Raw genomic sequence first — 55,960 nt, forward strand, 5'->3', positions numbered from 1 at the left:
GTGGCGAACTTCGCCGCGGCCTCCTTGTTCTTGGAGCCCGCCGACACGGAGACGGCCGAGCCGCCCCAGAAGCCGCTGAAGTTCTCGCCCGCGTTCCACTGCGGCAGCTGCGCGATCGCCCATTTGCCCTTGGACTTGGGCGCGTTGGTCGCCAGGGGACCGGGGGCCCAGATGGCCGACGGCCAGGTCAGGAGCTTGCCGTCGTTCAGGGCCTTGTTCCACTCGGGGGTGAAGTAGGGCATGTTGTCGATGACGCCCTCTTTGACCAGGCCGCCCCAGTAGTCGGCGAGCTTCTTGCTGGGCTCGTCGTTGATGGCGACCTTCCACGCCTCGCCGCTGATCGACCACCACTGCCCGCCCGCCTGCTGGGCCAGGCCCGCGAAGGAGCCCGGGTCCTTGCTGGAGAACGTGCCGAGGTACACCTTCGGGTCCTTCGCGTGCACGGTCCTGGCCGCGTCGGCGTACTCCTGCCAGGTCTTCGGTACGGCTATGCCGTACTTCTTGAACAGGTCTTCGCGGTAGTAGAGCAGCATCGGGCCGCTGTCCTGCGGGATGCCGTAGACCGCGTCGGTGCCGAGCGTGACCAGCCCCCAGATGCCCTCGCTGAACTGCGCCTTCACCGGATCCGCCGCCGTCTTGATGTCCGCCACCGCCTCGGCCGCCACGAACGACGGCAGCGCCTGGTACTCCGCCTGGACGAGATCCGGCGGGTTCCCGGCCTTGGCGGCGGTGAGGAACTTGGTGGCCGAGTCGTCCCCGCCCGCCTGGGTGCTGGAGGTGACCTGGATGTCGGGATGCGCAGTGTTCCAGACCGCGACGACCTTGTCCATGCCGGGCACCCAGTTCCAGTAGGTCAGGGCGACCTTCTGCGTGGTGGAGCTCGACGGGGCGGCACTCTGCTGAGCGCCACCGCTGGAGCAGCCGGCCACGAGGGTGACGGCCGCGGCGACAGCGGCAAGCCTGTTCATGTGCATGGGTACCTCGACCTGGGGGAGTCAGCGTCCTGGAGGGTCTGTGAACGTTCACAGCGTGTGTCCGGCCATCTGCGCTGTCAACCCCTCGTTACGGTGTCGTTAAACGGCCCAAAAGGTGTGTGCACGTTCACAGTGCTTCAGCGGTGGACCGTGAGATGCTGAACGCGTGAAAAGGCCGACCATCCATGACGTGGCCGCGGCGGCCGGGATCTCACGCGGCACCGTCTCGCGGGTCCTGAACGGCGACCGTTATGTGAGCCCAGCGGCCCGGATCGCCATCGAACGCGCCATCGCCGAGACCGGCTACGTCGTCAACCGCAACGCCCGCAACCTGGTCAGACAGCGCGCCGGATCGGTCGTCATGGTCCTGTCCGAACCCCCCTTCGAGGACCCCAACTACACCACCACCATCCGCACCGCGATCCGCCGCCTCGGCGAACGCGACCTGTCGCTGGTCATGATGATCGCCGGCGACGACAGGGAGCGCGAACAGGTCCTCCGCTACGTACGGGGCGGCCACGCCGACGGCGTCTTCCTCCTGTCCACCCACGCCGGCGACCCCCTGGTCGACACGCTCCACGGCGCCGGCATCCCGGTGGTCTCCTGCGGCGCCGTCATCGGCAGGGAGACGGTGATCCCGTACGCGGCCTGCGACGAACGGGGCGGCGCCCGCCAGATGGCCGAATACCTGGTCTCACGGGGCCGCAAGAAGATCGCGATGATCACCGGCCCGATGGACACGCCGGGCGGCATCCAGCGCCTCGAAGGCTTCGCCGACGTCCTCGGCCGCAAGGCATCCAAGAAGCTGATCGAACACGGCGACTGGACCCACGCCAGCGGCGAGACCGCCATGGCCCGCCTCCTGGAACGCGTACCAGACCTGGACGCGGTCTTTGCCGCCTCGGACGTGATGGCCTCGGGGGCCCTGCACACGCTGCGGGCGGCGGGCCGGCGCGTACCTGAGGACGTGGCGGTGGGCGGCTTCGACGACTCATCGGTGGCGATCTCCACCCATCCACCGCTGACCACGATCCGGCAACCGCTGAGGGACGTGGCTCAGGAGACGGTACGCCTACTGCTGGCCCTGATCGACGGCGCCGACCAGGTCGACTCGATAGCCCTCCCCACCAGCCTGATCGTCCGAGACTCAGCCTGAAGGCCCTCCGCTTCGCTCCGGACGTTCTTTCTCCCACCCCTTACCCGATTCGGTGGTTGGCCGTTTGATGCCCGCCCGCCCACAAAGGCCCTCCGCTTCGCTCCGGACGTCCTCCCAGGCGGGCTGACGCCCGCCCCCTGAAGGGCCTCGCTGCGCTCGGACTGCCTTTCCTAGCACGCTTCGCCGGGTCAGCTGGTTGGAGCGGGACAAGGTGGACGTCCACTTCAGGGCGTTCGGCATAATTGCTGCCACCGGCTGCCGTCAGTCATCGGACAGCAGGGTCCTTGCCCAGCTGGTTCGGGCGGTCGCTGCGCTCGTCGAGCTGTGCCGCAGGCACTCACACGCCCCGCGTGCCGAACTAGCGCCACTCGCTGAGTCGGATGACGTCCCGCAGAGTGGTGTAGTTTCTCGGCCGTTCGGCCCTGTTGGTGGAAGTGAAGGCCCCCGGTTGGAAGGTGCGTCCAACCGGGGGCGACCTCATCCGCGAACGCCAGGGACGGATGTCCGCAGATGAGGGGATGCCCTGGCTGGGAGATAGGGGGCAGTTCTCAACCAACCAAGGCGAGAGCTTGTTGCGGCCTTTGTTGCTACCGGATTCAACGACGAAGGCCGCCCCCGAGGCCCACTTCAAGAGACACTTGGCGGCCTGTCTCCTTTGCCGCTGCTCAGCGGTAGGGCCGGGGGAGCGTGATCAGCCGCGGCGATGGCACTCGGCTGGTCACGAGCATCAAGGTTGGCGCTCTAACTTGGCGTCCAGTTGTTCGAGATCGCCGGCAACAAGCGCTAGTCATCTGGGCTCCTGGTCGGGCAGAGAACGGGGGATCTCTAGGTCGCACCACACAACGCGGCGGCCGAGCGGAGTGACGTACGTGCCGCACCGCACGGAGAGCCTGCTTACGATGTCGAGGCCGCGGCCCGACTCGGCCTCGACATTCGGAGACTGGCCAGGGATGAATCGTGGCTCTGGCGCCGGGGCGCCGGGGTCAATCACCTCCAGACGGATGAAGCCGTTCCCGAAGCCCATCCGTAGTTTGAGCCAGTCGCGCCGCCGGCCTTGCGGCACGTGTACACAGGCGTTCGTCACCAGCTCGGAGACGACTTGGAGTGCGTCGTCCCGTACCGGGTCACTGGCGGCAAGCCATATCTTGATCGCTTGCCGCGCCTGCCAGGGCGTTTTGGCAGTTCGACGCAGCGTTATGAATCTCGATATGACGATGTCCTCTATCTGTGCTGGCACAGAATCACCGACCATTTCTGTGTCTGGTATGCGGCCCGCGTCGCAACTAAGTCAGAGTTGTCCTGTTATGAGAGACTGAACCGCCGTCGTTTGTTTCCCGAGGGGCATTTCCAAGAATGCTCCTGGCCAGCTATTTTTGAGATAGGGCGGCTGCGACACCTTTCAACAATTCTGTTGCGGCTGTTGTTGTTGCTGTCCACAACTCCTGTTGCTCCCCCGGACGGAGAGTCGAAATGTCGGCATGGTCAGACGAACCCCAAAACCTCCTGCCGGAGGCCATCTTTGGTCATGAGCTGCGCAGGCTGCGCCAGGCTCAGGGCTGGTCGCTAGAAGCGTTCGGCTCGCGGGTGAGGTATTCGGGGACGATGGTCGGCTACTACGAGCTTGCGAAACGTCCAGTGCCGGAGGAGTTCGTTACGCGCGTTGAGGAGGTTCTAGGGCTCAAAGGGGAGCTGGTCGACCTCTGGAAAAAGATCAACCCCAAGACCGCGCCGAAGTGGTTCAGGGAGTGGCCGAAGATCGAGGCGGCGGCCCGGACCATACGGAGCTGGGAACCGCTCATCGTGCCCGGTCTTCTGCAAACAGCTGACTATGCTCGTGCTGTTCTGCGGGGCAGGCCAGGAGCGACCGAAGAGGAGGTCGAGCAGGCGCTTGAGGCGCGGCTCCAGCGGCAAACCATCTTCGATCGGCCTACGTGTCCCATGTTCACCGGTGTCATGGATGAGGGCGTCTTGCATCGTCAGATCGGTGGACGCGAAGGCATGCGGCAACAGCTTGAGCGGCTACTGTCGCTTACGGACCATCCGAAGATCACCATTCAGATCGTCCCGCTTGAGACAGAACAGACCACGGGCCTACTCGGCGGCTTCGCCATCGCACAGCTACCCAACGCGCAAGACTGGGCTTACCTGGAGTCTCCGTCCAGCGGCCAAGTAACCGATCGCGTGGAAGAGGTGCAGGCTATTAGCCTGAGGTACGACATGATCCGTGCATGGGCACACCCCTTGCATGTCACCAAGAACGTGCTACGCGAGATGCTAGAGAGGTATGAGCATGAATGAGGAACTGTCCGACGAGCTGGCCGCCGCTGCATGGCGCAAGGCCAAGGCCTCGGGCTCGAACAACGGCAACTGTCTGGAGGTTGCCCCGTTGTCCGGCGGGCGTGTCGGCATCCGAGACACTGAGGCTCCCGACCAGACCCCGTACGTCGTTCGCGACTCAGTCTGGGCCGCCTTTATCGACGGTGCCAAAAAGGGTGAATTCGACTTCTAGCGTCACGCAAAGCCCCTGGTATTACTTCAGGGGCTTTGTTATGGCTATATTCCGGTTTGTCTTTTTTGTTGCGCCACAAACAATCGCCGAATCTGGCCTCCGGTGCAGTCGCGGCCTGGCAGCGAGGCGCATCACCCAGCTTGTCCGGACTATCAAGACTTGCCCGGCCTGTCACGGGGAGAACCGCTCCGGACGGAAGTCCGCGAGCATCTCATCTCTCTCCCCACTGACGATCTCCGAAGCAAGCAGCCGGCCGATGACCGGCCCGAGCGTGATGCCGCTGTGGGAAACGGCCTCGTAGTAGCCGGGCACAGACGGCACCGCGCCCACCGAAGGGAATCCGTCGGCTGGGATGGGCCGGTTGGATACCCGTGTCTGTACGACGCGGGAGTCGCCGAACTCGGGAACGACCTGCCGCGCCAATTCGTGGAGCAGCCGCGCGAGTTCCGCCGGATCCTCGACTGTGTCGATGAGTGCGTCGATCTCGCGGCTGTGGAGGACCACCGAAGCGTCTCCGTCAGGACGGATCTCGATGTGCGGCGCGTGCATGGCCCGGTGGACCGGGACCTGAGCACAGCCGATCCGGGTCACGACGCCGGGTTCCCGGCGCATCGGCACGTGCCGTGCGATGAGCCCGGCGACGTGCGAGGCGCTGGGGCCCGCCGCGTTCACGACGATGTCGACGTCGAGACGGCTCCCATCGGAGAGAGTAACTGTCCGGATGCTCCCGTCGGCACCGGTGCCGATGTCACTGACCGTGGTGCCGAACCGGTGCTCGGCGCCGGCCGCGACGGCCTGGCCGACCAGGCGCCCGACGAGATGACGTCCATGCACCCAGGCTTCGTCGGGGTAGAACACGACGGGAGCCTCGTCGGGCATCGTGAGGGCGGGTTCGAGGCGGCGGCGCACCTCGGCCCCCGTGCACACCTCGACCCGGTAGTCCCAGCCGGCCAGCAGCCCGACTGTTTCCAGGAGCTTCGCCTCCGCCGCGGGATCGTCTGTCCAGCGCAGGTGGCCACTGGGATACCACCATGAGTCCGGCCCGATGGTTCCGGCGAGCTCACGGTAGGCGGCCATGCCCGCGACGTTCAGGTCGAAGTAGGACCTGCGCGCGGTCTTGTTGCTGGCGTTGACCCACGAGAAGGACCAGTTGGTGACGCCTTCCCCCGGCTGGCCCGCGTCGATGAAGATCACCTTGGCGCCGTGCCGGGACAGGTTCCAGCCCACGCAGGCTCCGAGGATGCCCACTCCGATGACCGCAACACGTTCAGGCCGCTTCACGGATCCGATCCCCACGAACGCCCCTTTCCTAGATCACGGGCGAACTCTCATTTCTAGCACGCAAGCCCTATGAACGGGACTGGCAAAGGCTCCGAAATCGGGTATCGAAGCGGCGGGCACGGGGTTATACCTTTCAGGCGCCGGCGCCGCCATCCACCGGCACGATCGCGCCGGTCACCATCGATGCCCGGTCGCTGAGCAGCCACGCCGCCACCTCGGCGACTTCGTGGGGCTCGGCCATCCGTCCGAGCGGGACCGATGCCTTCACCTTCTCGACGATGCCGGGGGTCGCCGCCTCCCAATCGTCGATCATCTTCGTGGCGGTGCCGCCGGGGGTGATGCCGTTCACCCGGATGCCATCACGGCCCCAGCTCACCGCGGCGGTCTCGGTGATGCTGTTGAGCGCGCGCTTCATGGCGCCGTACGCGGGGAGTGCGGGGTTCGCGCGGCGGCTGCCGATGCTCGAGGTGTTGACGATCGCCCCGCCACCGTCGCGTCGCATGAGTGCGGCCTCAGCCGTCATGGCGGTCCAGTGCGCCCGGAAGTTCACCGCGAACTGCTGCTCTATGTCCTCATCGCTCGTGGTGTCGAGCGGACCAGGCCGCTGGATCACCGCGCCGTTGTTGAACGCGCCGTCGAGCCGTCCGTGCAGCTCCTCGACGCGGTCGACCGCCGCGCGGATGCTCGTACGGTCGGCGAGGTCCAGGGTGACGGCGTCGGCGACGCCGCCGTCGGCGCGGATCTCGGCGACGATTTGCCGCAGGGCGTCGGTGCCGCGGGCGGCGAGTACGACGGCGGCCCCCTCGGCGGCGAAGAGCCGGGCCGCGGCCGCCCCGATGCCGCGGCTGGCGCCGGTGATGAACACGACCTTGCCGGTGAGCAGGCCGATGGGTGCGATGTCAGTGGTGTTCGTCATGACGACAGTGTCAGGCCGGCGACCAGGCCGGATGCAGGCACAGACGGTACCAGGATCGATCGCCGCGCAGCGTGCACACTGGGGATATGGACAAACAGGAACTCGGGGCGTTCCTCCGGAGCCGTCGCGAGCGGCTCCGGCCGCAGGACATCGGACTGTCCTCGGGCCCGCGACGCCGGACACCGGGACTTCGCCGCGAGGAGGTCGCGGTCCTCGCGCACATCTCCACGGAGTACTACGTCCGGCTCGAGCAGGGCCGGGCGCCGCGACCGTCGGGCGAGGTCCTCGCCGGGATCGCGGACGCGCTGCGGCTCACGGACGCCGAGTCCGACCACCTCCACGTCCTCGCGGGAACCGCGCCGAGGCGTACCGGACTGCACCGGCGCGACGTACGCCCGAGCATCCTCGCGCTCCTCGAGCGGCTGCCGCAGACGGCCGCTTTCGTGATTTCGGCCACGTTCGAGGTGCTCGCGTGGAACGACCTCGCGGCCGCGCTCATGGAGGACTTCGCCGAGCTCGCCCCGCGGGACCGCAATCTCGCGCGCCGGGCATTCCTCGGCCCTACGCGCCCCGATGCGACGTTGTACGGAATCTCCGACGCCGTGGAGTTCCGGCACCAGGTCGTCATGGGGTTGCGATCCACCCTCGCCCGCTACCCGTCCGACCCCGCGGTGATCGAGCTCGTCGACGAGCTCCGCGATGCCAGCCCCGAGTTCGCCCGGCTCTGGGAGCGGCACGACGTGCAGGCCGCGCCAACGCTCATGAAGACGTTCCGGCACCCGGTCGTCGGGGAGATCGCCGTTGACTGCGACTCGCTCGCGCTCACGGAACGCGACCAGCACCTCGTGCTCTACAGCGCGCCCTCAGGATCCCCTGGCGTCGAAGCCCTGGCTCTGCTGAATGTCCTTGGCGCGGAGTACGTCAAGGCGAACAGGCCACGCTGACCTACTCCGGCCCCAGGCGGCGACCTGTCATCCCGTTACGGGCTCGTCGTCAGCGCCGGGCTCGTTTCGACGACGCCGTCGAGCACCTGATCGATGCGCCCCAGAAGATGAACGTGGTGATGCCCGCGTCCAGCGCCGCCGCGACGCACGCCGAGTGGCCCCCCGGTCGGTGGGCCGCTCGACCCCGCTCAGTCCCGCTCGTATTCGAGGGCGGGCTCGCGCTCGGCGGTGACCTGCAGCCGGACCACGCCGGGGCGTACCGACGCGACGTTGTAGACGATCCAGTTGGCGCCGACCTGGTCCGCCGCCAGCGGCTTGAGCTGGTACCCGCCGTCATCGACGGAGACAAGGCTGAACTCGGCGGTCAAGCCGCGCTTCCGCACTTCGGCCAGCACGTCATCGACGGTCTGGCCGCTCACCTTGGCCCCGGCCAGTTGTTCTCCGGTGCGAGTGGCCGACTGCCATTCGTTCGCATAGGACTCGCCTGGCTTGGCCGGCCGTCCCAAGTCGAAACGCATCACGTCGGAGGTGCCCTTGAGCGCCGCGGGAACGGTCACGACCATGAAGCAGTCGCTGTCGGCCAAATCGCAGCCTTCCGGTTCCCTGCGGACCCAGAAGGGCCCACCCCCTTGAATCCTCACGATCTTGCCCACCGAGGCCGGGGAGACCGGGATCACCTTGAGCTCGACGTTGAGGCCAAGCGCCCGGAACGCCTCCGAGAACTTCCGCTGATCCGCGTAGGGGTCCTTGATCCGGGCGACATAGGTGTCCGCCTCTTCCCGGATCTCCACCGCGGAGTTGGCGTAGGAGATCGCGGTACCGCCGCTGTATCCCAGCAGGCTCGGTCCGAGGACGGCGCCGAAGGCGAGGACGACGGAGGCGGCGAGTCCGAGCAGCGTGCGACGAGCCCGGTGCCGGGTGCGCAGGCGTCGCGGGGCCCTCGTCGTCGCCGGGTCCCGCTCCTGGGCGATGATGTCCGTGAACAATGCCTGTGCGCGGGTGCCGCTGGCACGTTCGCCCGCTTCGTCTGGCCCGATCCGGGCTAGCGGCTTCAGCAGCTCGTTGATCTCATCAATGCTCTTCAAAGCGGTCTCCCTGCCGGAATAGCGGCGCTGGCTGATGTGAATCGGACATCGGCTTCGTCGAGCGCGAGGGAAAAGCGTTTGCGGGCTCGGTACAGCCGGATGCGTACGGCGTTGCGGGAAAGCCCCAGCATCGTGGCGATCTCTTTGCGGTCCAGGCCCTCCCACGCGACCAGCGAGAGGAGCTCACGGTCGTCGTCGGAAAGCGTGCTGAACGCCTGGGCGATCGCGTTCAGCTCGACGTTGTGGTCAGCGGGATCGCCATAGAGATCGGCCATCTCCGTGTCGAGTTCCCGGTGGCGCGACTGGTGCCGAAGCGCGCGGCGGCGATGGTCGGCCAGCACGTTGCGTGCTACTCCGTACACCCAGAGCCTCGCCTCCGCACCTGGAGGCAACTCGTCCATCTTGCGCCAGACGATGGTGAAGGTCTCGGCGACCACGTCCGCCGCGTCTTGCGGGGAATCGCAGCGGCGTCCGGCGTAGGCGATGACCTGGTCATAGGTCGCCCTATACACGGCTTCGAACCTGTCGGTGTCATCTGGCACGGGCGGGTCCCATCGTGACGTCCTTCACTCGATACGGGATGCGAACACCCTCTTCATTGGTGGATGCGGCCGTGCCATTTCGCCGCAAAACCAAAAATCTCGAGCGTCGTCGACCCTGTTGACTTTGTCGCAAGCTATGACGCAACATGTTGATACAAACCTTGCGACAAAGGAGACGGTATGGCGAACAGTTCCATGCCGGGCGCCGGCCCGCGGCCGGCGGAGGTCCGACTCACGGAGACCTGGCTGCGGCAGCACGGCCTCGGCGACGGCCCACCGACACCGTTGCTGACCACGCGACTGGCGGTACGGCGGCGGGCGCGGCTAATGGGCAGTGTCCTGCTGGCCGCGCTGTATATCGCGGCCGCGCTGGCACAGGCCACTGACCTGATGGCCACTGCCGCATCCGGCGGACTTTGGCCGGCGCGGCCGACGCTGGTGCTGGCCCTGAGCGTGTTGATCATCGGGCTGGTGCTGGCCCGGATGCTGCTTGACGCCTGGGTACGGCGTGTCGACCGGCAGGCCGGGGCGGCACTGGCGCGGCGAGTGGCCCATCCGGTGCAGCTCGGCTGGCGGACCCTCCTTGGAAGGAGGTACGCCGTGCTGGTGGCCGGCATCTTCGCCGGTGCGTTCGCGCTGGGGGTGAGCGCACTGGCCGTCGATGAGGGCAGAGTGCGGTACATGGCTGTCGTGCTGCTGATCGCCGTGGCCGGGGCCGGCCTCGGCTTGGCCCTGCAGCTGCGCGAGGTGCTGGCCCGGCCGGTCGTGGCCGAGGACGAGGTGTCGCTGACGGCCGACGTCATCATGCGCATCGAGGACGCGCGCGATAGCAACGCGCCGAGCGTGCTGTTGGGGTTGCCGGTGGTGTTGCTGTCCGGGTCCGCGCCCGGCTGGTGGACCGCCGCCTCACTAGGCTTCATGGTGCTGGGTCTCGCCGCCATCATCGCCGCCCATGCCAGGACGCCGTCGTGCGCGGACACAGCGCGGCACGTGGTCGGCGTCGAATGATCGTCATCGACGCGGGCTCGCCGGTGCCGCCGTTCGAGCAGCTGCGGGCCCAGCTCGCCCGGCAGATCCACGACCGTACGCTGGCCGTGGGCTCCCGGCTGCCGACCATCCGCCGGCTCGCGGCCGACCTCGGCCTGGCCGTCAACACGGTCGGCCGGGCCTACCGGGAGCTTGAGGAGGCCGGGCTGATCGAGACCCGGGGGCGGGCCGGGTCGTTCGTGTCCGCGGCGGGGGAGGAGGCCCGCGAACGAGCCCGCCAGGCCGCCGCCGACTACGCGGCCGTCGTGGCGAGCGTCGGCATCGACGAGACCGAGGCGCTCTGCATCGTCGAGGCGGCCCTGAGATCCGGCGACGCAGCCGCTTCCGCCTCATTCTGACTCGGCGCTCGGGCCTGTGCGGCCCGAGCGCCGAGCGCTTGGGCTTGTGAGGCCATGGTCCGCCCTGGGATCAGTCGCAGACCTGAGTGCTGACGGGCTTGGTGGCGGTCGCGGCCTCGCGGGCGTCGGCGGCGACTTCGCTGGCGGTCAGTACGTAACCGATGTCCTCCTGGCTGGTGACGGCGGCGAAGGCCACGCCCAGCACCCGCCCGTCGGTGGCCAGCAGGGGACCGCCCGAGTCGCCGTGCTCGACCTTGCCCCGAATGAGGTACACCTCCCGCGTCACCTCGGGCCCTCGGTAAATGTCGGGGATGGAGGCGCTCTGCCGCGCCGCGACCCGGGCCGGCTGCGGAGTGAACCCGCGGCCCTGGGGGTAGCCCGCGATGATGGCGTCCTCGCCCTTGTCCGCCTCGCCGTCGAAGGTCAGGTGCGGCAGTCCGAGGCCCGGTACGTGCAGGACCGCCACGTCCCGTCGCGGGTCGTACAGAACCACCACCGCTGGGTGAGGGCGCTGCTCGTGATCGATGATCTGCAACTCCGCGTCCACCCCCGCGACCACGTGCGCGTTGGTCATGATGTGATCGGGCGCGTACACGAATCCTGAGCCGGTGATGCGCTTGCGGCACGAGCTCGCCGTCCCCTGCACCTGCACGATCCCGGCCCGCGACTGCTGTAACGCGGGGCTCTTCAGCACTGCCGCGCTCGGCGGTGGAACGTCGATGAGCGGCTGGCCGGCGATCACGTCCAGCACCGGCGGGAAGCCGGACCGGTCGATGAACTGCTTGAACGGTTTCTGCCAGTCGCGCGCCGCGTCCGGGACCGCCTGATCGACCGTGGCCAAGAGCAGTGAGCCACGAATCTGTTCCACGACCGGCACCAGCGAGGTGGATACCAGCAGGCTTCCGACCAGCCAGGCGATGACCAGCACCGAAAAGGCGGCGACCAGCATTCCGCCCACCGCGTCCAGCCTCCGGGCAGGTTCGTCCCGCAGATGGGAACGCAATACCGCCCCCACGGTAGATGTGATGAACTGACCGATCATCGCGGCCAGAAGCACGATTACGAGGGCCAGTAATAACTGCGGGACGTCTCCGTCCACAACCGCGCCCGCGATGGGCGGCGCGAGATTAATCCCGAACACACATCCGCCGATGAAACCGATGAAGCCGGCCGCCCCGACGACGAACCCTTGGCGATATCCGGAGAAGCCGAAGGCGATCACCAGAGCGACCAACACGATGTCGAGCAGATCACCGTTCACTAGGCAAAGGTAAACCCGATCTTTGCCTCTGCGCTCGAGCAGAGGGCCGATTGGCGTTGAACGTGGCCATTGACCCCACTGGCGGAGCCGAGGCCATTACCTCTTCGGGCGGAAGTAGTGCCCGACCATGTAGGCGGTGACCTGGCCGCCGATCTTCGCGCCCTGCACGTCGGCCGTGCGGGTGTGGATACCGCCCCAGACGCGGGCGTTGACGACCTCGGCGATCGCCTGGGAAAAGCCGCGGAAGTACCTGGTGGTACCCGAGGCGGCGCTGTACCCGCTGAAGGAGATGTCGTCCCGGCCGAAGAAGTACGCCAACGCCGACATGCTCGCCGCGGTGAAACAGGCATGTCCCGATGTGAAGTCGGGGTGCGGCGGCGTAACGAGCAACGGTGTCCAGTTGGGGTCGGCCGCCGTTGCCGGGTTGCCGTCGGTGTCGGCCAGCTGGATCGCGGTGATCGGCCGCCAGAAGCTCCATGCCGCCTTCTCGTTGAAGCAGGCGGTCGTGGCATCGGCTTCGGCCAGATCGACCATCGCGAACATCCGCGCAGTCTGAAGCGTGGTCAGTCCCTGTGTCGTCGCGAGCTGGCGTTTGATCTCCCATTCGACGAGATGTCGATCATGCCACCAGATCGCGGCTTGCGTCTGGTCGGCCGTCCTGACGGTGCTGGTCGCCGAGCCGATCGTCTTGACCTCGTTGAAGTCCCGGGCGTACTGGCGGCTGGTGAGCGATGGCGGGCCGGACGTGCGGAACATGGACGCGCGGGGGATGAGGAACGGTTTGAGGTCACCCACCCATGCCCCGTCGGAGGCGAAAGCGGGAGGCGTCGGCCGCCACTGGCCGGGTTGGGTGCCGACGGTCCAGGTCTGGCTGCCGAACGCGCCATCGTTGCGCCGCGCGGCGATCATCGCAGCGGCCGCCTGCTCGCCCACCGTGATCCCGCGCCGCTTCGCGGCACTGTCGGGGATCGCGGCCAGCGACTCGTCGTACTGCGTCTCCAACCTCGCCTGCTGAGCCGGGAACAGCGCGTTCAGCACGCGGAAGGCCGCGGTCGCGACGGCCGCGTCCGTCGACTCGGTCCCCTTGGCGGCCGGTGCGATCAGGTACGGCTGATAGGGAGTGCCGGCTATCGCGTTCACCGCGTCGTAAACGGCTCCGTGCACCATCGCGAAGCTGCGTGCCTGGACTTGCGGCTGCTGCGCGGCGATATCCCAGATGGCTGTCTGAGCGTTGCCGTCCCAGACAATGATGGCATTGGCGGTTGCGGGTGAATCCGAGGCGTACGCGAATGACGGGACCGGCGAACCGGAAATGATGACTCCGGCGACGACCGGCCAAACGGCCATGCGCCGCAGGATGGCGACCCAGCCCGCATTGCGTGATCTAAGCACTGAAGCAAAGTACTATGCCGGCCTCGGCCGTTACAGCGGCTGAACGGGCGAAAAGCTGATAATGGCGTAGCCGGAAATACGAAGCAGAAAGTGTCCGTTTCAACGATCCGCGCTTTCTGGAATGCCTCCTCGTCTCACAAACTCTTCGCCGGCCGACCGGCCCGCCCGCCCGCCTGGGGTATCGGCGGGCCGGCCGGCGAAGCTCCTCACGATCGCCGGTGTCGCGGGCCATCGTGAGGCCCGGTCACGCGACCAGGCGCAGCCAGGCAGCCGCGAGTGCGGCGTGACCGGCCGGTGTCGGGTGCGCGCCGTCCGCGGCCCAGTACTCCGGTCCGGTCGTCGCGGCGAGCTCGGCGAACATGCCGTCGGCGGCGAGCAGGTGCGCGCCGTACTTGCGGGCGAGTTCGCGGACGACCTGGTTCTTCGGGTCCAGGTCGGCCCGCCACTCCTTCCGCTCCTTCTTGCCGATGTGCACGTCGCCGACCTCGACAAGGCCGCTGATCGGCAGGAGGGACGTCTCGATGAGGATCAGCTCGACGCCGGCCTCGGCGAGGGGCGCGAGCAGGCGGTCGTAGCCTGCCGCGTACTCCTCCGTGGAGATCACGTAGCCGTCCGGGTCGTACGTGTGCCAGGCCACGTCGTTGCCGCCGACGAGGATCGACACCACGTCCGGGCGCGCGTCGAGCACGTCCGCCTGCCAGCGGGCTTCGAGGTCCATCACCTTGTTGCCGGCGATCGCGGAGTTCAGCCAGGTCACGGGCCGGTCCGGGTGCCGCAGTCCCCACTCGCCCGCGACGCGCAGGGGGTAGCCGAAGCCGAGGCCGTCCTCGCTCTCCAGTCGTTGGCAGTCGGTGACCGAATCGCCGGTGAACATTACGGTGCTTCCGGGTCGGAGGGTGATCGTCATGTGTGTTCCTGAGTCTCGGTTGAGGAGAGGAAATTTCATTTCGGGGGAGTGCGGCGTTAAATCGCCGGGCTACCGAACCAATGGCCGGCGGCCCGCTCGAACGCGTCACGATCAGGGGCGCGATCACCGGCCCAGGCGACTATGCCGTCGGGCCGGACAAGCAGGGCCCCGAATCCGAGGTCGTTTCTCGCCGGACCGGCTACATACCGCATCCGGCTTTCCCAGCCCCTCGCTGAATCGTGCAGGCGCCGGTCGGTGCTGAAATCGAGCGCGACGCCTCGTCCGTCCCGCATCAGTTCGCCGAGGCGAGTGCCGTCCTCAAGACGAAGATCCGGGGCATTGCGGCCGACCAGCGACTGCTGCTCGCTGCCGAGGTCGTAACGGAGCGACGATCCCGATGTCTTCTCGAATACGTACGTCGTTCCGTCACGGGTCCCGAGCAGGTCGCGGACCACTCCTTGGATCGCCTGGGCATGCGGGTCCGGCCGCATGACCGCCGCCTGGGCGCGCGTCCAATCGAGCACCCAGGCGCCGATCGGATGGCGCTCGCGGGTGTAGGTGTCGAGCAGCCCGTCCGGCGCGTACCCCTGCACGGTCGCCGCGAGCTTCCAGCCCAGGTTCGAGGCGTCGCCGAGGCCGAGGTTGAGTCCCTGCGCCCCAAGGGGAGAGTGGATGTGAGCGGCGTCGCCCGCGAGCAGGACGCGTCCCTGCCGGTAGGTCGTCGTCTGCATCGCCCGATCGGTGAAGCTTGAAGCGAGATGGACGTCGCTCAGCGTCACGTCGGTGCCGGACACCCGGCGCAGAACCGCCTGGAGATGGTCGCGAGTCGGCGGCCGCGAGCGATCGAACGTGCCGCCGTCGAAGTCCAGCATGCCGATGTACCCTTCCGCGGGTGTCCGGAGGTACATGCCGGTCGGCGTCAGGTTGAATCCGGGGCGCAGCTTCTCGGGATCGGCGATGGTGGCGAGCACGACATAGCCGGTGAACTGCGGCTCGGTGCCGACGAAGTCGAAGCCCGCGAGCCCGCGCACCGCGCTGCGTCCGCCGTCGCAGCCGACGAGCCAGCGCGCCGCGTACTCGTGCTCGCCGGCTCGTGCGACCACGCTCTCATCGGTCCGCGCGATGGCTGAGACCGTGACGCCGCGCCTTACCTCCACGCCGAGCTTGGCCGCCCACTCGGACAGCACCGCGTCGACCGCTTCGAGGTTCGTCATCACGCCGTCCATCGCCGGGCTGGGCAGCCGGAACGGCAGGGCGGCGACGTCGACCTTGGCCGGATCGAGCATCATGCCGGCGAAGTGGCCCACGCCACGAGGGGGTGACGGCTCGTCCGTGTCGGGGTTCCCGCCGGAAGGGACGCCTGAGGCCGTCAGCAGCGCGTGCAGCATCCCCCGGCGATAGAACGCCTCCACCGACGCGGCGGACAGGCCCCGCATTCCGAGCGGGTCCGCCTTCCACGGGGAGCCGGGCTCCGGCTCCCGCTCAAGCACCAGGACAGAGCAGCCCGCGAGACCAAGCTCGCAGGCAAGGAACAGACCAACCGGGCCGGCGCCCACGATCACTACATCGTGCACGGAAGCCCCCTTTCCGCAACTTATTGGAACGCTATTCCAGAGCGTTTTGCGCAGTCCTTCCGCGCGCCCCCGACGTTCTCCGAGGCATACGAAGACTGACGCGGGCCGCTCACACGGGGCACACACGGCCCTCACATGAGGACAAATCCTGATTTGGACACTCGTCGGCACGCGCGCGAAGATTCGGAAGATGGACGGGGATGCGAGGCTTCGCGTCACGCTGCTCGGCGCCTTTCAGGTGTCTCGCGGTGACGCCGCCCTGCCCGTTCCCGGCGCGCGGTCGCAGGGCCTGGTCGTACGGCTGGCGCTGGCCGGCGGGCGCGTGGTCGAGCAGGGCGTCCTGATCGACGCGATCTGGGCCGATGACCCTCCGGCCGACCCCGCCCATGCCTTGCAGGCCCTCGTCTCGCGGCTGCGCCGGTCTATCGGCTCGGCCGGCGACGTCGCGCAGGCCGCGGGCGGCTACCGGCTGAACGTGGACGCGGCCGAGGTGGACGCGCTGCGCTTCGAGCGGCTCGCCGCCGCCGGTCGTGACCGCCTGCGCGCCGACGACCCCCATGCCGCGGCGGCCGTGCTCGGCGAGGCCGTGGCGCTGTGGGGCGACCGTCCCGGAACCGAGCCCACGGTCGTCGCCGCGGTCGCGCCCACCGTCGCGACCTGGCTGGCGCACGCCTCGATCGAGGCCGTCGCCGACCTCGCCGACGCCGAGCTGTCCCTGGGCCGTGCCGACGCGGCCGCCGCCCGCCTGACCGCCCTGCTCGCCGAGCACCCCGTCCACGAACGGGCGGCCGCGCTGCTCATGGACGCGCTCGCCGCCCAGGGCCGCCAGGCCGACGCTCTGGCCCTGTACGAGCGGGTCCGCGAAGCCCTGGCCGACGCCCTCGGCACCGACCCGGGCACCGCCCTGCACGAACGCCACCTGCGCCTGCTGCGCGCCGAGCGGCCCGCCCCGGCCGCCGACACCGCGCCGACCGGGCCGAGTAACCTGCCCGCGCCGCCGACCGGGCCGAGCAACCTGCCCGCGCCGCTGACCAGCTTCATCGGGCGCGACGACGACCTCGCCCGGATCGACACGCTGCTCGCCACCGGGCGCCTGGTCACCGTGCTCGGTCCCGGTGGCGCCGGCAAGACGCGCCTCGCCGTCGAGGCCGCCCGCCGCCACCGCCTCGACTACCGCGACGGCGCCTGGCTGATCGACCTCGCCTCGGTCACCGAGCCGGCCAAAGTCGGCGCGGCCGTGCTCGCCGGGATCGGGCTGCGCGGCGGCGCGCTGTTCGAGGCCCGGACGCGGGTCGAGGGCGACGAGCTGGACGTGCTCGCCGACCGGCTCGGCGGCCGGGAGATCCTGTTGCTGATCGACAACTGCGAGCACCTTGTCGACGCCGTGGCCCACCTGGTCGCGGCGCTGCTGTCCCGCTGCCCTGAGCTGCGCGTACTCGCCACCAGCCGCGAACCTCTCGCGGTCGACGGCGAGGCGCTGGTGCCGCTCGGCCCGCTCGCGCTGCCCGGCCCGGACGACGGCGTCGAGCAGGCCCGGCGGGCGGCGTCGGTACGCCTGTTCACCGAGCGGGCGGCGGCCGTACGCCCGGGCTTCGACGTGGACGACACGACGCTGCCCGAGGTCCGGCGGGTGGTCCGCGGCCTGGACGGGATGCCGCTGGCGCTGGAGCTGGCCGCCGCCCGGCTGCGGACGCTGTCGTTGCCCGAGCTGGCCGACGGGCTGTCCGACCGGTTCCGGCTGCTCACCACCGGCAGCCGTACCGCGCTGCCCCGGCACCGCACGCTGCGCGCGGTCATCGCCTGGAGCTGGCAACTGCTGAGCGAGCACGAGCGTACGGTCGCCGAACGCGTCTCGATCCTGCCCGGCGGCGTCACGCCGGCCTCGGCCACCGCGCTCTGCGCCGGCACCGCGGTGCCGGCCGCCGAGATCCCCGAGCTGCTCGCCGGCCTGGTCGACCGGTCACTGTTGCAGCTCGCGCCCGACCCGGGCCGCTACCGCATGCTGGAGACGCTGCGCGAGTACGGCACCGACCGCCTGGCCGAGACGGGCGACCTCGGCACCGTCCGCGACCTGGCCGCCGGCCACTTCGCCGAGCTGATGGCCCGGTACGACCCGCGGCTGCGCGGGCCCGGCCAGCTGACGGCCATCCGGGTCATCAGCGCCGAGTACGACAACGCGCTGGCCGCCCTGCGCCGACGGTGCGACACCGGCGACGCCACCGCCGCGGTCGCTCTCGCCCTGAACCTGACCTGGTACTGGCAGATGTTCGGCCGGCACCCCGACGCGACCTACTGGCTGGGCGAGGCGCTGGCCGTGCCCGGCGGCGGCGAGCCGACGCCCGGCCGCGACTGCGCCCACGCGATCCACCTGATCAACCGGGCCGACACCCGGCCGGGGCTGACCGCCGAGGAGGTCGCGGACGACCAGGCGCGGCTGCGCGAGCTGGCCGACCGGCTGCTCGCGTACCCGGAACTGCCGGGCCCGTGCGGCGCGCTCACCGCGCTCACACTCGCGTTCCTCCAGGAGGAGGAGACCGTGTACGCGAAGATCGCGCGCCTGGCCGACGGCGACGACGTGTGGCTGTCGGGGCTGGCCCGCATGTTCCGCGCCCAGTTCGCCGAGAACGCGGGCGAGTTCGACACCATGCGCGCCGACGTGGAGGCGGCCCTGGCCTGCTTCCGGCAGGCCGGCGACCGCTGGGGCCAGGCCACCGTGCTGCCGATGCGCGCCCAGCAGCGGCAGTACGACGACGACCTCGACGGCGCGCTGGCCGACCTGCGCGAGGCGCAGTCGCTGGCCGGCGAGTTCGGCTCGCTCAGCCTCAGCGACGAGGTGTTTCTCCATCTGCGCTGGATCGACCTGCACCTGCGGCGCGGCGACACCGACTCGACGATCGCGATGGTCGGCTCGGCCCGGGAGCTGGCGCTGCGCGCGGCCTCGCCGGAGCTGTCGGCCCTGGTCGACGCGTGGGAGGCCGCCTTCCGGGTGCGGCGCGGCGACCTGGACCGGGCGCGGGACCTGCTCGACGACGCCGAACGAGCTCTGCTCGGTGACACCACGTTCCCCGGTGACCACGCGCGGGCGCTGGCCGGCAGCGTACGGGCCGCGCTCTGCCTGGAGCTGGGCGACCTGGCCGGCGCGGAGAAGATGCTGGCGAAGGCGTACGCGGCGGCGCTGGACGCCCGGGACCTGCCGATCCTGTCACTGGGGGCGGTGAACGCGGCCGCGCTCGCCCAGGCGCGCGGGCGGCATCACGAGTCGGCCGTCCTGCTCGGCGTCGCCTCCCGGCTGCGCGGCACGCACGACCGCACCGACCAGCAGGTCCGCGAGCTCACCCGCCGAGGGCGGGCCGCGCTGGGCGAGGAGGCCTTCGCCACGGCGTACGGGAAGGGCTGGGAGCTGGACGGGAAGACAGCCGTGACCGAGGTCGACCCGGCCCGGCTGCGCCGGGAACTCGGGACGGCTGCCCCAGATCCCGAGTGATCAGTCAGTTACTGGATGGGCACCGCGGTGCCGGAGACCGTGACGCGAGAGTCGCCGGGAATGGTGCTACAGGTCAGGAGGCTGGGCCGCCCCATGTCGACGCCCTGGTGAATGGTGAGAACGGTGCCGTCTTCGAGGCGTCCCAGCGTACGCAGATAGCCGGTGAAGGCGGCGGCCGCGGCGCCGGTGGCGGGGTCCTCGACGACGCCGCCGGGTGGGAACGGGTCGCGGGCGTGGTAGACGGTGGGGGATTCGGGCCAGAAGAGGTGGACGGTGGTCCAACCCAAGTCAGCCATGATCTTGCCCAAGGCCTCGAAGTCGTAGTCGAGATCGGCCAGGCGGCTCCGGCTGGCCGCGGCCAGGACGAGATGGTCGTTGCCGGCGTTGGCGACGTGGGCCGGGTAGGCGGGGTCCAGGTCGTCGGCCGACCAGCCCAGTGCGGCGAGCACGGGCCGTACCTCCTCTTCGGAGGCTTGGCGGGTGGAGGTCGGCGGACTGGTCAGAGTGGCGGTGATCTCACCGGTCGGATCCGCGGCGATGTCCACCGGGACCGGGCCCGCCTGGGTGGTGAGGTTCACGGTTCCGGGGCCGATCCGCTCGCCGAGCGCGACCGAGGCGGCGATCGTCGCGTGGCCGCAGAAGGCGACCTCGGCCAGAGGGCTGAAGTACTGGATCCGGTACTGGCGCTCGCCCGTGGGGTGCAGGAAGGCGGTCTCGGAGTAGCCGAGTTCGGCGGCGATGGCGAGCATCTCCGCGTCTGACAACTCCCGGGCATCCAAGACCACTCCGGCGGGGTTGCCGCCGGTGGGAGTGGTGGTGAAAGCGGTATATCTGAGTACTTCGCTCATGTGGTCATCATGGCGCTTGGGTGGTTGCTCCGCACCTGGTGTGGCTTTGGCGTCTTCTTCCTCCACCTGCACATAACCCGCGGAATGCACGGCCACGCCCAAGACCGTGGCACTCAGGATCGCGATCCCGGCGATCGTCATGATGTGCCAGAAACCGGCGACCACCCCGACGTACCCGAGCCCGAGCGCGGCCTGCTGCGCCACCAGCACGAAAACGGAGCTTGTCGAGCGCCGACGATAGGTCTCATGCCGGTTCAACACGATAAGAGCGGACAAGAGGGGGATGGCCAAGGAGAAAGCGACCACACAGATCTGGGCGGACAGATCGAGGGCAGCGCCTCCGGGGGTCAGGAACGGCTGCACCAAGACCACTCCGATGGCGATCAAGCCGCCGTACATCAGGTTGTTCTGCCGGAGGGTCTGCTCCTGCTGGGCTGCCGCCCGTTTCCGCCACCATTCTCCTTGCGCGGCGGCTTGCCGCCGCCACCATGCTTCGTCCTGGATGTTCTCGTCCATGGCGACCATTGTCCAGACAGCGCGAGCCTGCCTCCACCGGCGTTCGCCGTCCGGCAGGCGAGCTGGGCGGGATCGGCTGTGTCGACCCCGCCCGCCCTGCTCACCAGTTGGTACTGGTGAGGCTCACCTCCTCGGGGGCACGGCCGGGGGTGCCGGTGCAGACGTGGTTCTTCTCGGTTCCCATGTGGTCCCGAAGTTTGGTCAGGCAGGTGCCGAGGGCCCGCTGACCGTAGTAATTGGGGTGAATTGATTCCTGACTCTGGCCCTGGGATTCCAGGACGACAAGGAAACGGGTCCATTCACTGATGTCGCCGGGCAGCGGGTTCTCAAGAGAGTTGGCGGCGGTGGCTTGCCGCGCACGGTTGGCGCAGACCTCGTGGCCGTCGAACAGGTTGCGCAGGTCGAGGAATTCCACGTTCTGGGTGCGGGCGACGTCCTTGAGCATGTCGGAGATCGCGGGAATGACGGTGTTACGGGCCCAGTCGGAGTCGTCGTTGAACATCGGGCAGCCGCCCACGTTGAAGCGCGAGTCGCTGAACTCGTGGTAGCGGTTCTGGTCGCCCAGCGGAACGGGAGACGGGTAGGACTGCAGGACGAGCCGGTAGGAGCCATCGGCGTAGTGGGCATCGGTCATGGCCCGCTTGATTTCCTGGACGGCCTGCTCGACCTTGGGCTTCGTCTTTGCCAGGCCTTCGCGGAAGACCGGCTCCTGGTCCACGTGGCAGTGCTCGATCCCATGCTGCTTCTGCCATCTCTTGACGCATTTCTCAAGGACGGAGGCGAAGCCGAGGTCGTTGCCGCCGATGGACAGGACCACCAACTCGACCTTGTACCGCTTGGCGGCCTGGCGGAGCTGGTCGGCCTGGGGAGGCTCGCCCTTGAAGGATTTTCCGCCCGCGTCGGCGCCGATCACGTTGACGGTTCTGGCGCCGGAGCAGGCGAGGTTGATCCGGCGCAGCACGTTGATGGCCGCGCTCTGGATCTCGGCCGAATCCGAGCGGTTGCAGCCGTTGTCGAAGGACTCACCGTAGACGCGCCGGCCGTCGTGACCGCACCGCAAACCGATCGAGGTGCAGTTGTAGGCGGCGCGGTCGGTCCCCCAGCGGTCACCCCGGTTGCTCGCCGGTACGGCATTGCCCTTCCAACGGCCGGCCTCGCCGGAGATGTAGCTGTCACCGAGGGAGACGATGGCGGTCCGGTCCACAGGTCTGTCGAGAACGGCCACACCGATCGGAAACCGGCCGACGTTGATGGTGGTGGCCTGCTCTTTGGTGGCGGTATTGATCACCGACACGGTGTCCGACCGGTTGTTGGTGACGAAGGCGCGCGTGCCCGCGGTGTTGATCGCCACACCACTCGGTGACTGACCCACCTGGATGGTGGTGGTCTCCTTGTTGGTGGCGGTGTCGATTACCGAAACGGTGCCCGAGAAGTGGTTGGCGACGTAGGCGAAGGTGCCCGCAGGGTCGATCGCCACCGCGATCGGATGGTCGCCGGCGCGGATGGTGTCAGTGACCTTGCTGGTGGTGGTGTCGATCACCGACACGAGATTGGGGTTGGCCGCCCCATAGTGCGTCACGTAGGCGCGGGTGCCGCCGGGCGTAACGGCCACGCTCTTGGGCCAGGGCTTGACGCCTATGGTGGTCACATTGCTGGTGGCGGTGTCGATGACCGACACGTTGCTCGACCCGTAGTTGGTGACGTAGAGGCGGGTGCCGGCCAGGTTGATCGCCACCTGGTTGGGAGCTCTGCCGACACCGACGGGTGTGACGGTCTTGTAGAACGTGTCGACCAGCGACACGTTGTCCGAACCGCTGTTGGCCACGTAGAGGAAGTCCTGAAGCGCTGGATCCGCGGACTTGGTCAGTTGTGGGTCGGCGGTCGCCGCCGCGGACTTGGTCAGTCGTGGGCCGGCGGTCGCCGGCGCGGATTCGGCCATGGGCACCGCCAACCCCGCTGCGACGACAACCCCTACCGCCAACACCCAGATCCGGGACGGCCGCACCGGCCGGTCTCGTCTGCCACCTGGTGCTCTGCGGCGATCCCCTGCCGCCTGTCTCGTCTGACGTCTCAGCATCGAACCCCCGTATTGCGTAATGAGGGTCCTGTTCTAGCCAGGACGGCATCTCGCTCAGTGGGGCGACGCACCTGGAAGAGGTTTCCTGGCTGATCATTGGCAGGTTGCATAGTGACGCCACGGCCGTCGCCGCCGCCGGTCACAGCGTCAGCGCGGCTCCGCGCCGTCGCCGCGTACGATCTTGTAGAGCCCGTACAGAGCCTCCAGACCGCCGAGGGCCATCAGAACCAGCCCGACCTTCGTCGGTGTGAACACGAAGATCTCAGTGTCGAGTCCGAACAACCACAGCGCCAGCCCTGCGGCGAAGACGGTCAGACCGGTGAGGAATGTCTTGCGGGCGGGGGCCATGCGTATCTCTTTCGATCATGAGGGACGCGGCGCCCCCGTTCTCCGGAAACGCTAATAAAGAGCCAGGTCGGAGGCTTCCTGCGCGCTGAGGAGATCGGACTACATCTTTCGGGTGACGCGGCCGTGGGCGCGCGCGTACACGCCTGAGATTTGCTTACGCGGCGAACCAATAGATTCCGGCGAGCAGCACCAGCGGCGCTGCCCGCCACACCACCGGAGCCCGGGGCGTGGCGACTACGACGGCAAGGGGATACGCGACGAACCCGCCCAGGAAGGGGAGCACTGAGAAGAAGATTCCCAAGAAGCCGTCCTTGTCGGTGCCCTGCGTCAAGTGCCATATCGCCCCGACGAACAACATGCCTATGACGGCGACAGGCCATGCTGGACGGATTTCGCAGAGATACAACGCCGGCCAGCAGAGACCGCCCGGTATTCCCACGAGCAGCGACATCATGGCCAGCTCTGTGAGAGGGAAGTAATCGGGAAGCACTATGAACATCAGAATGATCGCCACGATCGTCCCGCTGGCGGAAAACACGCCGACGACCGCCGCACGTCCCATCCGGCCAGGTAACAGTCGTCCGAAAGGTGGCGCGGGTATCTCTTCCGTGATCACTCGCACATGATGCCACGGAAGGAAGTTCAGTCCGGCTCACACCATGGCCAGATAAGCGGCGAGCTTCTTCCGGCGACGAAGTCGAGATCCCCGAGCGGTGGCGAAGACGGAGGCACTCCTTGCCTCTGGCCGGTCTGCGCTGGCATCATGCCGCACATGATCGAGAGAATCGAGTCCTTCGTCCGCCGGTGAGCGTGATGACCGAGCCTGGACCGCTCGGACCAGAGATCAGCCTGTTCGACTACGCGCTGAGCCTGCACCAGCGAGATCCGAACTCTCCTCTACCGCGTGACGGCGAGCCGTACCCCGATGAGGAGCAATACCGCCGACGATCCCGGCGAGATGTGCCAGAAGATCAACGGCTGGTCGGCGTGGATGTCGCCGCGATCCTGGACGCGCACTTCGCCAGAGCCGATGCACCGCCCAGCGAACTCGTTGATGCCTTCCACGATGTTGACGTCCCGATCCATCGCAACGAGCACATCGCCGCCGCAGCGCTGCGGGCGGACGCACAGCGTGTTCAGCGGACCGGGCGATGGCTCGTACGCCACAGCGGCGATCGGCGCTCCGCCGTCGTGGGGCTGGCGTTGCTCGCCGTCGATTGGGCGGAAGAGGACATCCCGCTGATCCAGACGATTGGGCTGCTGTCGAACTGGTTCGGTCCATTGGCCGCCGATGCCCTGCGACGACGCCATCGTGGTGGCCAGGAGGCACTGATGTGGCTCGCCCAAAGGGCCGCCGGATGGGGACGGGTCTACGTCATTGAGGCGCTCTGCCGGGGGAGCGCGTCGTCCAAGGCGCGCCCATGGCTGCTGCGTCACTCCTGCGACGGCGACTTCCTCAACGGCTACTTCGCCGGCCAGGTCGCCACCTCCGCTCACCTCCACGAAGCGATCACCGGGCCCGATGTCGACGACGATCTGATCGATCACACCGGCCGGCTGCTGAAGACCATGGCCGACTGCGGCGGCATGGGCCTGACCCTGGAGCACTATCCGCCGGCCCGCATCGCCCTGGACGCGTACGTTGGTCATCTCAGCCGCCAGCCCGCGACCGTGAACAGGTATGTCGACGCCGCCATGATTGCCGACCACCTGGCCCGGAAACCGGCGGAAAGACTCGGTTGCACGCCCGAACAGCGAGACCGCCTCGTACGCCGATACCTGGCAGTGCTCGACCGGGAGGACTGGTGCGCGACGGTTCGCGCGGGCCATGACCCGGACAGCGACTTCTTCGCTTGGTTCGCCGGCAACGTAGCAGAGCGGCTGTGTCTACGAGCGTTCACCGATCCCAACGCTGAGAAATCATGAGTAAGGCCCTCCGCTTCGCCCGGGACCAGCTGGTTGGAGCGGGATTTCCACATCAATAGCGGGGATAGTGCCGCCCGAGCTCCTTGAGCGCCAGTGCCCAGGGATAAGTGTCCAGATTCTCTCCTCCGGTCTCAGCGGGAGGTGGCTCGAATTGGCCGGGGCCGAGGAGGACGGGGACGCCTTCGGCGCGCAGGCTTTCGACGCTTCGGAGAAAGGGGTCGCGGGAGGCTAAAGCGCTGCTGACGAAGGGCAGGACGACGACGGGAATGCCCAGGCCGGGCGCCTCGGCGAGGAGGCCGAGAGCGTAGGTGTCGGCGATGCCCTGGGCGAACTTGTTGATGGTGTTGTAGGTCGCGGGGGCAACGATGATCGCGTCGGCTCTGGGAGGTTTCGGTTCGTGCGGCTTGCGGTACCGGCTGCGGACGGGGCGGCCGGTCTGCCGCTCCAGTTCGGGGACGTCGATGAAGTCCAGGGCGGACGGGGTGGCGACTATCTGGACCGTCCAGCCCTCGTCCTGGGCGTGGGTGACCAGTCGGCCGACGTCGGCGGCGGCTCCTGCGGCGCACACGATGATGTAGAGGACCTTGCTGGATTGGATCACGTGAGGACTCCTGGCGGCGCGGCATACTCGCGGGCTTCACGGTAAACGCTGAGGGGACTACCAGCGGTATCGGCACGCCCGATACGTTCCTCAGGTACTCCCGCCTCCTGGAGAGGAACCACGCCCCTCGTGAACGTCGGCATCATCGGGCAAGCCGCCGGCCTGTTCGCCGTCACCAACATCGACGACATCGTGATCCTGGCGCTGTTCTTCGCCCAGGGGGCCGGGCACCGCGGCGCCACCTCGCGGATCATCCTGGGGCAGTACCTCGGGTTCGCCGCCATCCTCGTCGTCGCCATCGCCGCCGCGTTCGGCGCTACCTTCCTGCCCGAGCCCGTCATCCCGTACCTCGGCCTGCTACCGCTGGCCTTGGGTCTCAAGGCCGGCCGGCAGGCGTGGCGCGACCACGTCAACGGCGAGGACGCCGGCAACGAGCAGGCCGCGACAGGTGGACCCAAGGCGTTGGAGGTCGCCGCGGTCACCTTCGCCAACGGCGGCGACAACATCGGCGTCTACGTCCCTGTCTTCGCCACCGCCGGCATCGGCGGCATGAGCGTCTACGCCGTCGTCTTCCTCGTTCTGGTCGCCGTCTGGTGCCTGGCGGGCAGGTTCTTCGCCACCCGACCCGTCATCGCCAAGGCTCTCAGCCGGTGGGGGCACATTCTCCTGCCCATCGTCCTGATCGGGATCGGGCTGCTCATCCTCGTCCAAGGCGGTGCCTTCGGCCTCTGACCGGGTTTCTCGTCCTCGACGGATCGCCGCTCAGCTACCAGAGTGCTGTCGCCTCAGGTCTGATCATCGAGCTTCGCGGGCCGCGGCGCCTCGAAGCAGGCGAGCCAGGTGGTGAGCAGCGACTCCAGTTGGGCGGCCTGCTCGGACGTCAGGCCGTCGAGCAGGCGGCGCTCGTTCGCCACGTGCTCGGTGAACGCCTGGTCGAACAGTTGCCGGCCGGCTCGGGTGAGCGCGACGACCCGGCCGCGCCCGTCGCTCGCGCTGCGCTGGCGGGTGACCAGGCCGGCGCGTTCGAGCCGGTCGATGCGCTTGGTCATGGCGCCCGTGGTGACCATGGTGTGCGCGGCCAGCTCGCCGGGCGCGCGTTCGTAGGGCGCTCCGGCGCGCCGGAGGGCGGCGAGTACGTCGAAGTCTCCCTCGCCCAGCCCGTATTGCCGGTAGACCACGCACAGCCGCTCGGTCAGGTGGCCGGCGAGGCGGTGCAGCCGTCCGATCACGCCCAGCGGGCTCACGTCCAGGTCGGGTCGCTCGCGGGCCCACGCTTGCTGGATGCGGGCGACGTGGTCGAAGTTGTTCGTCACGATTCCAATATAGCTTCCATGGAAGCTATATTGCTTCCATGGAAGGTACTTTTCGGTGGGCGGCTGTGACCGCGCTCGCGCCGATCGCCTGGGGCTCTACGTATCTGGTCACCCATCGATTCCTGCCGCCCGATCATCCGCTGTACGGGGCCGTGATCCGGGCCCTGCCGGCCGGGTTACTCCTCCTGCTACTCGCTCGGAAGCTCCCTCGGGGAGCGTGGTGGTGGCGTTCGCTGGTGCTCGGCACGCTCAACATGGGGGCGTTCTTCGCGCTGGTCTACCTGGCCGCCCAGAAGCTGCCGACGAGCATGGCATCGACGATCATGGCGACCTCCCCGGTGATGATGATGCTGTTCGCCTGGGCGGCGCTCGCCGAGCGCCCGAGGGTGGCGCACGTGACCGGGGCCGGGATCGGGATCGCGGGCGTCTGCCTGCTGCTGCTCGACGGTACGGCGTCGGTCGACGCCTCCGGCGTGCTGGCCTCCGTCCTGGCCATGGTCATGTCGTCGGCCGGCTATGTGCTGGCCAAACGGTGGAGCGCGCAGGTCGACGTCTTCTCGCTGACCTCCTGGCAGCTCATCGCAGGCGGGATCGCGCTCCTACCCGTCGCCGTCGCCGTGGAGGGCGCGCCGCCGTCGCTGGACGGCCCGGCGCTGCTCGGCTTCGGCTATGTCACGGTCGTCGCGACCGCGCTGGCGTTCGCCGCCTGGTTCGCGGGGCTGCGGCACCTGAGCGCCGCGACGGTGGGCCTGATCGGGCTGCTCAACCCGGTGACCGGCGTACTGCTCGGCACCGTGCTCGCCGGCGAGACGCTCACCGCTCAACAGGTCTGCGGGCTGGTCCTGGTGCTCTCCGGCATCCTGCTGGGCCAGCCGGCCGCCAAGCGCCTCGTCGCGCTGATCACGACAAGGCTGAGTCACACCATGGCCAGATAAGCGGCGAGCTCCTCCGCCGACGAGGTCGAGATCCCGACATATCCATCCGGCCGGACCAGCGTGTGGCGCTCGGCACCGTAGGGCTCAGCCAGCTCGTACGCCCGCACCTCCGGCCCATCGACCACGCGCGGCGCGGGATCAGGCGACAGCAGCGTGAAGTGCGTGCCCCGCAACAGGTCGAACATCCGGAACTGAGACCCGTCGGCCAGCCGCACCTGACCGTCCGGGACGCGGTCCCCGCCCCGCCGGGCCAGCGAGCCGCCCCGATAGCTCACCATCAGCTGGTGGGTCTCCTCGTCGCGTTTGTGGGTCTTCTTGTCGAGCAGGTCGGTGCTGAGGCCGAGCACGCGGGCGGCGACGGGCCGCCGCTCCTCCTCGTACGTGTCGAGCAGCGATTCCGGCGCGCCGGCCAGCACCCGGGCGAGCTTCCAGCCCAGGTTGTAGGCGTCCTGTACGCCGGTGTTGAGCCCCTGCCCGCCGGCGGGCGAGTGCACATGGGCGGCGTCCCCGGCGAGGAAGACCCGGCCGGTCCGGTAGCTGTCGGCCAGGCGGATGTTCACCCGGTACAGGGACGACCACAGCAGCTCGGTGATCCGGACCCCGCCCAGCATCGACCGTTCGGCGAAGAGCCGCTGGAAGCCGGCGAGCGTCTGGTCCGGCACGACGCCCGGCTTCAGCGGGGCGAGCATCTGGAAGGTGTCGGTGCCGGCCATCGGGAAGAGCACCACCATTCCCTTGCCCGGCCGGTACCAGACATGGATGTGGTCCCGGCCGAGCCCCTCGACCCGTACGTCGCCGAGGGCCATCCGCTCCTCCTCGCGGGTCTCCCCGGCGAAACCGACGCCGAGCGCCTTGCGTACGAAGCTCTTGCCACCGTCCGCCGCGACCAGGTAGTCCGCCCGCAGGGTCGCCCCCGTGCTCAGCCTGGCCGTCACTCCGCGCGCGTCCTGCTCGAAACCGGTCAACCCGGTGCCCTGCTCCACCTTTCCGCCCAGCTCGGTCAGCCGCTCGCGCAGCACCGCCTCCGTGCGCCACTGCGGGTGCATCATCACCATGGGGTACGGCACCGCGTCGGTGGGGGTGACGAGCTTGTGCATGCGGCCCTGGTACACCGGCACCCTGCCGATCCTCACCCGAAGCGGCGGATAGAGCGTCGTAGTGGCCAGGACCCGGTCGATCACGCCTAGATCATCGAAGACCTCCTGCGTGCGGGGCTGCAGCCCCTTGCCCTTGGAGCCGCCCAAGGGCTCCGGCGCCTGCTCCACGATGCGGCAGTCGACGCCGCGCCTGGCCAGATCCACGGCGAGAGTGAGCCCGGTCGGGCCGCCGCCGACGATGAGAACGTTCGTCTTCTCGGTCATGGTGCGACCATGCCGGTCCGTACTGCCAGATCTCTGTCAGCGTCTCGCCCGCCACTGTCATCGTCGGACTCGCTTGAGATACTTCCGATATGTCCTCCGTGATCTCCAGTGCGCTCTCCGTGATCGCGATCTCCTTCCTCGTCTTCTATGCGGCGTGGATGATCTTCGCGAACCTGCCCCGCCGAGATCGGGCGACCTCGCACGCGCTGGCGGATCGTACGGGCGTGGTCGTCTACTGGCGGCCCGGCTGCAAGTACTGCATGAGGCTGCGCACGCGTCTGCGCTTCACACGGTTGCGGCACGCCGAGGTGAACATCTGGCGAGACCCCGAGGCGGCGGCGTTCGTCCGTTCGGTGGCGAACGGGAACGAGACCGTGCCGACCGTGACGGTGGCCGGAAAGACGATGGTGAACCCGTCGAAGGATCAGCTGCTGGAGGCGGTCAAGACGGAGGCCCCGCACCTGCTGCCCGACCTCGGTGGCCGCGGCTGACGGCAGTCCTGAATAGCCGCCCCTCTGGTCAGGCGCCCGCGCGCCGTAGCCGAGCCCTTCCGCGTACGCCTCCAGGAAGCGGTCCGTCTCGTCGATCGTCGCGGCCTCGAACGGCTCGCCCGTCTCCGTGAACACGGCCGCCGCCGCTCCCGCTCTGGCGGCTCGGGCAGGCACACCACGCTGTCCCAGTCGTGTACGGCGTGCAGCTGGAGCCACCGCACCATGCCATACATCCACAGATCACTAGATACCAGGGATCCTGGCATACTGCCCGGATGTCCGACTTCGCTGCCTTCTTTGCCGCTGGACGCGACGCTCTCCTGTCGGGGCGCGCCGTCCACGACCGGGCGATGGTGGAGGGTGGCGCTCGCTGGGGAGCCGCCGCGGTCCTGCGGCCCGCCGGTACGGTGCTCGACCGGCTGGTGGAGCTGGCCCGTGAGGCGGGTACGGTCGCCGGACCCGGGCACTGGGCGCACGGCGCGGACTGCCTGCACGTCACGCTGCGGTCCCTGGAGCATTACCGGTCGGTCATCCCCGTCGACGACCCGCTACGGCTTGCCTGGGCCGACGCCCTGCGGGAGGCGGTCGAGGGGTTGCCACCGGTCCGGGTGGTGCTGCGGGGCGTGAGCCCCCACGCGGGCGGGGCGCTCGCCTGCGGGCCGATCGGCCTCGCGGAGCTCACCGCGGCCGAGATCGTCCAGGCCGTCCACACGGGGACCGGAGTGCGGCTCGACACGCTGGAGTCGGCCGCACTCTGAGGTGGGCGCCAGCGCGCGACCTCAAACCGCACCGACACCCACCGCGCAACCCCGAGCCCCGGCGGTTACCTCACCAACAGTGCCGTGACGAACTGCAGCAGGTGCCACGCCACATAAGCGCTGAGCGAGCAGAACGCCCACTCCTTGGCCCGCGCGATATGCGACACCCACCGCAGCGCCTCGGCCGGCTCCCGCCGCGGCCGAGCCGTGATGGCGAGGAAGCCCGCCGCCACCAGCCAGGCCGCCCCCGACGCGGTCACCAGCCCCAGCGAGATGGCCAGCAGGGGGCCCGACCCGGGCATCGGGTCGGTGGGGGAGAGTTGGCGGATCCAGGCGGTGAGCACTCCGGCGAGCACGGAGAGCGTGATCCGCCGGTCTTTACGTCCTTGTCGCTTGAGCCAGTGCAGGTCCCGACTGAGCCAGCGCAGGTCTCGACGCGGCTGGTTTCTGAGCATCCGGTTCACCTCCGTTGGAGTAGCTGGTAGCACCAGCTAACGGCAGGGAGCCGGTCAAGATCTGCGACCTCAGGTCGCGAAATTTACGACATTTGGCGGAGTTCTGCGGTGGCCTTCTTGAGTTCGAAGACGTCGCCCACCTCTTCCAGGATGCGTACCGCCTCCCTCAGGTGGGCCACGGCTTCCGCGCGGTCCCCGACCCGGTGGGCGATCAGGCCGATGGCCCGCAGCGCGCAGCCAAGGTCGCGCCGGGTGCCGGAGACGATATGCACATCCCTGGCCTGCGACGCGAACGTCAGCGCCTCCACCGGCCGGTCCAGGTCCAGCAGGATCATGGCCAGCGTGGTGAGCGCCGCCGCCCAGCGATCTCTGGTGCCGCTCTCGTTCTGCAGCTCGACCGTCTCCCTGGCATACCCGAGCGCGGCGGCCGGCTGGCCCGCGACGTGCATGGCCTGCGCGATCGACAGCAGCGAGCTGGCTTTGTTGTCGCGCAGTTCCTCCCTGATCGCCAGCGACGCCTTGGCGGCGCGCAGCGCGTCCTGGTGCCGGTCGAGCGACAGGTACGTGTAGGCCAGCGTCTCCTGGACGTCCGCCTCGGCCCGGCGGTTGCCCATACCCTGGACCAGGTCCAGCGCCTCCAGCGCGTGCACGAACGCCACCTGCGGCAACCCCTGGCGGCGCCGTACCCGCGCCAGCCGGTTGAGCATCCGCGCCTCGACCGGCAGGTCGTGGATCTCCCGGCTGATCGCGAGCGCCTGGTTGAGGTAGTCGTCGGCGCGCAGGTAGTCGGCCAGCCGCCAGTGCACCAGCCCGATGTCGCCGAGCGTCTCCGCCCGCCCCTGCTCGTGATGGAGCTCCCGTTGTACGGCCAGCGCCTGCTCGTAGTGTTCGAGGGCCTCGTCGTAACGGGAGCCGTTGCGCGCGATGCGCCCCAGCGTGCACAGGGCCCGGCCGCAGCCGTGCTGGTCGCCGGTGGCCGTGTACCCGGCCAGGGCCCGCTCGGCGTCACGCTGCGCGTCGTGCGGCAGCCGGAGCGAGTCGTAGATCTCGGCCAGGCAGAGCAGCGTCTCGGCCTCACTGTGCTCGTCGCCCAGGTCGTGGCAGATCGCCAGCGCCTCCAGCCCCTCCGACAGGGCCGCGTTCGGCTCGCCCAGGTGGTGCTGTACGCGGGCCAGGATGATCAGGCTCTGCGCGGTGCCGTGCAGGTCGCCCAGCTGCTCGCGTACCTCCAGCGCCTGCCCGGCGTGGTGCAGCGCGAGCTCGTGCCGTTCCTGGGACAGGTGCAGCCGCGACAGCGAGTGCAGGCAGTCGGCGACCCCGGCCAGGTCGCCGATCTCCTGGTAGAGCTCCAGGGCCTCGCCCGCGCACTTGAGCGCGTCGCCGCTGTTGCCGGCGATGCCGTGTACCTCGGCCAGGTCGTTCAGGGCGCGGGCGCGGCCCTCGCGGTCGCCGAGTGAGGTGAAGTCGGACAGCGCCTCGCCGATGTGGCGGGCGGCCTGCGTGGAGGGGCCGATGTCGCGGTAGATCGAGCCGAGATGGCTGCGCATCAGCGCGATCGCCCGCCGGTCGCCGATCCGCGCCGCCGAGTCGAGCCCGATCTGCTGGATCTCCAGGTCGTTCTGGTAGTACCGCAGCCGCCTGAACGGCTCGAACACCGCCTCGGCCAGCCGCCAGGCGGCGTGGTGCGCGCCGGTCTCCTCCGCCAGCCGTACGACCGAGACCAGCGAACGGCGCTCGGCCTCGAACCACGCGCGCGGCGTGGCCGGATCGGTCGCCATGCCCAGGTAGTGGTCGAGCAGCCGGACCCTGGCCTCGCGCACGCCCGCCTCCGCGTGCCGGCCCAGCTCCCTGGCCAGCCGCTTGACCAGGTCGTGCACGCGATAGCGCGTCTCGGCCATCGGCTCCACCAGGTACGCCCGGTGCAGCCCCTCGACCGCGATCACCGCCTCGCTGACGGAGCCGCCCAGCGCGGCGGCCAGCACCTCGGGCGTGAAGTCCCGGCCGGGCAGCAGCCCGACGTGCCGGAACGCGCGCCGCTGCGGCGGAGAAAGCGACTCGTAGGCCAGATCGAGCGCGGACCGGAAGGCGTCCTCCGGATCGCCGGACAGCGGTTGCCGCTGGTCGGGACCGCGCAGCTCGCGTACGCGCGACTCGACGCTCAGCCCGGGATCCTCGGCGAGCTTGGCCGCCGAGATGCGCAGCGCGAACGGATGGTACGAGCAGACCCTGGCCAGCTCGGCCAGCGCGTCGCGGTCGGCGGCCCGTGGCGACTCCTCGCCGAGCACCGCGACCAGCAGCGCGACGGCGTTGCCCGGATCGAGGACGGACAGGTCCATCAGGTCGGCATGCCCGGTCGCGCGCAGCGGCGCCATCCTGGTCCTGCTGGTCACCAGCACCACGCAGTCCTTGCTGCCGGGCAGCAGCGCCCGCACCTGGGCCGGGTCGGCGGCGTTGTCCAGGATGAGCAGCAGCTTCCGTCCCGCCAGCCGGCTGCGATAGAGCAGCATCAGCTCGGCCTCGTCGGCGGCGGGCATGTGCTCGCCGACGCCGAGCGAGCGCAGGATCTGCCCCAGCGCTTCGGCCGGGGTCATGGGTGGCTGGCTGGGGGACTGCCCGCGCAGGTCGATCACGATCTGCCCGTCGGGGAACCGGGCCGCCTGCTGGTGCGCCCAGCGCGTCACGAGCGCCGTCTTCCCCACGCCGGGAAGCCCCTGTACGACCATCGTGTTCGGGCGGCGCGGCCGGTCCAGCCACGAGGTGAGCAGATCGAGGCTCTGCTGCCGTCCGGTGAAGTCGGACACGTCGGCGGGCAGCTGAGCGGGCCGGGGCACCTCTCCGGCGGGCAACGGCTCGGCCGGCGCGCCCGGCCGGGTCAGGAACGGTGTGACCCGCCCCTCCCAGGGCGCGGACAAGTGCTCCCAGGCCCCGGCGACGCCCCGCAACGCGGCCGCGTCGGCGATCCGCAGCCGCCGATAGCCGGGCCGGACCAGCCACCCCTGCCGTACCCACCGGGTGAGCTGCCGCTGCACCACATCGGGCGCGCTGCCCACCAGATCGGCCAGCGTCTCCATGGACAGGGGCGGCGCCGACTCGCCGGCGAGCCCGTAGCGCTCGTCCAGGTGCAGCAGCCACACGGCCAGCCGCGCGGCGACGGGCGCCCGGGCCAGCGCCTCATGCCGGCGAGCGGCGACGTCTCTGGCGAACAGTTCCTGCACCAGCGCCATGGCCACCGCCGTATTGGCCGCGGCGTGCTCGCGCAAGGTCCGTACGTCGATGGACCAGGCGCGTACCTCGGTCAGCGCGTCGATCCGCACCCGTTCGCCAGGACTCCAGAACGCCAATTCCCCGACGAGATCGCCGCCGGCCCGCAGATCGTGAATGCCGTCGCGCTCGCCGCCCGCTAAATACTCCCGCGCATAGCCATAATCGATCACAAATACGCGGTTGCTCGGCCGAAATGCCGAACAAATACTCTCGTTACGCCGAAAGATTCGGGGCCGCGCGCCTTCTTCGACCAGCGACCGGAAGATCCCCACCCCGACACCACCCCTCTCGGGACGGCGGTGTCCACGACCGAAACAGCCCACACGACATGACAGCGACACGACGGCCGAGGGCCGTCCTGTCACATCAGTGGAACCTTGAGGGCGTCACATGTCAACTGTGGGGGATCATACGTGGGCCGGGTCGGTGCGGTCGGGGACGAAGCGGTAGCCCACGTTGCGTACCGTGCCGATCAGCGACTCGTACTCCGTGCCCAGCTTCGCGCGCAGCCGCCGGACGTGCACGTCGACGGTCCGGGTGCCCCCGAAGTAGTCATAGCCCCACACCTCCTGCAGCAGCTGGGCGCGGGTGAACACACGGCCCGGATGCTGCGCGAGGTATTTCAGCAGCTCGAACTCCTTGAACGTCAGATCGAGCACCCGCCCCCGCAGCCGCGCCGTATATGTCGCCTCATCAATGGACAGATCGCCACTACGGATCTCGTCCGGAACATCCTCGGCCTGAGTCGTACGGCCGACGGCCATCCGCAGCCGCGCCTCCACCTCGGCCGGCCCCGCGCTCTCCAGCAGCACGTCGTCGACGCCCCACTCGGCGGTCATGGCCGCCAGCCCGCCCTCGGTGACGACCACCAGCAGCGGGCAGTCGATGCCCGTCGTACGGATCAGCCGGCACAGGCTTTTGGCCTGCACCAACTCCTTTCGGGCATCGACCAGAACGGCGTCGGCGGGCGGCGTGTCGATCAGCGCGGACGCCTCGGCGGGCGAGACGCGGACCGAGTGGAGCAGCAACCCCAGGGCCGGTAGCACCTCGGCCGACGGCTCAAGGGCGTTGGTCAGCAGGAGCAGGTTGCTCATATCGGCCTCCTCAAACACACAAGGACCCGGGGGCTTCGTCGCCCAGGTCCTGTAGGCGAGGATATCTCACGCGACGTTCGCGTCCATTGCGCGTCCACCAGATGAACAGCGCAAACCGTGGAACGCCGATGTTAACGGGGTCGCACAATGGAGTCTGGAAGAATGTGAGGTGGCCATGGCCACGGGAAAGGTACGTTATTGGGCCGCTGCGAAAGAGGCGGCCGGAGTCGCCGAGGAGCCGTTCGACGCGGCCACACTTGGTGAACTCATGACCAAAATCACACAAAATCGTGCCGAATTGGCCCGCGTGGTCAGCCGTTCGTCGTTCCTGGTCGACGGCTCGCCGGTGGGCAAACGGGCACACGAGGAGGTGATCCTCGGCGACGGAGCGACGGTCGAGGTGCTGCCGCCCTTCGCCGGGGGGTGATCGAGCGCTCGGCCAGGGCATGAGGCATTCCAGTCGATAAGCTCATGATCCCCCGTGAGACAGGATGTCCGATGCGCAAACTGATCGTTTTCCTGATCGTGCTGGTCGTTCTCCTCGCTGTCGTCGACCGGGTGGCGGTCACCGGAGTGCAGCGCGACCTCGCCAACAGGATCTCCGCCGCGGCCGACCTCAGCAGCCAGCCGACGGTGACCATCGAGGGCATCCCATTTCTCACACAGGCGGTCTCCGGCCGCTATCCAGAGGTACGGTTCAATCTCGGCACTCTCACCTACGGGGGAGTTCCGGTGAAGGACCTGCAGGGCGTCGCCTACGACGTGACCGCCCCGCTGGCCGACGTGCTCCAGAACAGAGCCAACGTCCGGGCCGGGCGCCTGACCGTCCACGGCACTCTGACCAGGGCGACGATCGACAAGTACGCACCGCAGGGCGTCAAGATCTCCGGGAACGGCCAGCGGCTCGTCGCGTCGGGTGAGGTGACGGTAGGGGTGAACAAGGTGAAGTTCAACGCGGAGATGCGCGTCCAGGTGGCCGACGGCGGCATCAAGCTCCAGGCGGAGAAGATCCAAGGTGTGCCCGACGCGCTCGCGAAGTTCGTGACCTACACGATCCCGTTCAAGGGGAAGCTCCCGTTCGATGTGAAGGTGACCGGAGTGAGGAGCGTGGCCGACGGGTTGGAGTTCGCGGCCGAAGCGTCTGACGTGCCACTCCGTGGATGACATCGAACCGGTCGGTCCCGCCGTACGTGATGAGGGTGTGACTGCAGCCGACACCGCCGACGAGGAACTGGTCAGGACCCTCTTCGACGAGCACGCTGGGCCACTCTACGGATACGTGCTGCGCCTCACGGGCGATTCGGGACGAGCGGAGGACGTCGTGCAGGAAACGCTGCTGCGGGCTTGGCGGCATCCTGACGCCCTCACCGGCCGCCCGATACGTGCCTGGCTGTTCACCGTCGCCCGTAATCTCGTCGTGGACCAGCACCGCGCCCGCAAGGCGCGCCCGCCGGAGACCGGCGACGAGGCGCTCGCCGTGCTGCCCGCGGACGACGAGCTGGAGCGGGCGGTCGAGTCATGGGCCGTGGCCGAGGCGCTGGCCGCGCTGCGGCCCGAGCACCGTGAGGTGCTGATGGAGGTCTACTACCGGGGGAGATCGGTGAAGGAGGCGTCGGCCACGCTGGGCATCCCGCCGGGCACGGTCAAGTCACGCACCTACTACGCGCTGCGCGCGCTCCGGCTCGCGCTCGAGGAGCGAGGGCTGGCGCCGTGATGACGTGTGAGGAGGTCCGGCTGGCACTGGGCGCGCACGCGCTCGGCGCGCTGGAGCCCGACGAGGCGATGGAGATCGACACCCACCTGGCGACCTGCGAGGCGTGCGGTGCCGAGCTGCTCGACCTGGAGGGCGTCGCGTCGTTCCTCGGCAAGGTGTCGGAGCGCGACGTCGAGCTGGTCTCCAGCCCCCCGCGTCAGGTGCTCGACCGGCTGCTGAACGCCCGTGCCCGGCGCCACCGGAGAGGACGCGCGCTGCTGGCCGTGGCCGCCTCCGTCGCGGTGATGGCGGTCGGCGTCACGGTGTGGATGGGCGCCCAGCAGCCGAACGCCATCCAGTCCGCCGCCAAGCCCGCCGCCACCTCCGGGGAGGTCGAGTCCAAGGCGGTCGCGCCGTACGCGGCGCAGGACAGCGCGCCGAATGACGCGCGGCTCAAGAAGTCCGAGGCGCGGCCGACTCCCAGGCCCTCGGCGAGTCAGACGGCGCCCGGCCGCGAGTTCCCCGGCGAGAACGCCGCCAAGGGCTATCACGCGAGCGTGACGGCCTTCCCCGGCGGCGACGTGACGAAATTGTCGGTGCGGGTCAGTGGTCTGCCGCTCGGTACGACGTGCCGGCTGGTGGTGTTCGCCAAGAACGGCGCGTACGACTCCACCGCGAGCTGGAAGGTCAGCCGGGAGACCTACGAGAACAAGGCGGTCTTCCCGCGCCAGACCCGGATCCCGATGAACGACATCGCCAGGTTCGAGGTCGTCGACTCGGGCGGCAAGGTGCTCGTCAAGATCCCGGCCCCGAAGGGGAAGTAAAGCGTCCCCTCCGGGGTTGCACCACGAGATGACAGGACTGTGGGTGGCGCTGGCGACGCTGGCGCTCGGCTCGGTGATCGGGGTGGTACGACTGCGCCGCGACGGCAGGGTGCGCGACACGGCTCGGGCGGACGACCGCCTGGCCACCGCCGACCTGGGCGCTGACCTGGGGGAGCGGGCGACGCTCGTACAGTTCTCGACCGCCTTCTGCCAGCCGTGCCGGGCGACCCGGCGGGTGCTGGCCGACGTCAGCGGACTCGTGCCCGGGGTGGCGCATGTCGAGATCGACGCCGAGTCGCGTCTTGATCTCGTCCGGCGGCTCGACATCATGCGCACGCCGACGGTCCTGATCCTCGACAGCGCCGGAAATATCGTGAAAAAGGCGTCTGGCCAGCCGCGCAAGGCGGACGTCCTCGCCGCCTTGGCCGGGGCAGTGTCCCACGTTTCGTCTCAGAACGCGGACGAGATGTGACAGATGCCGAGACGGCGAGTAGTGTCCTTGCCATGAACCCATCGACAGAGCTGCTGACGAAGCGGCGCGCGGTTGATTTCTGCCGCGTAGCCACCGCGCTCTGTCGCGCTGCCTGAGGACGGTCTCGCGCGGACTTCCGATCCGCCCCAACCCGACCCCCTTCAGGAGCATCCTTCGATGCGTGCCGACCCTAGAGCGTTGCGTTTCAGCGCGGCCATCACGACTGCGATCCTCGCCATCGTCCTGGTGACGGGGAGCGCCTGGCTGCCGGCTGCCCAAGTGCTGCTGGCCGCCCAGGCGCTGGTGTTCGCACTCGGCGTGGCAGGGCGCTCGCCTTACGTGGTGCTCTTCAAGGCGCTCGTCAAGAGCGCCCCGAGGGAGACGGAGGACGCCCGCCCACCCCGCTTCGCGCAGGGTGTCGGGCTCGGCTTCGCGGTCGTGGGTCTGGTCGGATATCTCGCCGGGATCACGCCGCTCGCCCTCGTGGCCACGGCCGCGGCACTCCTCGCCGCCTTCCTCAACGCAGCCTTCGGATTCTGCCTCGGCTGCGAAACGTACCTGCTGATTCGCCGACTACTGCCCGCCGCCAAATTGGAGGTTCCCCAATGAGCCGCTCCGCCGTCCTGGTGGATGCCGAATGGGTCGAGGCCAACCTCGACACCCCCGGCGTCGTTCTCGTCGAGGTTGACGAAGACGCCAGCGCCTATGACAAGGGCCACATCCGTGGCGCCGTGAAGGTCGATTGGCAGAAGGACCTTCAGGACCCGGTCCGCCGTGACTTCGTGGACAAGACCGGCTTCGAGACACTGCTGTCCGAGCGCGGGATCTCCAACGACGACACCATCGTGCTCTATGGCGGAAACAACAACTGGTTCGCCGCCTACGCCTACTGGTACTTCAAGCTCTACGGCCACGACAACGTCAAGCTGCTCGACGGCGGACGTAAGAAGTGGGAGCTCGACTCGCGCGAGCTGGTCAAGGACGTGCCGCAGCGCGCCAAGACCTCCTACGTGGCCCAGGAGCAGGACACGTCCATCCGCGCCTTCCGCGACGACGTGGTCGCCGCGATCGGCAAGCTCAACCTGGTCGACGTCCGCTCTCCCGACGAGTTCACCGGCAAGCTGCTCGCCCCGGCCCACCTGCCGCAGGAGCAGGCGCAGCGCGCGGGCCACGTGCCCACCGCTCGCAGCATCCCGTGGTCCAAGGCGGCCAACGACGACGGCACGTTCAAGACCGACGAAGACCTGCGCACGCTCTACGGCGAGGCGGGGGTCAACTTCGACAAGGACACGATCGCCTACTGCCGCATCGGCGAGCGTTCCGCGCACACCTGGTTCGTCCTGCACGAGCTGCTCGACCAGGCGAACGTGAAGAACTACGACGGTTCGTGGACCGAATACGGCTCGCTCGTGGGCGTGCCGATCGAGTTGGGGGAGGCCCGCTGATGACCACCACTCAGACTGCCCAGAACGTACAGACCGCACCGGGTTGCGGAGCTCCGGAGCAGACCATCGCGCTGCCCGCGGGGATCGACCTGTCCACCCAGTCCGTGATCCAGGGCGTCGTGACGGGCGCCGGCACCGCCTACGCGCGGCTGCTCGACCACTCCGGCGAGTTCACCGGCGAGGTCGTCGTGTCCGACGAGGGCGTGTTCCGCTTCTTCGCCGCACCTGGCGACTGGACGGTGCGCATCATCGCCGGCGGCGGCGTCACGCGTGACGTCAAGGTCCAGGCGAAGCTGGGCGAAGTGGCTCAGCTGGCCGTCGCCGTCTGACCCGAAATATCGAGAAAGAAGGCCCGTGTCCGATCTCGGACGCGGGTCTTCTTCTTTCATGGCCGGTCAAGGGTGCAACGGATTACGGCCCGGTGGTGTTGTACCTGGTGTGAGTGACATCGACTGCCTCGACCCGGTGCGAAAGGCGCTGCTCGACGACCTCGACGGAGGGTTCGCCGAGCTGTTCGGCGCCTATCGCGGCGTGGTCTTCTCGACCGCGCTGCGGCTGAGCGGGCGGTGGGCCGATGCCGAGGACCTCACCGCCGAGACGTTCCTACGTGCCTACCGTGCCGTCGCCGGCTACGAGCGAGAACGGATCGCCGCCCTGCAACCGCGGGCCTGGCTCCTGACGATCCTGCTGAACATCTGGCGCAACTGCGCCCGTACCAAGTCGCGGAAGCCGCCCCCCGATCTGCGCGAGGAGCCGGTCGATACCGTTGATCCACGCGAGAGCGTGGAGGACGCGGCGGTGCGGCATGAGACCGGTGACAAGCTCGCAGAAATGCTCGGCATGCTGCCGGAGGATCAGCGAGTGGCCGTTGTCCTCCGGCATGTCGTCGATCTACCGGTCAGTGAGATCGCCACGGTCCTCAGAATTCCGCAGGGCACGGTCAAGTCGCATGTGTCGCGGGGCCTGCGGCGACTGCGCACACTTGGAGGTGTCCAATGACCCAGGACCCGCTGCTTGCCGGACTCGCGGCACTGGCCACGGACGCGCCCGACGGGCTGCTGGAGCGGATCGCCGCGCGCTGGGTGACGGCGCCGAGCCCGCTCGGGGAGCTTTCCGTCGCGTTCACCGGCCAAGGCATCGCCTACGTTCATCGGGGCGAGGGCTTCGCCGCCGCCTTCAGGGCGCGGGCCGGACGTCCGTTGCTGCCCGCCGACCGGCCGCCCGCCGGACTGCTGCCCGCGCTGCGCACCGGCCGCTCCTCGGGGGTCGCGCTCGACCTGCGGGGGCTGAGCGACTTCCAGCGCGACGTCCTGCTGGCCGCCCGGACGATCCCCAGGGGCGAGGTACGTCCCTACGCCTGGGTCGCGGCTCAGATCGGCAGGCCCAAGGCGGTACGCGCGGTGGGCGCGGCGCTGGGCGCGAACCCGGTGCCGCTGCTCGTCCCGTGCCACCGGGTGACCAGGTCCGACGGGGTGGCGGGCGACTACGTGTTCGGGGCGGCGGCCAAGGAGCGGCTGCTGGTGGCCGAGGGCGTGGATCTGGACGCGGTGCGGCGGCTGGCGCGGGCGCGGGTGTTCTACCTGGCCAGCGACACCACCGGTGTGGTGTGCTTCCCGACCTGCCACAACGCCCGGCGCATCACCGCCGCGCACCGGCACGGCTTCCGCAGCATCGCCCAGGCCCAGGAGGCCGGTTACCGGCCCTGCCGCACCTGCCGGCCCGCCTTGGCCGCCTGAGGCGCTCGTCCTGAGCGCCCGTCCTGAGGGCGCGTCCTGAGGGCGCGCCCTGAGCGCCGGTCAGGTACGGGTGCTCGGTCAGGTGCGGGTTTCCGTTGGGTAGCGCATCAGCAGTGAGGCTCTGACCTCGTCCGGGGCGACCGCGCGGTAGCCGTGCGGGACGTCCGAGCGCCACGAGATGTGGTGGCCGGGGCCCGCCGTCAGCGGCGCGTCCATCGGTCCCGCGATCAGGGTGCCGGCGTAGACCGTGAGGTGCTCGGTCACCCCTTCCAGATGCGCAAGGGAGGTCTGGGTGATGCCGGGCGGAATCCGCAGCCGGTAGAGCTCATAGGTCACCCGCCCGTCCTCGAACACCTCCAGCAGCGCGGCCTCGATCGCCGTGCCATGCACGACCTGTGGCGATGGCGGTGTGTCGAGTATCGCGCCGATCGGCACGCCGAGCTGCGCGGTGATGGCCCAGAGCATCTCCGCCGTCGCCTTGGCCAGGCCGGTCTCCACTTCGAGCAGCGTTGTCCTGTCGATGTCGGCGCGCCTGGCCAGCTCGGACAGCGAGACGCCCGCCGCCTGGCGCAGCAGTCGCACTCGTTGCCCGACGATGACCGGATCTGTGTCCAGCGCGGGCCGTGCCTCCATGTCGCTATGTTCCCCCACATCTCGCCGGATTGCGCCGGGCGCTCTGGTCTGTTGTGGGTATCTCCTTTCAGGTTCGCCATGAATGCGCGGCGATCATCACGCCTGGTAGTCGCATGTCTCGACATGTCGGTAGGATCCCGTGGGTGTCCGCGATGTCAGGAGTGATGGCCCCGTCCCGGCCCGTGTCCGTTCCGGGACCGATGCCGTCGCCGTTCTCTCTGCCCTTGCACGCGCTACGCATCGCCGGGAAGTGCGCGCTACCGCTGATCGCCTGGTTCTCGGCCGGTCAGGCGGTGCGCTTCGGGCTGCTGTACCTCGGTACGGAGATCTCTCATGGAGACGCCCGGCAGCTGCGCCTGGTCGCGACCATCGCGGTGCTGACGCTCATCGTCATGGCGTCGATGACGATCACCGCGGGCATGCTGTGGTCGGTACGCGGCGCGCTCTGGGAGATCAACGCCCGGCGGGCGGGGGGTGAGGAGGACGAGCGCTACTGGGTCTCCATGAACCGCGTCGCCCCCGCCTTCGCGGTCATCTACCTGACCTGGGGGTTCCATGTCGAGGACGCCCGCGACTTCGTACAGACGGACTTCCTGCACAACATCGACGACTTCTTCAGCGACAGCTTCCTCGGCAGGAGCAGCACGGTCGGGCGGGGGCTCATCGACCTCGACTGGCGGATCTCCCTCGGCCTGATGGCCGTGGCGTTCCTGCTGCGCGCGCTGTTCAGCAAAATGGTGGAGCGGGGCGACGGGAAGATCTCGGGGCTGGGCACCGCCCTGTCCGAGTTCGCCTTCGTGTTCTTCGGCCTGAACGCCACCTTCGTGCTGGCCAACGCGCGCGCCGACTGGGTCTCGCACCGCCTCGCCGTGTCCGCCTCGGGTGAGCTCGTGACCCAGGCCGAGCAGAGCATCCCCGGCTGGGAGGCGTTCTGGGGAGCGGTCGGTGAAATCTGGCCGTACATCGTGGACGGTGTCTTCATCCCGCTCACCTGGCTGACGGTGGCGGTGCTGGTCTTCGGTACGTACGCCGACGACGCCCGCACGATGCTTCGCGACACGCGCTTCGAGAAGGGCATCGACAAGCTCTACTCGACCCACTCGATCACGCAGAAGTCGGTCGAGCGGATCACCGGCGGCTTCCAGGAGCGCTGGGTCCCCCTGGCCAACTCCTTCAGGCAGACGCTGACGGGCGGCGTGGCGCTGTTCGGGATGATGTGCCTGTGCTACGTGTCGCTGCACGTCGGCGCGGAGTACGCGATGCGCGGCGTGCGGACGCTGATCGGGTCGAAGGTGGAGTGGCTCTGGATGCTCGTCGGCACCCCCGTCGACTTCGTCAAGAACCTGCTCGTCACGATCCTGACCATGGCCCTGCTGGCCGCCGCGTTCGACATCGCGGCCACGCGGGGCCGCCGGATGGCTCCGGCGCCCGAAGCGCCGCAATCGCCCGCCGTACGAGGTGGCCAGATGGGCGTCAACGCCTGACGCGCCGCACCCGGTCGGTCGGTCGGTCGGAGGAGCGTCAGCGCTTGAAGCGCAGCACGTCCAGCTCCGGCTCCGTCTTCGCGGTCATGAGCTGGGCCGTGGGGATGTCCGAGCGGTAGTTGCTCGGCGTGAGCAGCAGCTCGACCTCGGCCGCCTGCGCGGCCGGCACCCGGGCGTAGGCCGTCATCTGGTACGACTCGCCCACCTCCATCTTCTCGGCCGGTGTCGTGTCGTCGCCGACCAGGGCCACCCACGTACGGCCCTGTCGATCCGTCACGAACAGGTCCTTGGGCTTGGCCGTCTTGACCGCTCCGTCCGCGTCGACGGCCGACCGGGTGATGTCGATCTTGAGGTAGGCCGACCCCGGCTGGGGCTTGCTGCCGGGGATCTGCGGCACGGTCTCCATCGTGGACTTCCAGCTGACGTGCTTGACCGTGACGGACTGCCCCGCCGGTACGACCTGCTCCTGCTTCGCCGGAAGCTGCCCTGATCTGACCAGATAGACGTGATAGCGGTCGTACGTCGTCGCCCCGACCGCCACGACCAGCGCGGCCACGGCTCCGAGCGCCGTCAGCACGGGCCGGCGTCGGCGCGGCGGCGGCGGAGTCGCGGCGACCGGCACCTCGGCGGCGACCGGAACCGCCGGTTCCTCGGGAGGGGGTGGGACGACAGGGAGGGGCGGGACGGACGGCCGGGGAAGTGGCCCGGCGCTGGGGATGGCCGGGATCGGCTGGGTGGAGGTGTCCACCGAGGGTTCCGTCCGCTTGGGCGGCCACACCTGCTGATCGGGAGGGACCACCCGCGTGGCGGCCGAACGGCGCCGCCGCGGCCGCGGCCTCTGAGATCGAGGTGGCGGCTGGGACGGAGGCGGCGCCTGGGGCTGGGGCTGGTCCGTGTTCTGGCCGGCCGGAGGAGAGAACCAGCCGCGGTCGTCTGTGCTCATCAGCTCTTCTTCAGGATGTAGACGTCGCTGGGCGCGGACTTGAGCTGGGCCGCTGCCGGGCCGTCGATGCCCAGATCGACCTCGGCCTCCGGCTCGAACGGCTCGACCAGTGCCGATCCGGGCAGCTTGAACACGACCCGCGCGCCTTCGAGCGCCGAATCGGGGATCTCGAAGACGAAGTTGCCGCTGACCCAGAAGCCCGGCTGTATCCAGGGGTTGGCCAGCGTCTCGGATGCCTCGATCTTGTCCGTGGCGTCGTAGCTGACGCCGTCCGGCGTCAGCAGCGCGGGGGTGCCCAGGTGCAGGGGTTTGGTGGCGGAGGTCGCGGACGCCTGGACGATCAGGAAGAGCTGCTCGGTCTCCACCTTCCCGCGCGCGCCCTGTACGGCCCGCGCCACGGTGACCGAGTTGACGCGGACCGCGAACCTGCCGGTGTTCACCTCCTGGCCCTTCGCGCCGACGGTGGTGATGGGGGCGTCCATCTCGTTCGGGGTCAGGTTGCGCGTCTGGAGGCCGACCGCGCCGCCCAGCAGCGCCAGGCCGACGAGGGCGCCGAGCACGCGCGAGCCGCCCTGCCGGCGGGCGCGGGAGCGGCGGCCGGGCGGGCGGCGGGACGCGGTGGCGGTCATGTCGCCTCCGCGCCGTGCACCGGGAGCGTCACCTGGGCCTGGACGACGGGACGCCGTCCGTTGCCGGGCACTCCCGAGCCGGACCCTTCTGAGTCGGACTCTTCCGAGATCAGGCTCCAGTGGAAGGACGGGTCGTTGAAGCCCGGCTCGTATTCGAAGCCCGCCACGTCCAGCGTCACCTTCTGCGGCGGCTTGGCCGCGCCGTCCAGGTCGTAGCGGAGGATGACCGTGGTCGGGACGCCCGGCTGAAGCTGGCCGCTCTGCGCGTTCTTCGACAGGCTGTAGACCGTCGGCACACCCTTCGCCTGAACCTGCGGGGTCACCTTGACCAGCGACCCCGCGAAGCTCGTCGCCGAGATCGAGCCCTCCGGCTTGCTGGGCGGAAGGCCGACCATCGCCGTGGCCTTGCCCTGGTTCGTCACCTTGAAGGTCAGCTCCACGAAGCGTTTGTCGGTGTCCCAGTCGGCCTTGGCCTTCTGCGTGGCCAGCTTGGCCGTCACGAACTGCGTACTGAACTGCCCCTGGTCGAGCACCGCCCCCTCCCCGTATTGAGGCGGGGCCGGATCGGGAACCTCGGCGAAACCGCCGAGCAGGGCGGTGATGCCGAGGGCGGTGACTGCCACCAGGGCCACTGCCGGCACCACTACCGGGCGTTTGGGCTTGTTGCTGCCGCCGGAGGGTTCCGTCATGGGTAAGGATGGTAATAGGTCACGCTTGCCCCATCTGCCGCTAGCCTCCCATCTGGCTGGTCTAATTGCCGAGAACCCTGCCGCAGCAGGGGGTCTAGCTCATACGCTGTCACGGAGCGGAGGGTCAGCCCCCACTAACGACATATCGCGGCCGGAGGGTCACGTGGCGGACGTGCATCCCGAGCATGCGCAGCTCCAGGCGGACCGCATCTACCTGGGCTGGCAGTACATCCTGCTGCACCCTGATCCGGGACCGCCGCCCAAGCGGCCCTCGCCCGGCGAAGGGGAGGCCGCCTCCGCGGAGGCCGACCAGGAGTTGCTGCGCCGCGAACGCTTCCAGCAAGACCTGCTCAACCGGCCCGTGCGGGTGTTCAGGGTGTTCATGGTCATCCTCACCGTGCTGATACTCGGGCTGGCCGTCGCCGGTTACCTGCAGTGGTCGTTCGCGCTGCTGGGTCTGGTCGCGGCCGGCGGCGTGGCGATCATCTGCAGCTACGCGCTCGTACAGGGTGACCGGGCGGTCCGCTACCGGGTGAGCGAGCAGCAGGCCCGCGACGACCGGCAGCGACGGGAACGTGACAAAGAGCTGTTCCGCGCGCAGGAGGAGCACGCTCAGCGCTACCGCGAGTGGCAGGAGGTCAAGGAACGCCACGACCGCCAGCTCACCTGGTACGCGGTCGCCGTACCCGACGAGATCGACCGCATCGACGTGGCCGGCGGCACGCTGCCCGGCTGGTCGGCGCTGATCACCCTGCTCGGCGCCACCCGCCTCTACAGCGGCGGCCACCTCACCGTGCTCGACCTGTCCGAGGGGGCGATCGCCAAGGACCTGATCGAGCTGGCCCGCCGGGGTGGCGACGACCCGCTGGTCTGGGTGCTGCCGACGGACCTGCCCCGGCTGGACCTGGGCGCGACGCTGAAGCCCGAGGCGTTCGCCGACGTGCTCGCCCACGTGGTCAGCGTGAGCGAGGAGCACCGCACCACGCGCGACCTCAGCTTCGACAACGCGATCCTGGAGCGGGTGCTGGAGGTGCTCGGCGAGAACGCCACGATCAACCAGGTCACCGCCGCGCTGCGGGCACTCGCCCAGGTCGGCGACCCGCGCGACGACCTGAGGTTCGGGCTGATCACGGCGACGCAGCTCGAACGGATCGGCACGCTGTTCGGGCGGGGCGTCAGCGACCGCGTGGTGATCGAGCGGGCCTGGGCGCTGGAGTCCCAGCTGCGCAAGCTGGAGACGCTCGGTACGGAGGCCGTACGGCTGCCGCCGGCCAGGTTGCGGGTGGTGAGCATGGACCGGCAGGCCGGGGTGTTCGGCAACCGGGTGCTCGGCACCTACGTGGCCACCGCGCTCACGCACATCCTGCGCCAGTCGCCCGCCGCCGACCGGCCCTGGTATCACACGATCATCGTGGCGGGGGCCGACAAGCTCCGTGGCGACGTGCTGGACCGGCTCATGGACGCCTGTGAGACGTCCAGGACCGGCCTGGTGCTGACGTACCGGAGTCTGACCCCGACCGTGCGGGAGCGGCTCGGCAGGGGCCACGCGGCGGTGGCGTTCATGCGCCTCGGCAACGCCGAGGACGCCCGGGTGGCCAGTGAGCACGTCGGCACCGAGCACCGGCTGGAGCTGGCCCAGCTCACCGAGACGATCAGCGATTCGATCCCCGGCCTCGACGGCGGCTACACCTCCACGATCTCCCAGGTCGAGGATGCCACGGGGGAGCGTGACGACAACCGTACGGACCTCGCGGAGGACCTCGTGGAGTCGACGGAGTGGGGCAGGACGGCCGACAAGATCTCCGAGAAGGAGCGGGTGCTGCAGCGTTCGCGCGAGTTCCTCGTCGAGCCGCACCAGCTCCAGCAGTTGCCCACGACGTCCGTGATCGTCACCGACGCGACCGCGCAGGGCCGCCGGGTCCGCCTGGCCGACGCGAACCCGGCCATCCTCACATTTCCCAAGACCACGCTCGGCGAGCTGGACGACGTCCGCGAGGCCGTACTCGCGATCGACGGCAAGGGCGGAGACGGCGACGGAGAGCCGCCGCCGAACCTCGGCCCCCCGCCGTCACGCCTGGACTGGCGCAAGGACAGGCAATGACATGGCAAATGTCAACGTGGCGCGCTGACGGTAGGCGGATTTTACTAGCAACCGTCTGTGGGGGAATGAAATGCAGTCGAGTGTCTCGCTGAGCGGGCCCTGGTACCGAATCCAGTCGATCGCGGCACCCTCGCGAAGCTCGTCGGCGGAGTGGGACTTCGTCACCGTGCTGCCCGCCGTGCTGTCCGCCGCCCAACGTGACCGGCCCTTCGTCATCGGGTGGCTCTCCCGTGGATCAGGGGCGCCGCTCGAGCTCATCACCAACGCCGGGCCGCTGTCGCCGCCGCGCCAGCCGCGCCGCGCCACCGACGCGCCGGGGGCGCCGGCCGGTCCGCAGCCGCTGCTGTTCCCCGGCGGGGCGCGCGGGGTGCAGCTCGACGAGGAGTACCTGGCCGACCTCGCCGACCTGGTGTGGACGCCGTGCCCGGGACGGCAGGCGCCGCCGCTGGGCGGCCGGCGCGAGTTCGGCGGGCTCGAACCCGACGAGCTGAAGCGGCCGACGCTGTTCGAGGCGACGCTGGTCACGCTCATGTCGAGGCCGTTCGCGTGGCTGGTGGTGGCCGAGCCGACCGACCTGCTCGACGCCGAGGTCGCGCACCTGCGTACGCAGCTCAACGTGCTCAGGCAGTACGGCGACGCCTCCGAGCGCAGCAGGTTCGACGCCGAGCGGGCCGAACGCCGCATGCAGGAGCTCGACGCCTTCCGCGAGGCGGGGCTCTGGAACGTCCGCGTGCTGGCCGGCGGCGCCACGGCCGAGGAGCTCCGGCAGATCGCGCCGGTCCTGGTCGGCTCCGTCGAGATGAGCCACCACCCCTACCGGCTGCGCAGCGCCCAGGGCGCCGTCTACGGCCTGTCGGAGGCGCTCGCCCTGACGATGCAGGACCCGGCCGACGGCGCCGCCGCGCCCTTCGCCGCGACCGCCGGGGCCCTCGCGGCGCTGGCCGGGCTGCCCAGGCGCGAGGTGCCGGGCGTACGGGTGCTCGACTCCGGGTTCTTCGACGTGACCTCCGAGGCCGAGGAGGGCGAGCTGGACCTGGGGGAGATCCTCGACGGGCAGGACCGGTGCGTCGGCTCCTTCCGGGTGCCGCTGAGCACGCTCAATCGGCACGCCTTCGTCACCGGGGCCACCGGCTCGGGCAAGTCGCAGACGGTCAGGCACCTGCTGGAGCAGCTCAGCAGGGCCGGCATCCCGTGGCTGGCGATCGAGCCGGCCAAGTCCGAGTACGCCGCGATGGCCGGCCGCATCGAGCCCGGCACGGTCACTGTGATCAACCCGTCGGCCCCTGCCGGTGTGCCGTTCAGCATCAACCCGCTGGAACCCGAGCCCGGCTACCCGGTCCAGGCCCACATCGACATGGTCAGGGCGCTGTTCATGGCGGCCTTCGACGCCGAGGAGCCGTTCCCGCAGATCATGTCGCTGGCCCTGCAGCGCGTCTATGAGGCCACCGGGTGGGACGTGGTCACCGGCGGCGCCGTACCGGGCTCCAAGGTGCCGCCCAGCGTGCCGACCCTCGAACTGCTCCAGCAGCACGCCATGGACGTGATCCGGGAGATCGGCTACGGCCGCGAGGTCCAGGCCGACGTGGAGGGCTTCATCTCGCTGCGGCTGCGCTCGCTCCGCGTCGGCTCGGCCGGCCGCTTCTTCGAGGGCGGCCACCCGGCCGACATCGGCGGCCTGCTGGAGCGCAACGTGGTGCTGGCGATCGAGGACGTGGCCAACGACGAGGACAAGGCGTTCCTGATGGGCACGCTGATCATCCGCATAGTCGAGCACCTGCGGATGCGGGCCCGGCAGGAGAAGTCCACCGGCCTGCGCCACGTCATCGTCATCGAGGAAGCCCACCGGCTGCTGCGCGACCGCGGCACCGGCCGCGCCTCCACCCACGCGGTCGAACTGCTGGCCGGCATGCTCGCCGAGATCCGGGCGTACGGCGAGGGCATCGTGGTGGCCGAGCAGATCCCCACCAAGCTCGTCACCGACGTGGTCAAGAACACCGCGCTCAAGGTCGTCCACCGGCTCCCCGCCGAGGACGACCGGCAACTCGTCGGCGGGGCCATGAACCTCAGCGAGGAACAGTCCCGCCACGTCGTCTCCCTGCAACCGGGGTCCGCCGCGGTGTTCGCCGACGGGATGGACCGCCCGCTGCGCGTCCGGGTGCCGCTCGGCGAGTCCCGCGAGAAGCTGCTTGCCAGCCCGGCCCCGCCGATCCGGGGCCGAAGATCGGCGGCCTGCGGCAGCCAGTGCCGCACCGGCCAGGCGTGCACCCTGGTCGAACTCCGCGAGGCCGACGTCCTCGCCGACGCGCCCGACTGGGCCTGGCTGCGCATCTGGTGCGACACGGTCGTCCTGGCCTTCGTGAGCAACCGGCCGCTGCCCGGCGTACCGCGCGCCTTGACGGCCGCCTGGTCCGAGCTGCCCGCCAGACGCCGGGAGTGCCTGCTGGCCACCCTGATCGAACGCTCGGTACAACGCCGGGCCTGGTCGCTGCGCAGCTGGTTCGACCCGGCCCTGCTCACCGAGAAGGCCGCCGAGACGGCCACCCGCCTCCTCGCCGCCGTGGACAGCGGCGGCGAACGCCCCGGCGCCTCATGGGTCATCCCGCAGGTGCGCTGGCTGCACGAGGTCGACAGACTCTTCCCGTACGGCCAGCCGGCCCCGAACCTGCGCAGCCCGGCACCGCCGATGGAGTACGCCCTGTTCCGCAACGCGCCCAACGGCAGCTCGGCCGAACTCCTGCAATCGGAACTGCTCGGCCACCGAGCCAAGGCACTGCGCCACCACCCACTGTCGATGGAGGTCGACCACAACAGGGCGCTGGCTTGGCGGGTCATTCTGGGTGACGACGAGAGCGAGGGTGTTCAGCGGGACATCAGCACGGTCGCGATCGGCGTCGACCCGTCGTCGCGGTTGCGGCATGTGGGGCAGACGATGGGGGCTGGGTGGTTGGAAGGCGTACTGTCTTGGCCACGCCGGTTCGTGCTGCCGTTCGACCGGGACGGCGCCCCGGAACTCTCTTTCGCCGAGCCGGGCTGAGCTTTACAAAGGGCTCGCAGTCGGCGCTTCGCGCCCATGGGGCTTCGGCGTGCTCCCCGGGGCCTTCGGCCCCTCCTATGCGAGGGCAAGCCCTCGCGCTCCCACGCTCCGCCACGGCCAGACCAAGGGCATGAGCCTCATGTTATGGGGAGGCGGGCCAAGGCACGCTAGGGCGGGTACCGCGCCGCGAAGTCGGCTGAGAGGGCGGCTCGCGAGTTGATGCCCTAACTGTCGTAGCGTGATCGGGTGGATCTACGGCGTTATGGCTGGTCGGCGGGCTTAGTACAGGATTGGGCTGATCGTCAGGTTGACCTCAACTTAAGTTGAGGCTGAAGACTACTCCTGCGGGCCTTGAAAGGGCCCATGCCGCACATGTCGGATGACGGGCACCAACCGTTGTCACCGCTGTCGCGCACCGATGGTGACGCTGCTTGTCTGTCATCGGCGCGCCCAGCCGCTGCCGGAAGGCGTTCGCGGCAACGGTGTCTGCTCGGCCGGCAACACATTTGCGCGCTCTGGTACGGCAACTCAAAAGGAGAACCGGTATGGCGATGTTATCGGCTGGCACCACGGATCATCGACTGACGACCAAACTTCTTCTGCTCTGCGGCGCGATCGGCCCGGTGGTCTTTGTGGCCGTGTATCTCATCGCCGGGGCTACCCGTCCCGGCTACAGTGCCTGGCGCCACACCATCAGTACGCTCAGCCTGGGCGATCAAGGGTGGATACAGATCGTTAACTTCATGTTCTATGGATTACTCACGCTGTGCTTCGCGGCAGGCCTCAGGCGCGTTCTGCGGACTGGGGCCGGCTCCCTATGGGGATCAATCCTGTTCTTCATCGTCGGGCTCGGCCTTATCGCCATCGGTCCTTTTGTGTCGGACCCGATCCTCGGCTACCCGACGGCGACGCCCGCTGTCGCGAGCCTGGGCGGTTCCATCCACAACCTCACGAGTCTGATCGTATTCATCGCCCTCCCTGCCGCCTGTTTCGTGTTGGTACGGCGCTTTGCTCGCGCCAAGTGGCGCGGATGGACTTCCTACTCGATTGTGACGGGCACCCTTGCCATCGCGTTCTTCATGCTCTTCTTCGCCAGCGTTTCGGCTGCCAACGGTCAGGACGGGGGGACCTTGCCGGCCGGGCTGTTCGAGCGGATGCCCACCGTCATCCTTGGCGTCTGGCAGGCTCTTCTCGCGCTCCGACTCCTGAGCGAGAAGGTCTCTGAGCATGGCACTTCATCTGTAGAGCGGTTCCCGAGTTGATGGCTGCCATGTCGCAGTGTGATGAGATGAATCTGTAGCGTTATGCCAGGCTGGTCGGCTTGGACGCTGGGATAGCGGTGTGAGCGGGCGCAAACCGTACCCGAGCGATTCATCCGACGAGCGGTGGGTGTTGATCGAACCGGTCATCGCGGCGTGGAAGGCCACGCACCCCGCGGTCAGCGGCCACCAGGGCGGCTATGTGATGAGGTAGATCGTCAACGCGATCCTCTACCAGGGTCGGACCGGCTGCCAGTGGGACTTTCATCCGCCCTACGCGGCCGCCCTTGGTGGCCACGTCGATGTGACGATCAGCGTTGGGCCTCACTCGGTACGGGTCGCTTGACCGCGAGCCCGGTCAAGGACGATCGATACAGCTACCGTCCACAGCGCGATGCGCAACCAGGCACGCAGCAGTCTCTACCGCACTTCGTAAGCGTTCTCGCGCGGCTCCCCATACGAACAGTTAGCTGCTAAGTGTTCGTATGGGCGAGGGCTAGTAACGCTTGGGCCCGAGTACGCCCCCTGTTGTGGCAGTGCATTCCGGTCAGCCGACCGCAGACGCAGGCTCTTGCTCGTGATCACAAGTTCTCCCCACGCCGAATTTGATCGTGCCTGGCGGATCGGCCGTGGTCATTGACGACGACGGGCGAGTACTCCTGCACCGCCGACGCGACTGCGGTCTGTGGGCGCTTCCCGGTGGCGTGATGGACGTGGGTGAGACGGTCGCCGCCGCAGTGGTGCGGGAGAAGGGCTCGCCGATCAGGCGCTTCGCGCCCATGGGACTCGGCGTGCTCCCCGGGGCCTCCGGCCCCTCCCATGCGAGGGCAAGCCCTCGCGTTCCCACGCTCCGCCACGGCCAGACCATGGGCGCTAGCGTGCGACGTGTGCTGACTGGGCACGCTCGACGACTGTGGGTGTGGTAATTATCCAGCTACTATCTGTGACTGGACATGGACATGGCCAGTCGGGCACCGGAGACCCATGCGACAGATCCGCGCAACCCTCGCCGCCCTCACCGGCACGCTCCTCACCCTGGCCGTCGCCGGAGTCTCACAAGCGACCGCCGTCCACGCGGCGGAGATCGCCATCATCGATGGCTACGCCAAGACGGTGAGGGAATCGGCCCGCACCCCGTCGCCTGCCCGACCGATCAGGTCCTGCTCGGCCGCGCCCACTTCGGGGACGAGAACGGCGAGACCACCTACTACTGCGGCCTGATCCTTATTGACGGGCAACGCGTCAAGGTCGGCGCACCGTCCTGGAGCGAAGCCCAGCGAGAGAGCAACTCGTTCTTCGCGGCTCCGCAGAATGAAGTCCTGGTCGGCCGGCAGCATTCCGGCGATGAGAACGGGCCCACGCGCTACGCCACCGCCTCCCTGAGCGCGTGGGGGCGGACCGTCGAGCTGACCTCCTACCGCTGGACCCCCGGACAGAGGGAAGGCAGCAGCCATTCCAAGGCGGGCGACTACGAAGTCATGGTCGGTCGCCAGCACTCCGGAGACGAAAACGGCCAGACCGGCTACCAATACGCCAGGATCGCCGGCTAAGGACTGTTTCTTAGATCAAGTGCGCAGTCAGATGACCAAGGCGGCCATGGTGACGGTGCCAAGGAAGATGTAGGCGCGTTTGTCATAGCGTGTGGCCACGGCCCGGAAGTTCTTCAGCCGGTTGATCGCCCGTTCGACGACGTTCCTGCCTTTGTAGCGTTGGCGTCGGAGCCGGTGGGTCGTCCTGCGGCCGAGCCGCGGCGGCCCGGTGGGCGCGTGATCACGTGGTTCGGGAATGGTGTGGCGGATCTTGCGGCAGCGCAGGTAGGCGCCGTTGACGCGGGAGGAATACGCCTTGTCCGCGGCCAGGCTGTCCGGCCGGGTGCGCGGACGTCCCGGCCCGAGCCGGGGAATGCGGATGTGGCCCAGCACCCGCCGCAACTGCGGGCTGTCACCGTACTGGCCCGGCGTCAGAACCAGCGACAGCACCCGGCAGTGGCCGTCCGCCGACAGGTGGATCTTTGTGGTGAACCCGCCGCGGGAGCGGCCTGAGCACTCCCCAGCCTGACCACCTCGGCCAGCCGGGCCGTCAGCGTGGCCAGCAGCGGATCGCCCCGGTTTGTCCCGGCGACGTCCCCTTTTTTTGCGGCCCGGCGCGGGAGACGGCGAGGCCGGCGGCGGTGTACGTGGCGCGCCAGCGGTGTGCTGGTGCGCCCGGACGGTAGTGGAGTCCACGGAGATGTCCCAGTCCACCCGCCCCTCGCCATCCTGCTCGGTCTGGATCGCCGTCAGCAGCATCTGCCAGGTGCCATCGGCCGACCAGCGGCGGTGCCGCTTGTAGACCGTGATCCACGAACCGAACCGCTCGGGCAGATCCCGCCAGCGCAACCCGGTCCGAGCCGAACACGCCGTCGATCGTCGTGCGATGGTCATTCCACCGCCCGCCACGACGGCCCCCCTTCGGGCAACAGCGGCCTGAGCCGCTCCCACTCGGCATTCGTTAAGCCGCCACGGCCCATGCATCAATCGTGACAACATCACCACGAATAGTCGTCAGACCTAAGAAACAGCTCTTAGCCGCAGCACAAGAAGGACCGTCCGAGGCACAGGCCCTCGCGGTATTCGCCCCGAATCGGATAACCCTAACAATCAGATCAAATGGGAGGACAACAGACTGCACGGAGAATCTTGAGAGCAGTCACCCTCCACCACTGACGGTAGCCATGGGGCTAGGACCTCACCCCTTGACTCCGAGTCGCCGCCGGTCCGAGCCCAAGCGACCTTCACCGGCTATGTCGCCCCTGACGGGCAATCCTCCGCAATTGCGGCAAAAGGCATGGCAGGGAAGATCTCTCGGGGCATCCGCAAAGAACTTCACAACGAGTGATCAAGGCATGGCATACTGCAACACGTGAAAGGGAGGAAGCGGCCGAAGCGACTTCCTCCCGTATGTCAAGGAGACTACCTCTTCCGATGCTCGATGACAACCAGCGGCATCTCTACACCGCCAAACGGATGCTTGACTTCGCGGCTGCTGCGACTCCTTGGCATCGAAGACTCTGGCGGCTGGGGGCGGTGCTTGAGTTGACTGAGCTCCTTGAGGCAGTCAGCGCAAGAGCCCTGGGAGCACTAGCTGAGTCTTCGGTTAAATACCTAGGCGAAGGGCTTGCAAAGAGGATCCAGCGAGACCCTGGATTGGGCTCCCCGGCTGAACGCGGTCAGCTTATCAAGCATGTGAATAGGACCATGCAGGTGGGTGGTCACGACTGGGTTGCACTAAACATCCTGCTACAAGAAAGTCGACCCAGGTATCTTTCCCGATGGGCTGACCACCTCAGAAAGGAGGAAGCCGACTGCGAGCCGACCGCCCGGGCCATTGTCAGCCACGTGTTAGATCAGGGGTACAGCCAGGAAGCAACGCACAAATGGCTAACGTATCACATTAAGTACGGGACGACCAAGATAACCCTGGGTGATTTGTGCGATGAAGCGCAGTCGCTTATTAATAGGCTTCCGATTCGATTCGATATTCTAGTGCCGCTAACTGCGTGTCCGCCCCTTCCGGAGGCAAGACCAGACTGCTGGCTTGATTCATCTCAAACGGCCGAATGGCTCCAGTGCTGGTTTCCCT

The 55,960-nt window shown here is 68.8% G+C and carries 54 protein-coding genes and 1 pseudogene (1 of these 55 running past the window's edge); 30 read left to right on the forward strand and 25 right to left on the reverse strand.

Translation table 11 applies throughout. From position 1 onward, the window contains the following. Nucleotides 1–968, reverse strand: the 5' portion of a protein-coding gene (locus AB0B64_RS43265) for an extracellular solute-binding protein (RefSeq protein ID WP_357958224.1). The gene continues 325 nt to the left of window position 1, outside the view; only the first 968 of its 1,293 coding nucleotides appear in the window; it begins with the start codon at nucleotides 966–968; its stop codon lies off the left edge, out of view. A gap of 172 nt (nucleotides 969–1,140) precedes the next feature. Between AB0B64_RS43265 and AB0B64_RS43270 the strand changes: the two genes are divergently transcribed. Further along, nucleotides 1,141–2,130, forward strand: a complete 990-nt coding sequence (locus AB0B64_RS43270; protein WP_358185658.1) for a LacI family DNA-binding transcriptional regulator — start codon at nucleotides 1,141–1,143, stop codon at nucleotides 2,128–2,130. Nucleotides 2,131–2,917: 787 nt separating this feature from the next. On the opposite strand, the gene AB0B64_RS43275 is transcribed toward AB0B64_RS43270, so the two are convergent. Beyond that, nucleotides 2,918–3,382: an ATP-binding protein gene (locus tag AB0B64_RS43275; protein ID WP_358185661.1), complete on the reverse strand. Its 465-nt coding sequence runs from the start codon at nucleotides 3,380–3,382 to the stop codon at nucleotides 2,918–2,920. Between the two features lie 218 nt (nucleotides 3,383–3,600). Between AB0B64_RS43275 and AB0B64_RS43280 the strand changes: the two genes are divergently transcribed. Beyond that, entirely contained in the window at nucleotides 3,601–4,428 is an 828-nt protein-coding gene (locus tag AB0B64_RS43280; protein ID WP_358185665.1) for a helix-turn-helix transcriptional regulator, read from the forward strand. After that, entirely contained in the window at nucleotides 4,421–4,639 is a 219-nt protein-coding gene (locus tag AB0B64_RS43285; protein ID WP_358185668.1) for a DUF397 domain-containing protein, read from the forward strand. Before AB0B64_RS43280 ends, AB0B64_RS43285 begins: the two co-directional genes overlap by 8 nt. Nucleotides 4,640–4,810: 171 nt before the next feature. On the opposite strand, the gene AB0B64_RS43290 is transcribed toward AB0B64_RS43285, so the two are convergent. Continuing rightward, a complete protein-coding gene (locus AB0B64_RS43290; RefSeq protein WP_358185671.1) occupies nucleotides 4,811–5,935 on the reverse strand; it encodes an FAD-dependent oxidoreductase in 1,125 nt (374 codons plus the stop codon). 118 nt (nucleotides 5,936–6,053) lie between these two features. Continuing rightward, nucleotides 6,054–6,836 (reverse strand): SDR family oxidoreductase, encoded by a 783-nt coding sequence (locus tag AB0B64_RS43295; RefSeq protein WP_357958218.1) that lies wholly within the window; start codon nucleotides 6,834–6,836, stop codon nucleotides 6,054–6,056. Nucleotides 6,837–6,922: 86 nt separating this feature from the next. Between AB0B64_RS43295 and AB0B64_RS43300 the strand changes: the two genes are divergently transcribed. Then, complete coding sequence (locus AB0B64_RS43300; protein ID WP_358185677.1) at nucleotides 6,923–7,780, forward strand: helix-turn-helix transcriptional regulator; 858 nt, start codon at nucleotides 6,923–6,925, stop codon at nucleotides 7,778–7,780. Between the two features lie 188 nt (nucleotides 7,781–7,968). Here the strand turns inward: AB0B64_RS43300 and AB0B64_RS43305 are convergent, their stop codons facing one another. Together AB0B64_RS43305 and AB0B64_RS43310 are read right to left on the reverse strand one after the other, a co-directional pair. Continuing rightward, nucleotides 7,969–8,865, reverse strand: a complete 897-nt coding sequence (locus AB0B64_RS43305; protein WP_358185680.1) for a hypothetical protein — start codon at nucleotides 8,863–8,865, stop codon at nucleotides 7,969–7,971. Then, complete coding sequence (locus tag AB0B64_RS43310) at nucleotides 8,862–9,407, reverse strand: sigma-70 family RNA polymerase sigma factor (protein ID WP_358185684.1); 546 nt, start codon at nucleotides 9,405–9,407, stop codon at nucleotides 8,862–8,864. The genes AB0B64_RS43305 and AB0B64_RS43310 overlap by 4 nt, the downstream gene beginning before the upstream one ends. 180 nt (nucleotides 9,408–9,587) lie before the next feature. On the opposite strand from AB0B64_RS43310, the gene AB0B64_RS43315 reads away from it, so the two are divergent. Then, nucleotides 9,588–10,415 carry a hypothetical protein gene (locus AB0B64_RS43315; protein ID WP_358185687.1) on the forward strand — a complete coding sequence of 276 codons (828 nt, stop codon included), beginning with the start codon at nucleotides 9,588–9,590 and terminating at the stop codon, nucleotides 10,413–10,415. Beyond that, nucleotides 10,412–10,792 (forward strand): GntR family transcriptional regulator, encoded by a 381-nt coding sequence (locus tag AB0B64_RS43320; RefSeq protein WP_357958213.1) that lies wholly within the window; start codon nucleotides 10,412–10,414, stop codon nucleotides 10,790–10,792. Before AB0B64_RS43315 ends, AB0B64_RS43320 begins: the two co-directional genes overlap by 4 nt. A gap of 70 nt (nucleotides 10,793–10,862) precedes the next feature. Here the strand turns inward: AB0B64_RS43320 and AB0B64_RS43325 are convergent, their stop codons facing one another. From AB0B64_RS43325 to AB0B64_RS43340, 4 genes are all read right to left on the reverse strand, one after another. Then, nucleotides 10,863–12,053 (reverse strand): MarP family serine protease, encoded by a 1,191-nt coding sequence (locus AB0B64_RS43325; RefSeq protein ID WP_357958211.1) that lies wholly within the window; start codon nucleotides 12,051–12,053, stop codon nucleotides 10,863–10,865. Between the two features lie 96 nt (nucleotides 12,054–12,149). Beyond that, complete coding sequence (locus AB0B64_RS43330) at nucleotides 12,150–13,400, reverse strand: vanadium-dependent haloperoxidase (RefSeq protein WP_358185693.1); 1,251 nt, start codon at nucleotides 13,398–13,400, stop codon at nucleotides 12,150–12,152. A gap of 289 nt (nucleotides 13,401–13,689) precedes the next feature. After that, nucleotides 13,690–14,352 (reverse strand): GDSL-type esterase/lipase family protein, encoded by a 663-nt coding sequence (locus tag AB0B64_RS43335; protein ID WP_358185697.1) that lies wholly within the window; start codon nucleotides 14,350–14,352, stop codon nucleotides 13,690–13,692. Between the two features lie 56 nt (nucleotides 14,353–14,408). Next, the gene (locus tag AB0B64_RS43340; protein ID WP_358185700.1) at nucleotides 14,409–15,926 is read right to left on the reverse strand and encodes an FAD-dependent oxidoreductase; all 1,518 of its coding nucleotides are present in this window, start codon (nucleotides 15,924–15,926) and stop codon (nucleotides 14,409–14,411) included. A 190-nt stretch (nucleotides 15,927–16,116) separates the two neighbouring features. On the opposite strand from AB0B64_RS43340, the gene AB0B64_RS43345 reads away from it, so the two are divergent. After that, the gene (locus AB0B64_RS43345) at nucleotides 16,117–19,410 is read left to right on the forward strand and encodes a BTAD domain-containing putative transcriptional regulator (protein ID WP_357958203.1); all 3,294 of its coding nucleotides are present in this window, start codon (nucleotides 16,117–16,119) and stop codon (nucleotides 19,408–19,410) included. Nucleotides 19,411–19,418: 8 nt separating this feature from the next. Here AB0B64_RS43345 and AB0B64_RS43350 read toward each other — a convergent pair whose 3' ends face one another. From AB0B64_RS43350 to AB0B64_RS43365, 4 genes are all read right to left on the reverse strand, one after another. After that, nucleotides 19,419–20,774: a PhzF family phenazine biosynthesis isomerase gene (locus AB0B64_RS43350; RefSeq protein ID WP_358185704.1), complete on the reverse strand. Its 1,356-nt coding sequence runs from the start codon at nucleotides 20,772–20,774 to the stop codon at nucleotides 19,419–19,421. 100 nt (nucleotides 20,775–20,874) lie between these two features. Next, nucleotides 20,875–22,713 carry a GDSL-type esterase/lipase family protein gene (locus AB0B64_RS43355; protein ID WP_358185707.1) on the reverse strand — a complete coding sequence of 613 codons (1,839 nt, stop codon included), beginning with the start codon at nucleotides 22,711–22,713 and terminating at the stop codon, nucleotides 20,875–20,877. 285 nt (nucleotides 22,714–22,998) lie between these two features. Further along, nucleotides 22,999–23,199: a DUF5708 family protein gene (locus tag AB0B64_RS43360; protein WP_357958197.1), complete on the reverse strand. Its 201-nt coding sequence runs from the start codon at nucleotides 23,197–23,199 to the stop codon at nucleotides 22,999–23,001. Nucleotides 23,200–23,353: 154 nt separating this feature from the next. Then, complete coding sequence (locus tag AB0B64_RS43365) at nucleotides 23,354–23,815, reverse strand: hypothetical protein (RefSeq protein ID WP_358185711.1); 462 nt, start codon at nucleotides 23,813–23,815, stop codon at nucleotides 23,354–23,356. A 188-nt stretch (nucleotides 23,816–24,003) separates the two neighbouring features. Here AB0B64_RS43365 and AB0B64_RS43370 point away from each other — a divergent pair, with 188 nt between their 5' ends. Beyond that, entirely contained in the window at nucleotides 24,004–25,125 is a 1,122-nt protein-coding gene (locus tag AB0B64_RS43370) for a hypothetical protein (RefSeq protein WP_358185714.1), read from the forward strand. A 52-nt stretch (nucleotides 25,126–25,177) separates the two neighbouring features. On the opposite strand, the gene AB0B64_RS43375 is transcribed toward AB0B64_RS43370, so the two are convergent. Next, the gene (locus tag AB0B64_RS43375; RefSeq protein ID WP_358185717.1) at nucleotides 25,178–25,726 is read right to left on the reverse strand and encodes a flavoprotein; all 549 of its coding nucleotides are present in this window, start codon (nucleotides 25,724–25,726) and stop codon (nucleotides 25,178–25,180) included. 129 nt (nucleotides 25,727–25,855) lie between these two features. Here AB0B64_RS43375 and AB0B64_RS43380 point away from each other — a divergent pair, with 129 nt between their 5' ends. Then, nucleotides 25,856–26,458 carry a cadmium resistance transporter gene (locus AB0B64_RS43380; RefSeq protein WP_358185720.1) on the forward strand — a complete coding sequence of 201 codons (603 nt, stop codon included), beginning with the start codon at nucleotides 25,856–25,858 and terminating at the stop codon, nucleotides 26,456–26,458. Between the two features lie 53 nt (nucleotides 26,459–26,511). On the opposite strand, the gene AB0B64_RS43385 is transcribed toward AB0B64_RS43380, so the two are convergent. Next, on the reverse strand, nucleotides 26,512–27,039 hold the full coding sequence (locus AB0B64_RS43385) for a MarR family transcriptional regulator (RefSeq protein ID WP_357958188.1): 528 nt from the start codon (nucleotides 27,037–27,039) through the stop codon (nucleotides 26,512–26,514). A 38-nt stretch (nucleotides 27,040–27,077) separates the two neighbouring features. Here AB0B64_RS43385 and AB0B64_RS43390 point away from each other — a divergent pair, with 38 nt between their 5' ends. Further along, a complete protein-coding gene (locus AB0B64_RS43390; RefSeq protein ID WP_357958186.1) occupies nucleotides 27,078–27,974 on the forward strand; it encodes an EamA family transporter in 897 nt (298 codons plus the stop codon). On the opposite strand, the gene AB0B64_RS43395 is transcribed toward AB0B64_RS43390, so the two are convergent. Continuing rightward, nucleotides 27,956–29,335 (reverse strand): FAD-dependent monooxygenase, encoded by a 1,380-nt coding sequence (locus tag AB0B64_RS43395; RefSeq protein WP_358185724.1) that lies wholly within the window; start codon nucleotides 29,333–29,335, stop codon nucleotides 27,956–27,958. The genes AB0B64_RS43390 and AB0B64_RS43395 overlap by 19 nt on opposite strands. An 89-nt stretch (nucleotides 29,336–29,424) precedes the next feature. On the opposite strand from AB0B64_RS43395, the gene AB0B64_RS43400 reads away from it, so the two are divergent. Together AB0B64_RS43400 and AB0B64_RS43405 are read left to right on the forward strand one after the other, a co-directional pair. Next, nucleotides 29,425–29,826 carry a glutaredoxin domain-containing protein gene (locus AB0B64_RS43400; protein WP_358185726.1) on the forward strand — a complete coding sequence of 134 codons (402 nt, stop codon included), beginning with the start codon at nucleotides 29,425–29,427 and terminating at the stop codon, nucleotides 29,824–29,826. A 275-nt stretch (nucleotides 29,827–30,101) separates the two neighbouring features. Beyond that, nucleotides 30,102–30,584, forward strand: coding sequence for a hypothetical protein (locus AB0B64_RS43405; protein ID WP_358185729.1), 483 nt, complete (start codon nucleotides 30,102–30,104; stop codon nucleotides 30,582–30,584). Between the two features lie 65 nt (nucleotides 30,585–30,649). On the opposite strand, the gene AB0B64_RS43410 is transcribed toward AB0B64_RS43405, so the two are convergent. From AB0B64_RS43410 to AB0B64_RS43420, 3 genes are all read right to left on the reverse strand, one after another. Continuing rightward, complete coding sequence (locus AB0B64_RS43410) at nucleotides 30,650–31,039, reverse strand: hypothetical protein (protein WP_357958173.1); 390 nt, start codon at nucleotides 31,037–31,039, stop codon at nucleotides 30,650–30,652. Nucleotides 31,040–31,122: 83 nt separating this feature from the next. Further along, on the reverse strand, nucleotides 31,123–34,473 hold the full coding sequence (locus AB0B64_RS43415; RefSeq protein WP_358185732.1) for a tetratricopeptide repeat protein: 3,351 nt from the start codon (nucleotides 34,471–34,473) through the stop codon (nucleotides 31,123–31,125). Nucleotides 34,474–34,710: 237 nt separating this feature from the next. After that, a complete protein-coding gene (locus tag AB0B64_RS43420) occupies nucleotides 34,711–35,397 on the reverse strand; it encodes a response regulator transcription factor (RefSeq protein ID WP_357958170.1) in 687 nt (228 codons plus the stop codon). Nucleotides 35,398–35,572: 175 nt separating this feature from the next. Here AB0B64_RS43420 and AB0B64_RS43425 point away from each other — a divergent pair, with 175 nt between their 5' ends. The 11 genes from AB0B64_RS43425 (at nucleotide 35,573) to AB0B64_RS43475 (ending at nucleotide 41,567) form a co-directional block, all read left to right on the forward strand. Next, nucleotides 35,573–35,824 carry a MoaD/ThiS family protein gene (locus AB0B64_RS43425; RefSeq protein ID WP_357958303.1) on the forward strand — a complete coding sequence of 84 codons (252 nt, stop codon included), beginning with the start codon at nucleotides 35,573–35,575 and terminating at the stop codon, nucleotides 35,822–35,824. Between the two features lie 71 nt (nucleotides 35,825–35,895). Next, on the forward strand, nucleotides 35,896–36,561 hold the full coding sequence (locus AB0B64_RS43430) for a DUF2993 domain-containing protein (RefSeq protein ID WP_357958168.1): 666 nt from the start codon (nucleotides 35,896–35,898) through the stop codon (nucleotides 36,559–36,561). Between the two features lie 37 nt (nucleotides 36,562–36,598). Continuing rightward, on the forward strand, nucleotides 36,599–37,111 hold the full coding sequence (locus AB0B64_RS43435) for a sigma-70 family RNA polymerase sigma factor (protein WP_357958301.1): 513 nt from the start codon (nucleotides 36,599–36,601) through the stop codon (nucleotides 37,109–37,111). After that, a complete protein-coding gene (locus AB0B64_RS43440) occupies nucleotides 37,111–37,914 on the forward strand; it encodes a zf-HC2 domain-containing protein (protein ID WP_358185785.1) in 804 nt (267 codons plus the stop codon). Before AB0B64_RS43435 ends, AB0B64_RS43440 begins: the two co-directional genes overlap by 1 nt. A gap of 28 nt (nucleotides 37,915–37,942) precedes the next feature. Then, on the forward strand, nucleotides 37,943–38,386 hold the full coding sequence (locus AB0B64_RS43445) for a thioredoxin family protein (RefSeq protein WP_357958167.1): 444 nt from the start codon (nucleotides 37,943–37,945) through the stop codon (nucleotides 38,384–38,386). Nucleotides 38,387–38,418: 32 nt separating this feature from the next. Further along, nucleotides 38,419–38,502 (forward strand): putative leader peptide, encoded by an 84-nt coding sequence (locus AB0B64_RS43450; protein WP_350668905.1) that lies wholly within the window; start codon nucleotides 38,419–38,421, stop codon nucleotides 38,500–38,502. Nucleotides 38,503–38,563: 61 nt separating this feature from the next. Further along, entirely contained in the window at nucleotides 38,564–38,995 is a 432-nt protein-coding gene (locus AB0B64_RS43455; RefSeq protein WP_358185737.1) for a DUF4395 domain-containing protein, read from the forward strand. Beyond that, a complete protein-coding gene (locus AB0B64_RS43460) occupies nucleotides 38,992–39,831 on the forward strand; it encodes a sulfurtransferase (RefSeq protein WP_357958163.1) in 840 nt (279 codons plus the stop codon). The genes AB0B64_RS43455 and AB0B64_RS43460 overlap by 4 nt, the downstream gene beginning before the upstream one ends. Next, the gene (locus tag AB0B64_RS43465) at nucleotides 39,831–40,160 is read left to right on the forward strand and encodes a DUF1416 domain-containing protein (RefSeq protein ID WP_357958161.1); all 330 of its coding nucleotides are present in this window, start codon (nucleotides 39,831–39,833) and stop codon (nucleotides 40,158–40,160) included. Before AB0B64_RS43460 ends, AB0B64_RS43465 begins: the two co-directional genes overlap by 1 nt. A gap of 109 nt (nucleotides 40,161–40,269) precedes the next feature. Then, nucleotides 40,270–40,830 carry an RNA polymerase sigma factor gene (locus tag AB0B64_RS43470; protein WP_357958159.1) on the forward strand — a complete coding sequence of 187 codons (561 nt, stop codon included), beginning with the start codon at nucleotides 40,270–40,272 and terminating at the stop codon, nucleotides 40,828–40,830. Further along, complete coding sequence (locus AB0B64_RS43475) at nucleotides 40,827–41,567, forward strand: methylated-DNA--[protein]-cysteine S-methyltransferase (protein WP_358185741.1); 741 nt, start codon at nucleotides 40,827–40,829, stop codon at nucleotides 41,565–41,567. Before AB0B64_RS43470 ends, AB0B64_RS43475 begins: the two co-directional genes overlap by 4 nt. Nucleotides 41,568–41,645: 78 nt before the next feature. Here AB0B64_RS43475 and AB0B64_RS43480 read toward each other — a convergent pair whose 3' ends face one another. Continuing rightward, a complete protein-coding gene (locus AB0B64_RS43480; protein WP_357958155.1) occupies nucleotides 41,646–42,200 on the reverse strand; it encodes an XRE family transcriptional regulator in 555 nt (184 codons plus the stop codon). A gap of 143 nt (nucleotides 42,201–42,343) precedes the next feature. Between AB0B64_RS43480 and AB0B64_RS43485 the strand changes: the two genes are divergently transcribed. Beyond that, the gene (locus AB0B64_RS43485) at nucleotides 42,344–43,684 is read left to right on the forward strand and encodes a hypothetical protein (RefSeq protein ID WP_357958153.1); all 1,341 of its coding nucleotides are present in this window, start codon (nucleotides 42,344–42,346) and stop codon (nucleotides 43,682–43,684) included. 37 nt (nucleotides 43,685–43,721) lie between these two features. Here the strand turns inward: AB0B64_RS43485 and AB0B64_RS43490 are convergent, their stop codons facing one another. The 3 genes from AB0B64_RS43490 to AB0B64_RS43500 all read right to left on the reverse strand — a co-directional run bounded on the left by AB0B64_RS43490 (nucleotide 43,722) and on the right by AB0B64_RS43500 (nucleotide 45,945). Then, entirely contained in the window at nucleotides 43,722–44,432 is a 711-nt protein-coding gene (locus AB0B64_RS43490; RefSeq protein ID WP_357958151.1) for a hypothetical protein, read from the reverse strand. 194 nt (nucleotides 44,433–44,626) lie between these two features. Next, on the reverse strand, nucleotides 44,627–45,256 hold the full coding sequence (locus tag AB0B64_RS43495; protein ID WP_357958149.1) for a hypothetical protein: 630 nt from the start codon (nucleotides 45,254–45,256) through the stop codon (nucleotides 44,627–44,629). After that, nucleotides 45,253–45,945 (reverse strand): hypothetical protein, encoded by a 693-nt coding sequence (locus AB0B64_RS43500; protein ID WP_357958147.1) that lies wholly within the window; start codon nucleotides 45,943–45,945, stop codon nucleotides 45,253–45,255. Before AB0B64_RS43500 ends, AB0B64_RS43495 begins: the two co-directional genes overlap by 4 nt. A gap of 163 nt (nucleotides 45,946–46,108) precedes the next feature. Between AB0B64_RS43500 and AB0B64_RS43505 the strand changes: the two genes are divergently transcribed. From AB0B64_RS43505 to AB0B64_RS43530, 6 genes are all read left to right on the forward strand, one after another. Next, nucleotides 46,109–48,046, forward strand: a complete 1,938-nt coding sequence (locus AB0B64_RS43505; RefSeq protein WP_357958145.1) for a hypothetical protein — start codon at nucleotides 46,109–46,111, stop codon at nucleotides 48,044–48,046. Nucleotides 48,047–48,116: 70 nt separating this feature from the next. Then, nucleotides 48,117–51,080 (forward strand): ATP-binding protein, encoded by a 2,964-nt coding sequence (locus AB0B64_RS43510; RefSeq protein WP_357958143.1) that lies wholly within the window; start codon nucleotides 48,117–48,119, stop codon nucleotides 51,078–51,080. 545 nt (nucleotides 51,081–51,625) lie between these two features. Continuing rightward, nucleotides 51,626–52,342 carry a DUF998 domain-containing protein gene (locus tag AB0B64_RS43515; protein WP_357958141.1) on the forward strand — a complete coding sequence of 239 codons (717 nt, stop codon included), beginning with the start codon at nucleotides 51,626–51,628 and terminating at the stop codon, nucleotides 52,340–52,342. 79 nt (nucleotides 52,343–52,421) lie between these two features. Then, a complete protein-coding gene (locus tag AB0B64_RS43520) occupies nucleotides 52,422–52,553 on the forward strand; it encodes a hypothetical protein (RefSeq protein ID WP_357958139.1) in 132 nt (43 codons plus the stop codon). Nucleotides 52,554–52,968: 415 nt separating this feature from the next. After that, entirely contained in the window at nucleotides 52,969–53,265 is a 297-nt protein-coding gene (locus AB0B64_RS43525; RefSeq protein ID WP_358185746.1) for an NUDIX domain-containing protein, read from the forward strand. A 33-nt stretch (nucleotides 53,266–53,298) separates the two neighbouring features. Next, nucleotides 53,299–53,889, forward strand: a complete 591-nt coding sequence (locus AB0B64_RS43530; protein WP_358185749.1) for a hypothetical protein — start codon at nucleotides 53,299–53,301, stop codon at nucleotides 53,887–53,889. Nucleotides 53,890–53,916: 27 nt separating this feature from the next. Here AB0B64_RS43530 and AB0B64_RS43535 read toward each other — a convergent pair. After that, a pseudogene (locus AB0B64_RS43535) lies at nucleotides 53,917–54,848 on the reverse strand (IS5 family transposase). Nucleotides 54,849–55,960: the final 1,112 nt, after the last annotated feature.

This window comes from Nonomuraea sp. NPDC049129, from assembly GCF_040648495.1.
Classification (GTDB): Bacteria; Actinomycetota; Actinomycetes; order Streptosporangiales; family Streptosporangiaceae; genus Nonomuraea.

What these genes read in the sequence shown, in the direction of transcription:
- AB0B64_RS43275 (WP_358185661.1), bottom strand. Translation starts at nt 3,382, where the DNA reads ATGGTCGGTGATTCTGTGCCAGCACAGATAGAGGACATCGTCATATCG.
- AB0B64_RS43280 (WP_358185665.1), top strand. Translation starts at nt 3,601, where the DNA reads ATGTCGGCATGGTCAGACGAACCCCAAAACCTCCTGCCGGAGGCCATC.
- AB0B64_RS43285 (WP_358185668.1), top strand. Translation starts at nt 4,421, where the DNA reads ATGAATGAGGAACTGTCCGACGAGCTGGCCGCCGCTGCATGGCGCAAG.
- AB0B64_RS43295 (WP_357958218.1), bottom strand. Translation starts at nt 6,836, where the DNA reads ATGACGAACACCACTGACATCGCACCCATCGGCCTGCTCACCGGCAAG.
- AB0B64_RS43300 (WP_358185677.1), top strand. Translation starts at nt 6,923, where the DNA reads ATGGACAAACAGGAACTCGGGGCGTTCCTCCGGAGCCGTCGCGAGCGG.
- AB0B64_RS43315 (WP_358185687.1), top strand. Translation starts at nt 9,588, where the DNA reads ATGGCGAACAGTTCCATGCCGGGCGCCGGCCCGCGGCCGGCGGAGGTC.
- AB0B64_RS43320 (WP_357958213.1), top strand. Translation starts at nt 10,412, where the DNA reads ATGATCGTCATCGACGCGGGCTCGCCGGTGCCGCCGTTCGAGCAGCTG.
- AB0B64_RS43330 (WP_358185693.1), bottom strand. Translation starts at nt 13,400, where the DNA reads ATGGCCGTTTGGCCGGTCGTCGCCGGAGTCATCATTTCCGGTTCGCCG.
- AB0B64_RS43335 (WP_358185697.1), bottom strand. Translation starts at nt 14,352, where the DNA reads ATGACGATCACCCTCCGACCCGGAAGCACCGTAATGTTCACCGGCGAT.
- AB0B64_RS43345 (WP_357958203.1), top strand. Translation starts at nt 16,117, where the DNA reads ATGGACGGGGATGCGAGGCTTCGCGTCACGCTGCTCGGCGCCTTTCAG.
- AB0B64_RS43350 (WP_358185704.1), bottom strand. Translation starts at nt 20,774, where the DNA reads ATGGACGAGAACATCCAGGACGAAGCATGGTGGCGGCGGCAAGCCGCC.
- AB0B64_RS43355 (WP_358185707.1), bottom strand. Translation starts at nt 22,713, where the DNA reads ATGGCCGAATCCGCGCCGGCGACCGCCGGCCCACGACTGACCAAGTCC.
- AB0B64_RS43360 (WP_357958197.1), bottom strand. Translation starts at nt 23,199, where the DNA reads ATGGCCCCCGCCCGCAAGACATTCCTCACCGGTCTGACCGTCTTCGCC.
- AB0B64_RS43390 (WP_357958186.1), top strand. Translation starts at nt 27,078, where the DNA reads ATGGAAGGTACTTTTCGGTGGGCGGCTGTGACCGCGCTCGCGCCGATC.
- AB0B64_RS43395 (WP_358185724.1), bottom strand. Translation starts at nt 29,335, where the DNA reads ATGACCGAGAAGACGAACGTTCTCATCGTCGGCGGCGGCCCGACCGGG.
- AB0B64_RS43400 (WP_358185726.1), top strand. Translation starts at nt 29,425, where the DNA reads ATGTCCTCCGTGATCTCCAGTGCGCTCTCCGTGATCGCGATCTCCTTC.
- AB0B64_RS43405 (WP_358185729.1), top strand. Translation starts at nt 30,102, where the DNA reads ATGTCCGACTTCGCTGCCTTCTTTGCCGCTGGACGCGACGCTCTCCTG.
- AB0B64_RS43410 (WP_357958173.1), bottom strand. Translation starts at nt 31,039, where the DNA reads ATGCTCAGAAACCAGCCGCGTCGAGACCTGCGCTGGCTCAGTCGGGAC.
- AB0B64_RS43420 (WP_357958170.1), bottom strand. Translation starts at nt 35,397, where the DNA reads ATGAGCAACCTGCTCCTGCTGACCAACGCCCTTGAGCCGTCGGCCGAG.
- AB0B64_RS43425 (WP_357958303.1), top strand. Translation starts at nt 35,573, where the DNA reads ATGGCCACGGGAAAGGTACGTTATTGGGCCGCTGCGAAAGAGGCGGCC.
- AB0B64_RS43430 (WP_357958168.1), top strand. Translation starts at nt 35,896, where the DNA reads ATGCGCAAACTGATCGTTTTCCTGATCGTGCTGGTCGTTCTCCTCGCT.
- AB0B64_RS43440 (WP_358185785.1), top strand. Translation starts at nt 37,111, where the DNA reads ATGACGTGTGAGGAGGTCCGGCTGGCACTGGGCGCGCACGCGCTCGGC.
- AB0B64_RS43445 (WP_357958167.1), top strand. Translation starts at nt 37,943, where the DNA reads ATGACAGGACTGTGGGTGGCGCTGGCGACGCTGGCGCTCGGCTCGGTG.
- AB0B64_RS43450 (WP_350668905.1), top strand. Translation starts at nt 38,419, where the DNA reads ATGAACCCATCGACAGAGCTGCTGACGAAGCGGCGCGCGGTTGATTTC.
- AB0B64_RS43455 (WP_358185737.1), top strand. Translation starts at nt 38,564, where the DNA reads ATGCGTGCCGACCCTAGAGCGTTGCGTTTCAGCGCGGCCATCACGACT.
- AB0B64_RS43460 (WP_357958163.1), top strand. Translation starts at nt 38,992, where the DNA reads ATGAGCCGCTCCGCCGTCCTGGTGGATGCCGAATGGGTCGAGGCCAAC.
- AB0B64_RS43465 (WP_357958161.1), top strand. Translation starts at nt 39,831, where the DNA reads ATGACCACCACTCAGACTGCCCAGAACGTACAGACCGCACCGGGTTGC.
- AB0B64_RS43475 (WP_358185741.1), top strand. Translation starts at nt 40,827, where the DNA reads ATGACCCAGGACCCGCTGCTTGCCGGACTCGCGGCACTGGCCACGGAC.
- AB0B64_RS43480 (WP_357958155.1), bottom strand. Translation starts at nt 42,200, where the DNA reads ATGGAGGCACGGCCCGCGCTGGACACAGATCCGGTCATCGTCGGGCAA.
- AB0B64_RS43495 (WP_357958149.1), bottom strand. Translation starts at nt 45,256, where the DNA reads ATGACCGCCACCGCGTCCCGCCGCCCGCCCGGCCGCCGCTCCCGCGCC.
- AB0B64_RS43500 (WP_357958147.1), bottom strand. Translation starts at nt 45,945, where the DNA reads ATGACGGAACCCTCCGGCGGCAGCAACAAGCCCAAACGCCCGGTAGTG.
- AB0B64_RS43510 (WP_357958143.1), top strand. Translation starts at nt 48,117, where the DNA reads ATGCAGTCGAGTGTCTCGCTGAGCGGGCCCTGGTACCGAATCCAGTCG.
- AB0B64_RS43515 (WP_357958141.1), top strand. Translation starts at nt 51,626, where the DNA reads ATGGCGATGTTATCGGCTGGCACCACGGATCATCGACTGACGACCAAA.
- AB0B64_RS43530 (WP_358185749.1), top strand. Translation starts at nt 53,299, where the DNA reads ATGGCCAGTCGGGCACCGGAGACCCATGCGACAGATCCGCGCAACCCT.